This is a genomic window from Thiobacillus sp. 65-1402, assembly GCF_001897685.1.
Classification (GTDB): domain Bacteria; phylum Pseudomonadota; class Gammaproteobacteria; order Burkholderiales; family Thiobacillaceae; genus Thiobacillus.
On sequence record NZ_MKUG01000192.1, the window covers coordinates 1 to 45,633 of the forward strand.

Consider the following 45,633-nt stretch of genomic DNA (forward strand, 5'->3'; position numbering starts at 1 on the left):
CGTTCCTGGCGATGAGCAGCGCTTCGGTCATGGTGCGGGTTCCTGATTCGTTGATGCAGGAATTTTAGCGAGTTCGGCGGCGCCCCGTGTCAAGCAATGTATAGAAGCGGTCGCTAATATCCCGGGTATCATCGCGGCATGATGAAAACAGGGGGAAACCGTGGCAACTGAGCAGCGAATGCATGAAATCGTCATTGTGGGCGGCGGTGCGGGCGGGCTGGAACTGGCCACCCGGCTGGGTGACAGGCTGGGCAGGAAGAAACGCGCAAACATCACGCTGATCGATGCCTCGCCTTCGCATCTGTGGAAGCCGCTGCTGTACGAAGTCGCCGCGGGCAGCCTCGATTCCTACGCCGAACGGCTGGAATATCTGGCGCAGGGCCACTGGCATGGCTTCACCTTCCGCCTCGGCCGCATGGACGGGCTCGACCGCTCGCGGCAGGAAGTCAGCGTCGCCCCCACCTGCGACGATGACGGCGTCGAGATCATTCCGCGCCGCAGCTTCCGCTACGACACCCTGATCATCGCGGTCGGCTCGGTCGGCAACGACTTCGGCGTGCCGGGCGTGAAGGAGCACTGCATCATGCTCGATACCCCCGAGCAGGCGCGCGAATTCCATCGCCGCCATATCAACGCCTGCCTGCGCGCCAACACCCAGGCCGAGGCGGTCGCACCCGGCCAGCTCACCGTCGGCATCGTCGGCGCCGGCGCCACCGGCGTCGAGCTCGCCGCCGAACTGCACGACACCACGCGCGAGCTGTCGGCCTACGGAATGGACAACATCGAGCCTGACAAGAGTTTGAAGCTGCTCCTCGTCGAAGCCTCCGACCGCATCCTGCCGGGGCTGCCGCCGCGCCTGTCGAATGCGGCCGCCGAACGCCTGGCCGAACTGGGGGTGGAAATGCACACCCGCGAGCGTATCGTCGAAGTGCGCGCCGACGGCATGCTGACCGCCGATGGCAAGTTCATCCCTGCCAGCATGATGGTGTGGTCGGCCGGCATCAAGGCGCCGGACTTCCTGCACGACATCGACGGCCTGGAAACCAACCGCATCAACCAGCTGGTGGTGCGCCCCACCTTGCAGACCACGCGCGACGACAACATCTTCGCCTTCGGCGACTGCGCCGCCTGTGTGATGCCGGACGGCAAGGGCTTTGTGCCGCCGCGCGCGCAGGCGGCGCACCAGCAGGCGTCGATGCTGGTGAAGTCGGTGTGCCGCCGCCTGCGCGGCAGGCCCCTGCCCGAATATGTCTACCGCGACTACGGTTCGCTGGTCGCGCTGGGCCGCTTTTCCACCATCGGCAACCTGATGGGCGGGCTCACCGGCGGCAGCATCATGATCGAAGGCGCGATGGCGCGGCTGGTGTACTGGTCGCTGCACAAGATGCACCAGATCGCGCTGCACGGCTGGGTCAAGACCTCGCTCACCACCTACGCCCATTTCATCAGCACGCCGACGCGGGCGCGCATCAAGCTGCACTAGGGCGCGCTACACAATCTGGTCACTCCACCCGCAAGGGGTGGGCCGTGGTTGTCCCCGTAAAGGGGAGGCCATGGTTGTATAGCCGCTGAAGCGTCAACAACCACGCGCTAAAGCCGATCAATCGGCAACAACCACGCTCCACAGCCACGCCGCGCCGCGCACCCCGCTGGAGTCGCCGTGCTGCGGCGGCACCAGCTTCGTGTCGACGCGGTCGGAAAACACGTAGCGCGGCCACAGCCGCGGCACGCTGTCGTACAGCCGGGCGATGTTGGACAAGCCGCCGCCGAGCACGATGACGTCGGGGTCGATGAGGTTGATGACCCCGGCGAGCGCGCGCGCCAGCCGTTCCTCGTAGCGCGCCAGCGTTGCGCTGCACGGGCCGTAGCCGGCGTTCGCCAGCTGCACGATTTCGTGCGCGGGCAACTCCTCGCCGCCGTAGCGCACGTGGTCGGCGGCGAAGCCGGGGCCGGACAGCCAGGTTTCGATGCAGCCTTTCTTGCCGCAGTAGCAGGCCGGCGCGGCATCGAGCTCGCGCAGGTTCGGCCACGGGTGCAGGATGGCCTCGCCGGTGGCGGGGTGCTGCCCGGTGGAGGCGCGGTCAGCCTGGGCGTGGGCGAACTGGAAGTAGGGCAGCGGCGAATGGCCCCATTCGCCGGCGATGGCGTTGGCGCCCTTGAGCAGCTGGCCGCGCACGACTACGCCGCCGCCGACGCCGGTGCCGAGGATCACGCCGAAGACAATGTCCGTCCCGGCGGCCGCGCCGTCGACGGCTTCGGACAAGGCGAAGCAGTCGGCGTCGTTGGCGAGCCGCACGTTTCGGTTCAGCGCGCGTTCGAGGTCCTGCTGCAACGGCCGCCCGTTGAGGCAGGTCGAATTGCAGTTCTTCATCAGGCCGCTCGCGGGCGAGATGGCGCCGGGGGTGCCGACGCCGATGCTGCCGCTCTGCCCGAGATCGAATTCGGCCGCGTGCACCAGCGCGGCGACCGCAGCCACCGTGGCGAGATAGTCGTTCTGCGGGGTCGGCACGCGGCGGCGCAAGATTTCCCGTCCGCCGGCGTCGAGCGCGATCAGTTCGATTTTGGTGCCGCCGAGGTCGACGCCGAAACGTAGAGGGGGAGCCACGGTGTAAAATCTCCGGCTATTCAAATTGCGTTGGAATCGACATGGCAGGACATTCGAAGTGGGCCAACATCCAGCACCGCAAGGGGCGCCAGGATGCCAAGCGCGGCAAAATCTTCACCAAGCTTATCAAGGAAATCACCGTGGCCGCCAAAATGGGCGGCGGCGATCCCGCGATGAACCCGCGTCTGCGGCTGGCGATCGAAAAGGGCAAGGCCGAGTCGCTGCCGAAGGACAACATCGAGAATGCGATCAAGCGCGGCACCGGCCAGCTTGAGGGCGTCAACTACGAGGAAGCGCGCTACGAGGGCTACGGCATCGGTGGCGTCGCGGTGATGGTCGACTGCCTCACCGACAATAAGACGCGCACCGTCGCCGACGTGCGCCACGCCTTCGTCAAGTACGGCGGCAACATGGGCACCGACGGCTGCGTGGCGTTCCAGTTCAAGCACTGCGGGCAGATCATCCTGGAGCCGGGCGCCAGCGAGGAAGCGGTGATGGACGCCGCGCTGGAGGCCGGCGCCGACGACGTCATCCCCAACGAGGACGGCTCGATCGAGGTGCTCACTTCGCCCGACCCCAAGGCCTTCGAGGCGGTGAAGGAGGCGCTGGAGAAGGCCGGCTTCAAGCCGGCGGTGGCCGAGATCACCATGCGCCCCGAAGCCGAGACCGAACTCGCGGGCGACGACGCGGTGAAGATGCAGAAAATTCTCGACGCGCTGGAGTCGCTCGACGACGTGCAGGATGTCTACACCAACGCCGTGCTGCCCGAGTAACTGATCCTCTTGCGCATCCTCGGCATCGACCCCGGTCTGCGCCTCACCGGCTTCGGCGTGATCGAGCAGAGCGGCCAGAAGCTGGCCTACGTCGCCAGCGGCGTCATCAAGAGCGGCGAGGGCGAACTGCCGACGCGGCTCGGCGTGCTGTTCGCGGGCCTGAACGAGGTGATCGCCACCTACCGGCCCGATGCCTGCGCGGTGGAAATCGTCTTCGTCAACGTCAATCCGCAATCCACCCTGCTGCTCGGCCAGGCGCGCGGCGCGGCGGTCTGCGCGGCGGTGTCGAACGAACTGACGGTTTCCGAATACACCGCGCTGCAGATCAAGCAGGCGGTGGTGGGCCACGGCAAGGCGGCCAAGGAGCAGGTGCAGGAAATGGTCAAGCGCCTGCTGGGCCTGCCCGTTGCGCCGAAGGCCGACGCCGCCGACGCGCTCGCCTGCGCCATCGCCCATGCGCACGGCAGCCGCCTCGGCACGCACTCCACCGCGGGCTATCGCGTCAAGGGCGGGCGCCTGGTATGAACAAGGATTTCACATGATAGGCAGAATCACCGGCACCCTCGCCGCCAAGCATCCGCCGCAAGTCCTGGTGGATTGCAACGGCGTCGGCTACGAAATCGACGTGCCGATGAGCACCTTCTACAACCTGCCCGCGCTGGGCGAAAAGATCAGCCTGCTGACCCACCTGGCGATCCGCGAGGATGCGCACCTGCTGTACGGCTTCGGCAGCGAGATCGAGCGCGCGGCGTTTCGCGAACTGCTGAAGGTCTCCGGCATCGGCGCCAAGACGGCACTTTCGGTGCTGTCCGGGCTGTCGGTCAACGACTTGTCGGCGGCGATTGCGGCGCAGGAAATCGGCCGCCTCGTCAAGGTTCCCGGCATCGGCAAGAAAACCGCCGAGCGCCTGCTGCTCGAACTCAAGGGCAAGCCGGTGTTCGCCGGCGCGATTGCCGGCGCGGCGCCCGCCGGCATGTCGGACGACGTGCGCCAGGCCTTGCTGGCGCTGGGCTACAACGACCGCGAGACCGCCGAAGCCTTGCGCCAGCTGCCGTCCGATCTGCCGGTGGGCGAGGCGATCCGGCAGGCGCTGCGCGCCTTGTCGCGCGCCTGAACATGGCGCTCAACACCGGTTCCGCACTGGTGTCGCTGCGCAAGCGTTTCATCTGGCTGCTGACGGGCGTGGTCGGTTTGTTTGCAGCCGGCATGGCGCTGAGCCTGCTGTTCAGCCTGCGCACCAACAATGCCGCCGAACTGCATCTGTTGAAGGTGGAGGCCGCGCAGGCCCGCACCAGCGTGATGCGGCGGTGGAATTATTACCGCGAGGTGGTCGACCATCTGGCAAGCGATCCGCAACTGCTCGATCTGATGCTGGTCGGATCGACCGAAGACAAGCAGCAATGGGCGATGTCGCGGCAGCGCCTGCTGCCCAACATCCTGGGGCTGGCGATCGTGAGCCCGCAGGGCGAGGTCTATGGCGATACCAGCCTGCTGCGCGTGGGACCGAGCTGCCAGCGCGACCTGCTTCAGCGCGGCCTGAGCGTGCAGAATCAAGTGCTGATCCATCGCGACGTGCCCGGGCTGGAGCATGTCGATCTGAGCGCATCGGTGCGCGAGGCGGGCGGCGAGGTGCTGGGCCAGGTGTTCTTGAGCGTGCGGCTGGCGCAACTGCAGCGCATCGTCGACGACTCCACCCAGCCCGGCCATGCCATCGCCCTCATCGATGCGGCCGGCGAGCCGGTGGTCAGCAGCGGCAGCCTGCAGGGGGCGGTGCGCGAGATCAGCGTGGCGTTGCCGGCGATGGGCTGGACGCTGCGGGTGCAGTCCCCGGTGCAGCGGATCACGCACAACGGCCGTTTGCAGATATTGGCGGGAGTGCTGACCCTGGTGGCCGTTCTGCTGTTGCTGGTCGTGGTGGTGATGCGATTGCGGCGCCCGGTGCTGCAGGACATCGACGCCGCGATGGAGGCGCTCGCGTGCCTGACCCGCAACGAGTCGGCGCCGCCCATCGTGACGCGCTATGTCGAATTCGCCCCTGCAGCCGCGAACATCAACCGCATCGCGCAGCAACTGCACGATCAGCGCGAACAGCTGGCCAGGCTAAGCCTGACCGACCCGCTTACCGGATTGCCCAACCGGCGCGCCTTCGAGAACCGGTTTCCGCAGATGCTCGGCCTGGCGGAGCGCGGCAATCCCATTGCGCTGGTTTTGCTGGACGTCGATCATTTCAAGTCGATCAACGACCGGTTCGGCCACGGCGCGGGCGACCGGGCGCTGATTGCATTGGCGGATTCGCTCAAGGCCCTCACGCGCAGTTCCGACATGGCCGCCCGCCTGGCCGGGGACGAGTTTGCGGTATTGCTGTCCGGGCTGGACGACGACGGCGTGCTCGCCTGGTACCGGCGCCTGGCCGGCCAGCTCCAAAGCGAACTGCTCGCCGCGGATCTGGAAGGGGACAGCACGGTCAGCGCAGGCCAGACCTGGCTGCGGGATACGGCAGGCGACAACATCGAGCAGGCGCTCGCGCGCGCGGATCGCGCGCTTTACCGGGCCAAGGCGCTGGGCCGGGGCCAATTGGCCTTCTCTTCCTCGGTGAGCGCAAAAGACGCAGGGTAGAATCGGCGCATGTCTGCAGAAACCCGTCCGGCGCCATGATCGAAACCGACCGCCTCATCGCCCCCGCCGCCGCCAGCCCGCAGGAAGAGCAGGTCGAGCGCGCGCTGCGGCCGCGCACCCTGGCCGAATACGTCGGCCAGGCGAAGGCGCGCGAGCAGCTCGAAATCTTCATCCATGCCGCGAGGAAGCGCAGCGAGGCGCTCGACCACGTGCTGCTGTTCGGCCCGCCGGGGCTGGGCAAGACCACGCTGGCGCACATCATCGCGCGCGAGATGGGCGTCAACCTGCGCCAGACCTCCGGCCCGGTGCTGGAACGCGCCGGCGACCTGGCGGCCTTGCTGACCAATCTGGAGCCGCACGACGTGCTGTTCATCGACGAGATCCACCGTCTTAGCCCGGTAGTCGAGGAGGTGCTGTATCCCGCGCTGGAGGACTTCCAGATCGACATCATGATCGGCGAAGGCCCGGCGGCGCGCTCGGTCAAGCTCGACCTGCCGCCGTTCACCCTGGTCGGCGCGACCACCCGCGCAGGCATGCTCACCAACCCGCTGCGCGACCGCTTCGGCATCGTCGCGCGGCTGGAATTCTATTCGGCGGAGGAACTCGGCTTCATCGTGCATCGCTCGGCCGGCCTGTTGCAGATGAACCTGGAAGAAGCCGGCGCGCTGGAAATCGCCCGCCGTTCGCGCGGCACCCCGCGCATTGCCAACCGCCTACTGCGGCGGGTGCGCGACTACGCGGAAGTGAAAGCGGGCGGGCAGGCCAGCGGCGCGGTGGCCGACGCGGCGCTGGCGATGCTCGACGTCGACCGCGCCGGGCTCGACGTGATGGACAGGAAGCTCTTGTCGGCGGTGGTCGAGAAGTTCATGGGCGGCCCGGTCGGGCTGGACAACCTCGCCGCTGCCATCGGCGAGGAGCGCGATACCATCGAGGACGTGCTCGAACCCTATCTCATCCAGCAGGGCTACCTGCAGCGCACCCCGCGCGGACGCATCGCGACGCCGCTGGCGTATCGCCATCTCGGGCTTGCCGCGCCCGCCGGCGAGGCTGGCGCGGACCTGTTTTGAACGCTGCGTTCCACTGGCCGGTGCGCGTGTACTGGGAGGACACCGACGCCGGCGGCGTCGTGTATTACGCCAACTACCTCAAGTTCATGGAACGTGCACGCTCGGAATGGCTGCGCGCGCAGGGGTTCGAGCAGGACGTGCTGCGCGACGAGGCGGGGGTTGTGTTCGTGGTGCGGCGGGTGGAAATCGATTATCTGTCGCCGGCGCGTTTCAACGACCGGCTCGATGTCTCGGTCGTCCGGCATGAAATCGGGCGCGCCAGCCTCAGCGTGCGGCAGGAACTTCTGCGCGGTCCCACCCGTCTCGCAGAGGCCGTCGTGACGCTCGCCTGCGTCGATGCGGTGCGCTTCAAAGCCGTTAAAATACCTGCGCCCTTACTTCAAGCCCTGACCTACGCGACGTGAATCCCGAACTCAGCCAAGACCTCTCCCTGCTGCATCTCATTCTGCACGCTTCGCTGCCGGTGCAGATCGTCATGGCGCTGCTGCTGGGGGCATCGCTGATGTCCTGGTGGTTCATCTTCATCAAGCTGTTCGCGCTGAAGCGCGCCCTGCGCGTGACCGACCGTTTCGAGCGCGAATTCTGGGGCGGCGGCGACATCAACGCCATGTACCAGCGGGTGGCCGCCGAGCGCGAGGATGCAGGCGAAATGGAGCGCATCTTCGAGGCCGGTTTCCGCGAATTCATGAAGCTGCGGCGGCAGACCGGCCTGTCGCTCAACGTCATCATCGACGGCACCCGCCGCGCCATGCGCGCGACTTACCAGCGCGAACTCGACGGCCTGGAGTCGCACCTGTCGTTTCTCGCCACCGTCGGCTCGGTGTCGCCCTACGTTGGCCTGTTCGGCACCGTGTGGGGCATCATGCTGGCATTCCAGGGACTCGCCACGGTCGCGCAGGCGACGCTGGCGCAGGTCGCGCCCGGCATCGCCGAAGCCCTGATCGCCACCGCGATGGGCCTGTTCGCCGCGATTCCCGCGGTGGTCGGCTACAACCGCTACACCCACGACATCGACCGCCTGGCCAACCGCATGGAGAGCTTCATGGAGGAGTTTTCCAACATCCTGCAGCGGCAGGCGACCAAGCCGGCCTGATCCATGGCGCGGACCCGCAAACAGGTCGCCCAGATCAACGTCGTGCCGATGATCGACGTGATGCTGGTGCTGCTCGTCATCTTCATGGTGACGGCGCCCTTCATCAACCCCGGCCAGGTCGATCTGCCGAGCGTCGGCAAGACGGCGCAGCCGCCGGCGCAGCCGCTGGAAATCCTCATCAAGGAGTCGGGCGAGTACCGGCTGCGCAATCGCGCGACCGGCGGCGCCGAACGGGTGGTGGCGAAGGCGGCGCTGGCGGACGAAATCGCTGCGCTGCATCGCGCCTTGCCGGATCAGCCGGTGGTCATCGCGGCGGACAAGAATGTCCGCTATGAGGAAGTGATGAATACGATGACGCTCTTGCAGCAGGCGCAGATCACCCGCATCGGACTGCTTGCCCGTCCGGTCCCATGAACCTTCCGGCGGACGCGCCTTTCGTCTCCCGCCCAGCCCCCCGCCTTGCGGCCGGCGTGCTGGCGCTGGGGGTGCACGCGGTCTTTGTGCTGCTGCTGGTGTTCGGCGTGTCATGGCAGACCCAGCGCCCCGCGCCGGTGATGGTCGATTTGTGGGAAACCCTGCCCAAGGCAGCGCCGCCTGCCGCGCTCAAGCCCCCCGAGCCGCCGCCTCCGCCACAGGTGAAAACGCCCGCGCCGGCCAAAGTCGCGCCCGCACCCAAAGCGGCGGCGGACGAACCGCCGCCGCCCAGGGCGCCCGACATTGCGCTGGAAAAAAAGAAAGCCGAGGTCGAGCGCCTGCAAAGATTGAAAGCCATCCAGGCAGAGGAAGAGAAAGCCCGGGCCGAGGCCGCGCGCGTGGAGGCCGAGGCTGCCAGGAAGGCGCACGAAAAACAGCTGGCCGAACAGAAAAAACGTGAGCTGCTGCGCCAGATGGAGGAAGAGGATTTGATGCGGCGGATGGCGGACGAGGAGGCGGCCAGCGAGGCGCTGGCCATGAGGCAGGCTGAGGCGCGCGCCGCCGCCGGCAAGCGGCAGGCCGAGGTGGCGCGCGTCGTGGGGCAGCACCGCGACCAGATCAGCGCCAAGGTGCGCGGCAATACCCGTCTGCCCGACAACCTGAAAGGCAACCCCGAAGTGCGCTGCGCGGTGAGGCTGCTGCCCACCGGTGAAGTGCAGAGCGTACGGGTGACGCAGAGCAGCGGGAATGCGGCGTACGACGAGGCGGTGGTGCGCGCCATCGTGAAATCCTCCCCCCTGCCGTTGCCTGCCGATCGCGACGCGCGCGCCGCATTCGTGCCGGAACTTTCTTTCGTCCATCGCCCCAAAGAGTGAGCCGGAGGTGTCCGGCGCAAGGCCGCAGGCGGTGCGCAGCAAAAAACCCGGCATGCGGCCTATGCTAAACTGGCCTACCCTATCAAGTGCTTTCGATCGAGATTCCCGTCCCCATGTTGCGTGCTGTTTTACTGCTGCCCCTGTTGTGTTTTGCCTTGCTGGGCGCATCGTTTTCTGCGCGAGCGGCAATGGAGATCCAGGTGATCGGCGGTGCGGCCAACAAGATTGCGGTGGCAATGGTGCCGTTCAAGGCCGCGCCGGGCCAGCCTGTCCCCGCGCTGACCCAGATTGCGGGGGACGACCTCGACCGCAGCGGCCAATTCAGGCTGGTGGATGTCGGCGGGATGCCGCAGCCGGCCGAGTCCGCGCAAATCAACTACGGTGCCTGGCGTAGCAAGGGGGCGGACGCCATGGTGGTCGGCCAGGTGGCCGCATTGCCCGGGGGCCGATTCGAAATCCGGTTTCGACTACTCGACGTGCTCAAGCAGACGCAGCTGGCAGGCTACAGCTACACCATTTCGGCGGCGCAATGGCGCGCGACGGCGCACCAGATTGCCAATATCGTGTACGAAAGGCTGACCGGCATCCCGGGCGCATTCGGCAGCCGCATCGCTTATGTGCAGAAGCAGGGCAAGTCCTTCGAGCTGCGCGTGGCCGATGCCGACGGACAAAACCCGCGCACCGTCGTGCGCTCCGTCGAGCCGCTGATTTCGCCGATGTTCTCACCCGACGGCACCCGCCTGGCGTACGTGTCGTTCGAAGACAAAAAGCCCATTGTGTATGTGCAGTCCTTGCAGGATGGCGCTCGCCGCAAGCTTGCGGCATTCAAGGGATCCAATTCGGCGCCGGCCTGGTCGCCCGACGGCAGGCGTCTGGCCGTGGTGCTGACGCGCGACGAGGCGTCGCAGATCTATCTGATCAACGCCGACGGCAGCGGGCTCGTCCGGCTGACCCAGGGCGGGAACATCGATACCGAGCCGGTGTTTTCGCCGGATGGACAAACCGTGTATTTCACCTCGGATCGCGGCGGCAGCGCGCAAATTTATCGGGTGGCGGCCAGCGGCGGCGAGCCCAAGCGCGTGACCTTCAACGGCAGCTACAATGTTTCCCCCGCGATCAGCCCGGATGGGCGGCACCTCGCCTACATCGGCCGCGAGGGGGGGCGGTTCAGCGTGGTGCTGCATGAAGTGGCCTCCGGGCAGACCCGCGTGCTAACCGATACCGTGCGCGACGAATCGCCCAGCTTTGCGCCCAACGGCCAGGCCGTCCTGTATGCCACCGTAGAGGGCGGACGCGGGATACTCGGCACGGTGAGCCTGGATGGCAAAACGCGTGCGCGCCTGTCCGAACCGGGCGTCGATGCCCGCGAGCCGGCCTGGGGGCCATAAGGGTGCATTTTGTTTCGAGGCGGGAGACGCCGCAGGGGTGCAGGCCCGTGCCGCTCGCGCCAGACCGTTTTCATTAATAGGGAGGAGCGACTGATGAACAAGATTTTCTGGCCCGTTCTGCTGGCATTGACCCTGTCCGCGTGCGGCACCACCGGCGGCACGCAAGCCACCGTTGAAGACCGCACCGGCGGCAAAACCGGCGCTGCCGGTGCGGGGCAGGCCGGCGGCAGCGGCAAGGCCGCCGGCACCGAAACCGTTGCGCTGGGTGGCGCGGGCGTGGCAGGCAGCTCGCTGGACGGCAGCGGCAGCTATGCCGGCGACCCGCGCAAGAACCCGGCCAGCCCGCTGTCCACCCGCAGCATATTTTTCGATTACGACAGCTTCGTGGTGAAGGACGAATACCGTCCGGTGCTCGAAGCGCATGCGGGCTATCTGCTGTCCAAGCGCGATGCGCGCGTGATTCTGCAGGGCAATGCCGACGAACGCGGCAGCCGCGAATACAACCTGGCGCTGGGGCAAAAGCGCGCCGAAGCGGTGCGCAAGGCGCTGGCCGTGCTGGGCGTGGGCGAAGCGCAGCTGGAAGCGGTCAGCTTCGGCGAGGAAAAGCCGCGCAACGAAGCCAGCACCGAGGAAGCGTACGCCGAGAACCGCCGCACCGATGTGGTGTACGCCGACGAGTAAGCGGTTTTGATGCGCTACGCTTTGATTCTCGCTTCCGTGTTCGCGCTGGCCCAGCCCGCGCGGGCGGACACCGCCGAGCTTGCCCGCCAGGTGCAGGCGCTCGATACCCGCCTCGGCAAGCTGGAGGGGGCGATGCTGCAAAACCAGCAATTGCTGGGCCTGCTGACGGAAGTCGAAGCGCTCAAGGCCGAAATCGCCCGGCTGCGTGGCCAGGCGGAAGTCCAGGTGCACCAGCTGGACACGCTGGGCAAGCGGCAGAACGATCTGTATGTCGACCTCGACCAGCGCCTGACGGATCTTGCCAAGGCAGCCAGGCCTGCGCCGGTTGCCGCTGCGGTTCAGCCCGCTGCGCCCCCCAGCGCGCCTGCCGCCGCACCCGCGCCTGCGGTTGCCGCTGCAGCCACGCCAGCGGACCCGCAGCTTGAGTCGCGCAGCTATGAAGCGGCGCTCGGCCATTTCCGCGAAGCCAACTACGCGGGCGCCATTGCCGGATTCAAGGGCTTTCTCAAGGCCTATCCCGACAGTGCGCTGGCCTCCAATGCGCAATATTGGATCGGCTATTCGTATTACGCCCTGAAGGATTACAAATCCGCGCTGGCCCACCAGCAGAAACTGGTGGCGGCCTATCCCGCCAGCGCCAAGGTGCCCGACGCGCAACTCAATATCGCCGCCAGCCAGATCGCGCTGGACAACATCGACGGAGCGCGCAAAACGCTCGAAGAGCTGGTGGCCAAATATCCCGGCACCAACGCGGCCAATATCGCCACCCGCCGGCTGGCCGCATTCAAGTAGGCTGGCGTGTCCGGACCCGTTACGCTCCACCCGCCAGAAACAGGCCGTGCTTGCCACCGCGAGCACCCTGCGGGGCATGAAGGGCCGGCCGAGCGGCAACATGAAGACGCTGAAGCCCATGTGGAGTCGTATGCCCCTGCAAGCACAAGCACGCTGCGCCTGACGGAGGTGTTTTTTTCCCTGCAGGGCGAAACCAGCCGCACGGGCTTGCCGACGGTGTTCATCCGTCTGTCTGGCTGCCCGCTGCGCTGCCGCTGGTGCGACACGCCTTACAGCTTCCAGGGTGGCGAAACCGTCGCCCTGGGCGCATTGCTGGCGCGGGTGGCGGAATACGGCGCGCCCACGGTGTGCGTCACCGGCGGCGAGCCGCTGGCGCAGAAAAACTGCCTGCCATTGCTGACCGCGCTGTGCGACGCCGGCTATTCGGTGTCGCTGGAAACCAGCGGCGTGCTCGATATCGGCAAGGTCGATCCGCGGGTGTCGCGCATCGTCGACATCAAGCCGCCGGCATCGGGCGAGGCGGCGCGCAACCGCTGGGAAAATATCGCCCATCTCACGCCGCACGACGAAATCAAGTTCGTCCTGGCCGACCGCGCCGACTACGAATGGGCGCGCGAGATCATTCAGGCCCGGAGCCTCGCGCGGGTTTGCCCGATCCTGTTTTCGCCGGTGCAGGGCGAACTGCCGCCGGCGCAGCTGGCCGACTGGATTTTGGCCGACAGGCTGCCGGTGCGGTTGCAGGTGCAGTTGCACAAGGTGCTGTGGGGCAACGCGCCAGGCAAATGAAACCCGCCGTCATCCTGCTTTCCGGCGGGCTGGACTCCGCCACCGTGCTCGCGATCGCGCGCGCAGCCGGCTACGCCTGCCACGCGCTGAGCCTGGACTACGGCCAGCGCCACAATGCCGAACTCGCCGCCGCGGCGCGGCTGGCCGCAAGCCTGGGGGCCGCCGGACACCGGGTGGTGCGGCTGGGGCTGGGGGATTTCGGCGGCTCGGCGCTGACCGATGCGGCCATTGCCGTGCCCGAAACGCCGACCGCGGGCATTCCGGTCACCTACGTGCCCGCGCGCAACACGGTGATGCTGGCGCTGGCGCTCGCCTGGGCCGAAGTCCTGGGCGCACGCGACATCTTCATCGGAGTCAATGCCGTCGATTATTCCGGCTACCCCGACTGCCGCCCCGAATTCATCGCCGCATTCGAACACATGGCCAACCTGGCGACCCGCGCCGGAATCGAAGGCGCGAAGCTTCGCATCCACGCGCCGCTGCAGCATCTGTCCAAGGCGCAGATCATCCAGCGCGGCGCCGCGCTTGGCGTCGACTACGCGCAGACAGTGAGCTGCTACCAGGCCGATGCCGACGGGCGTGCCTGCGGCGTGTGCGATGCCTGCCGCCTGCGGCGCCAGGGATTCGCACAGGCAGGGGTGCCCGATCCCACGCTGTATAAGAGCATCCCCGCGGATCCGGCCTGAGCGACCGGGCGTTCTGTCGGCGTATCCCGCCCGTGCGGCGCACGGCATGACGGGTGTTTCTTACAAAAAACCGTCATAAGGCTTTACCCGGCCGCGCAGCTTCAGATATAATTTCGCGCTTTCGCGGATGCGGCTTCTGCCATGCAGGTTCAGGCCAAATCCACGGGTCGGTAGCTCAGCCGGTAGAGCAGCGGACTTTTAATCCGTTGGTCGCGAGTTCGAATCTCGCCCGACCCACCAATTCAAAAAGCCACGGTTCGCCGTGGCTTTTTACTTTTCCACGCTATGGCGCAATTGCTTAGCGCTGGAGCCTGGGGAATCAGGTTTTGGCGATGCGTACAAGCCGTCTGGTGAGGTGCGACTTCATGTCTCTCCTCGTGTTGCACACAATGTGGATATAGACGATTTCCTGCCGCACTTCATAGATTATTCTGTTCATGCCCGCGATAACTTGACGGTATTGCGTGAGGTTAAGGCGATCGAGTTCTTCGGGAACGTTGCCGCCAAGCGGAAATGTCCCGATGGACTTTACAGCGTCTTTAATCTTTGCGTAGCTGACTTGCCAGGCGTCCTTGCCGAACTGCTTGACCATGTAGCCTTGAAGTTCCTTCAGGTCGAGTTCCGCCGACTTCAGGAACACGATTTGAAAGCTCATTGAGCGGCTTCCCTGTCGATGTCGGCGAACGCCTCATCGGCGGTGCGGAAATGCCCCTGTTCAATTTCACGGTTGCCCAAAGCCAGCAGCTTGAGCAGCGCCAGCGTCTCCTCCTGTTCCTCGTATGAGCGGACATCCATCACCACGAGTCTGGCTTCCCCGTTCTGGGTAATAAGCATGGGTTCCCGGCTTTCGGTGATATCCCGGATGATTTCAGCTGCGTGGCTTTTGAGATAACTGATGGGCTTGACTTGAGTTGAAAATTTCATGGTTTGGCTCCTGTCTGGACGAGCGCCGACAAGACCGATTATAGTCCGAATTAAGGTTGGAGCGGGATGTGGTGTCTGCCCCCATTTCTGCCAATTCAAGAAGCCACGGTTCGCCGTGGCTTCTTTTTTTCCCGAATGACTGCCGAAAAATGTCACCCCGTGCCGTATAGGGGCAGGGCATGGGCGCGGGATTCCGCTGCGGCCGCGTCCGGTTTTGGGGGAAGCGCAAGCAATATCAAGGCGTTCGGCCTGCCAGCGCAATTTTCCCCGGCGCACGCTAAAGTTGGCACAGCCCCTGCTCGTTAATGAACCAGACACGGCAGGCTCGTGTTCAACTTGCCCAAACTTAAGGAGATTTGAAATGCGTAAAGTTCAACAAGGTTTTACCCTGATCGAACTGATGATCGTGGTGGCGATCATCGGTATTCTGGCTGCGGTGGCGATTCCGGCTTATTCGGACTACACCGTCAAGGCCAAGGTGGGCAACGCACTGACCGCGGCTGACAGTCTCAAGACAGCTGTGGGCCTTTGCTCCCAAGAGGCGGGAGGGGTTCTGGACTCTTGTGATACTGGCAGCAGCGGAATTCCCGCATTCAACGCGACCAAAGAAGTTGCATCGGCATCGGTTACGGATGGCGTAATTACGCTTACCCTCGCAACCGGCATTGGTACGGGCGTGGATGGTAAGACGATTACCATGACGCCGACGGTGGGCACTACCAGCCTTACCTGGAAGAACACGACCGGTGTTACGCATACTGCAGGCTTGGCCGCGATCGAGAAGAACAACATCTAACTCGCGGAGAAATATAGGGACTAACCCCTAGTCAGCCAAGCCCCTCCTCGGAGGGGCTTTTCTTTATTCAGGCCCAAAAAACCCGCCTTCGTGAAAAGACGGGAATAAAGGGGGGCAGACACGATATTGTTGAGGGGTGAAGCAAGAAAGTTATGCCCCATCTCGGTCAGCGATAAACCCCGCGCCGGTTGCCGAGACGTACCACGGTGATCAGTATTTTTGCGTCTTTGATCTGGCAGACGAGGCGCCAATCGCCTACACGATATTTCCAGAACTCGCCCAGTTCGCTACCCCTCAACGCCTGCCCGATGCTTCTGGGGTCGTCCAGGGAGGCCAGGCGCTCGCGCATAAAGCCGAGCAATCGCTTGGCGACAGGCTTGTCCGGTTTGGCGAGTTGTTTTTCAGCAGTTTCGGAAAGCTCAATCGGCCAAGCCAAGTCGTGCCTCCACTTCCTCTAGGGGGTGGGTGCGCTCCTCGCCGCTGTCCAGGCGACGCACCACCTGTTCAGCGAGGTAGAGGTCTTCCATGTCTTCCAGGTATTCCAGAATGGCTTCGCGGGCATAAAAGGTCTTGCTGCGTCCCGTGCGCTTTGCAAGATTATCCAGCCTGGCTTCGAGGTCTTCCGGCAAGCGAATCGCTAGCATGGCGTGTTCCTTAAAAAATGCCGCTATACAAGTAGCGCGTAAATGGGATCAGTGATCCTGTTTAAACTATTCAGGCCAAAACAAAACCCCGCCTTCGTGAAAAGACGGGGTTTGCCGGCAGTCCGAGACCGCCCAAGCGGTCTTTTTTTAGCCCGTAGTGACCCGCTGCGGGGCCCAGGCTGCTTCAGATCACGCCCTGCGCCAGCATGGCGTCGGCCACCTTGATGAAGCCGGCCAGGTTGGCGCCGTCGACGTAGCTGATGCTGCCGTCTTCGCGCCGGCCGTGTTGCAGGCAGGCCTGGTGGATGCCCTGCATGATGCCGAGCAGGCGGGCATCGACCTCTTCGCGCGGCCACGACAGGCGCATGGCATTCTGGCTCATTTCCAGGCCCGAGGTGGCCACGCCGCCGGCATTGCTGGCCTTGCTGGGGGCGTACAGGATGCGGTGCTTGTCGAAGAGCCGGGCGGCATCGGCGGTCGAGGGCATGTTGGCGCCTTCGGCCACGGCAACCAGGCCGTTCTTGATCAGCATCGCCGCATCGTCGCCGTTGAGTTCGTTCTGGGTGGCGCAGGGCAGCGCCACCTCCATCGGCACGCTCCAGGGGCGCATGCCGGCATGGAATTCGGCGCCGACGCGCTCCGCGTATTCACTGACGCGGCCGTGGAGGTGGTTCTTGACCTCCATCAATTCGGCGAGCTTGTCCGGGGTGAAGCCGGCGTTGTCCACCACCGTGCCGCTCGAGTCCGATACCGTGACGACCTTCGCGCCCAGGGCCATGGCTTTTTCGATGACGAATTGCGCCACGTTGCCCGAGCCGGAGACGCCGACCCGCAGGTTCTCGATCGAGCGGCCGGCATGCTTGAGCATTTCGTCGGCGAAATAGACTGCGCCGTAGCCCGTGGCTTCCGGGCGAATGAGCGAGCCGCCGTAGCTCAGGCCTTTGCCGGTGAAGACGCAATCGGCGCGGTTGGTCAGCTTCTTCACCATGCCGGCCATGAAGCCGACCTCGCGCGCACCGACGCCGATGTCGCCCGCCGGGACGTCGGTTTCGGCGCCGATGTGGCGATGCAGTTCGGTGATGAAGGCCTGGCAGAAGCGCATCACTTCGCCGGGGCTCTTGCCTTTGGGGTCGAAATCCGAACCGCCCTTGCCGCCGCCCATGGGCAGCGTGGTCAGGGCGTTCTTCAGGGTCTGCTCGAAAGCCAGGAACTTGAGGATGGACAGGTTGACCGAGGGATGAAAGCGCAGTCCGCCCTTGTAGGGGCCGATGGCCATGCTGTGCTGGATGCGGTAGCCGCGGTTGACCTGGACGTCGCCATGGTCGTCGACCCAGGAGATCCGGAAAATGACGATCCGCTCCGGTTCGATCAAGCGATCCAGCAGGCCGTGTTCGGCGTACTTGGGGTGCTGGGACACGAACGGCCACAGGCTTTCGATGACCTCGGTAACGGCTTGCAGATACTCCGGTTGCCCAGGGTTGCGCTCGGCGGCGCGGCGGATGAATTCGTCCGGATGCTGGTATTTCATGTTGCGTCGACTCGGTGGTTTGAAAAAGGGAAAAGCGAGACTGTATCACCCCTTGCCGGGCGGAGTGTGCGGCATCGGGAGGCGGGCGGTTTCAGGGGCGGTCTGCGTCCTGGAAGATGCGCCGGATGAGCTCGGCTGCAAATCCGCGGCTTTGCAGGAAGCGCATCTGCCTGGCTTTCTCCGGCGCGTCGGCGGGCATGGAGCCGAATTTCTTCTGCCATACTTCGCGCGCGCGCTCAAATTCGCTGTCGCGGTTCTCGCTCAGCACGGCTTCGATGATGGTGTCGCCCACGCCGCGCTGCCGCAGATCGTAGGCCAGCTTCATGCTGCCGGCGCGGGCGCGGTGGTCGGCAACCCAGCTTTCGGCGAAGCGGCGGTCGGACAGCCAGTTCCGGACCTCGAATGCGTCGAGCAGGGCGGCGATGTCGGGGCTGGCGAAGCCCGCCTGCCCGAGCTTGCGGGCGAGCTCGAAGCGGCTGTGCTCGCGCCGCGCCAAAAGGCGCAGGGCGCGCTCGCGCAGCTCGCCGGGCTCAGGCGCCGGCTTCATCCTCGTCCGCCATGGGGTTGTTGACGCCGACCGCGGCGCGGACCTTGGCCTCGATCTCGTGGGCGATTTCCGGGTGTTCCTTGAGGAATTCGCGCGCGTTGTCCTTGCCCTGGCCGATCTTCTCGCCGTTGTAGGCGTACCAGGCGCCGGACTTGTCGACCAGCTTGTGGGCGACGCCGAGTTCGATGATCTCGCCTTCGCGCGAGATGCCCTGGCCGTAGAGGATATCGAAGAAGGCTTCCTTGAACGGCGGCGAGACCTTGTTCTTGACGACCTTGACCTTGGTTTCGTTGCCGATGATCTCGTCGCCCTTCTTGATCGCGCCGACGCGGCGGATGTCGAGGCGCACCGAGGCGTAGAACTTGAGCGCATTGCCGCCGGTGGTGGTTTCGGGGTTGCCGAACATGACGCCGATCTTCATGCGGATCTGGTTGATGAAGATCACCAGCGTGTTGGTGCGCTTGATGTTGGCGGTGAGCTTCCTGAGCGCCTGGCTCATCAGCCTGGCCTGCAGCCCCATGTGCGAATCGCCCATCTCGCCTTCGATTTCGGCCTTGGGGGTGAGCGCGGCTACCGAGTCGACCACCACCACGTCGACCGAGCCGGAACGCACCAGCATGTCGGCGATTTCCAGCGCCTGCTCGCCGGTGTCGGGCTGCGAGACCAGGAGGTTGTCGACGTCGACGCCGAGTTTCTGCGCGTAGACCGGGTCGAGCGCGTGCTCGGCGTCGATGAAGGCGGCGGTGCCCCCCATTTTCTGCATCTCGGCGATGACCTGCAGGGTGAGCGTGGTCTTGCCGCTTGACTCCGGGCCGTAGATCTCGATCACGCGGCCGCGCGGCAGGCCGCCGACGCCGAGCGCGATGTCGAGGCCGAGCGAGCCGGTGGAGACGGCCTGGATGTCGCGCGACACGTCGTGGTCGCCGAGGCGCATCACCGAACCCTTGCCGAACTGCTTTTCGATCTGTCCGAGCGCGGCGGCGAGCGCCTTCGATTTGTCTTCTGCCAATGCGGGGGATGCCATGGTTTCTCTCTCCTGATCAGTCGGTTTGCGTGAGTGGGGCAGTCGGCAAAGCCGCCTGCATGGCTTGCAATGTAGGCCATACATCCATTGGCGTCAATAAAAAATATCACCTGCATAAAAAATACAACTTGATTGATTGTATTTGATGCCGGCCACCCTATAATTTCGGCCATACTGGCTCGAGCGGAGCGAGCTCTATGATTGCAAAAGAAAAAATGCATCTGGATGTGAAGTGGGCGACACGCCAGCGGCTGCAGTACATCGAAATCATGGCCTGGTATGCCGGGGTGGTGACCCGCAGCGACGTCGCCCGCGCCTTCGGCCTGTCCGATCCGGCTGCGACCAAGGATCTCAAGCTCTACGGCGATCTGGCCCCCGGCAACCTCGTCTACCAGCACAGCGTGTTCGGCTTCGTGCCGGGCGCGGATTTCGGCGCCGTCTTTGCCGACCTGGCGCCCGCTGTCGTGCTGCCGGTCATCGCCGCCAATCTGGCGGTGGCAAACGGGCCGTACGGAAGTGAGTCGATATATGGACTGGCGACCGCGGCGCTGCCGCTGCCCGCCCGCTTGCCGGGCGCGCAGACCCTGGCGCAGATCACCCGTGCCATCCACGGCCGGCGCAAGTTGCGCGTCAGCTACCGCTCCCTGTCAGGGCGGGAGGGCGGGGCGGAGCGGGTGCTGGAGCCGCACACCCTGGTCAATACCGGGCTGCGCTGGCATGTGCGGGCATATAGCGAGGACACCTGCGATTTCCGCGATTTCGTGCTGTCGCGCGTCGTCGAGGCGGAATGCCTGGATACGCCCGCCGAATCGGGCGAGCAGTACGACGACGACTGGGTGGAGACGGTGAGTCTCAAGCTCGCCCCGCACCGCGGGCTCGATGCGCCCAGGCGCGAGAGCCTGCTGCTGGATTACGGCGCAAGCGGCGAGGCCATCGAAGTGACGGTGCGGCGCGCCCTGCTCGGCTATGCGCTGCAGCGGCTCGGCGTCGACGCCACGCCGGAGCATGCGCTGAATCCGAACGCCTACCAGCTGATGCTGCTGAACCGCGACGAGATCGAACCGTTCGCCGCCTGGGCTTTCGGCTAGATTCAGGTTGTAACTTGCGACTTGCCGCTATTCAAGCAAATCGATCAGCCCGCGCAAGGCCGCCGCCACCGCGCGCGAGCGGATTTCCTCGCGGTCGCCGTCGAGGCGGCAGGTCGACGACATGAGCGTGCCATCTTCCAGCGCCCAGCCGTAGCACACCAGTCCGACGGGTTTTTGCGGGGTGCCGCCGCCGGGTCCGGCGATGCCGGAAATGGCGAGCGTGGCCTGGGCGTGGCTGTGCGCCAGGGCGCCGGCCGCCATCGCGCTGGCGGTTTCCTCGGAGACGGCGCCGTATTGGTCGAGGGTTTCGGTGGGCACGCCGAGCATCTCGATCTTGGCGGCGTTGGCGTAGGTGATGAAGCCGCGCTCGTACCACTGCGAGCTGCCGGGCAGCGCGGTGAGCAATTGCCCGACCCAGCCGCCGGTGCAGGACTCGGCGGTGGCCAGCATCCAGCCGCGCGCGCGCAGCCTGTCGCCGAGTTCGGCGGCGAGCTGCTGCAGTTCTTCGTTGCTTACACGAGCCATTGCATTCCTTTGATCGCGGCGATTGCGTACGCTGCCGCCAGCAGGTCGTCGAACATCACGCCGAAGCCGTTTTTCAGATGCGCATCGGCGAGCCGGATCGGCCAGGGTTTCAGGATATCGAACAGGCGAAAGAGTGCAAAGGCCAGCGCAATCCATGGCCAGCCGGCGGGGGTGAACAGCAGCGCCGGAATAAACATGAGAACGAGCGCGAAGGCGACGATTTCGTCCCACACCATGCCGCCGTGGTCGGCGACGCCGAGCGCACGGCCGGTGCGCCCGCAGGCCCACACGCCGAGCAGGAAGGCTGCGATCAGCAGAATGATCCGGTTCGGCAGGTCGGGCGCGGCGGCAGCGATCAGCCAGAACAGCGGCAGGCCGAGCAGGGTGCCGACGGTGCCGGGCGCTTTCGGTGCGAGTCCGCTGCCGAAGCCGAAGGCGATCAGGTGCGCCGGGTGGGCGAAAAGAAATTTGAAATCAGGCTGCAAAGTGGTCATATCCGGTGTGTTCGACGGCCAGCCGCTGGCCGTCGGGGCCGACGACCGCGAGTCCGGCTTCGGCGGTGATGTGGCCGATGCGGGTGACCGCGACGCCGGCATTTTTGGCGGCCGTCTGCACGGCATCGCGCTTGGCGGGCGGCGCGGTGAAGCACAGCTCATAGTCATCGCCGCCCGCCAGCACGCAATCGCGCGCGACTTTTTCATGCAGATACGCCCGCACCACCGGCAGCGTGGGCAGCGCAGCGAATTCGAGTCCGGCACCGGCCTGCGAGCGCTCCAGAATGTGCCCGAGGTCGCCCAAGAGGCCGTCCGAGATGTCGATCGCGCTGGAGGCGACGCCGCGCAGTGCGATGCCGAGCGCCACCCGCGGCGTCGGCAGGTAGAGTGCGGGCAATACCTTGGCGGCGTCGATCTGCTCCATGAACAGGCGGCCCTGGCGATACGCCAGCGCCATTGCCGCCGAGCCGATCACGCCGGATACCCAGACGTCGTCGCCGGGCTTGGCGCCGTCACGCCGCAGCGCTTCGCCCGGCGGGACTTCACCGATGACCGTGATGCTGATCGTCAACGCGCCGCGCGTGGTGTCACCGCCGACCAGTTCGATGCCGTGCTGGTCGGCCATGCGGAAAAAGCCGCGCGCAAACGCGGTGAGCCAGGCGTCGTCCGCGGCCGGCAGCGCGATGGAGAGCGTGGCCCAGCGCGGCGTCGCACCCATCGCGGCGAGGTCGGACAGGTTCACCGCCAGCGACTTGTGGCCGATGCCGGCGGGGCTGTCCTGCGGCGAGAAGTGGCGGCCTTCGAGCAGCATGTCGGAGGACACCGCGAGCTGCATGCCCGGCGTCGGCGCCAGCAGCGCGCAGTCGTCCCCCACGCCCAGCACCGCGCCGGGCGTGGCGCGGGTGAAGTGGCGGGCGATGAGGTCGAATTCCACGCGAGACTCAAGAGGCAAGGTTCAAGGGACAAGGCGGAACGCGTGACGAGGGCCGTTCATGGCCGGCCGCAACCCTGTCCCTAGTCTTTCTTGCGTGCATGCCCGATTTCCACTGCGCGCACGTCCTGCGCCAGCTTGTCGAGCACGCCGTTGATGTATTTGTGGCCGTCGGTGCCGCCGAACTTCTTGGCGAGCTCGACACCTTCGTTGATGGCGACGCGCCACGGCACGTCGGGGCAGTGCAGCAGCTCGTAGGCGCCGATGAGCAGGATGCCGCGCTCGATCGGCGAGAGTTCGGCGAGCGGGCGGTCGAGCAGGGGGGTGACGCGCGAGCTCAGCAAGTCCTCCTCTTTCAGCACGCCGTAGAGCAGGGTGCGGAAGTAGGCCTCGTCGGCGCGTTTGAACTGCTCGTCTTCCTTGAGGTTGGCGGCAATCAGGGTGACGTCGGCGCCGCCCACCAGCCAGGCGTATACCCCTTGCAGCGTGAATTCGCGGGCAATTTTGCGGGAGCCGGCCATTGTCAGAGACGCTTCAGCAGGTTGGCCATTTCGACCGCCACGCGCGCGGCGTCGCGGCCTTTTTCAGCCATGCGCACGTGGCCCTGCTCTTCGGTGTCGACGGTGAGGATCGTGTTGGCGATCGGCACGCCGGTCTCCAGCTGCACGTCGAGGATGCCGCGCGCGGATTCGTTCGACACCACTTCGAAGTGATAGGTGTCGCCGCGCACCACCGCGCCGATGGCGATCAGTGCATCATACTTTCCGGACTGCGCCATTTTTTGCAGCACCAGCGGGTGCTCCAGCGCGCCGGGCACATCGACCAGCAGCACGTCGTCGCGGGCGACGCCGAGCCGGGCCAGTTCGATTTCGCAGGCCGACAGCAGGCCTTCGCAGATGTCCCGGTTGAAACGGCTCATGACGATGCCGATTTTGAGCCCGCCGCCCTGGTAGACCGGATCGAGTTCGGAGAAGTGGTTGGTGGTTCCCATGGGATGTCCTTTGAATGATCGTCTCGATCGGATCGAGCCTATGCCTTTTCGGAATAGCCGGTGACTTCCAGCCCGAACCCGTCCATCGCGGGCATCTTGCGCGGGCTGGCCAGCAGCTTCATTTTGCCGACGCCGAGGTCGCGCAGGATCTGCGCCCCGATGCCGTAGTCGCGCAGATCGTATTTGCGGCTGTCGACCGGCGCCGGGTTGATACGGTGCAGCAGCGCATCGGCGGTTTCCGGCCGATGCAGCAGAACCAGCACGCCGGACTGCGATTCGGCGATGCGTTCCATCGCGCCCATGATCGGCCACGAATGGCCGCCGCCGGTGACGTCGAGGAAGTCCATCACCGAGAGCGGCTCGTGCACGCGCACCAGGGTTTCATGGTCGGCATGGATCGTGCCCTTGACCAGTGCGAGGTGGGTCTCCTTGGCGCATTTGTCGCGGTAGGCGATCAGGCGGAAGGCGCCGTACACCGTCTGGATCAGGCGGTCGGCGGCGCGCTCGACCAGGCTTTCGGTCTGGTTGCGGTAGTGGATGAGGTCGGCGATGGCGCCGATCTTCAGGCCATGTTCCTGCGCGAACGGGATCAGATCGGGCAGGCGCGCCATGGTGCCGTCGTCCTTGAGGATTTCGCAGATGACGGAAGCGGGCTGCAGTCCGGCCAGTCCCGCGAGGTCGCAGCCGGCCTCGGTGTGGCCGGCGCGCACCAGCACGCCGCCGGGCTGCGCGCGCAGCGGGAAGATGTGGCCGGGCTGGATGATGTCGGCAGCCCTGGCGTCGCGCTTCACCGCGGCCTGGATGGTCACCGCGCGGTCGGCCGCGGAGATCCCGGTGGTCACGCCTTCGGCGGCCTCGATCGACACCGTGAACGCGGTGCCGTGCGGGGTCTGGTTGTCGGAGACCATCTGCTTCAGGCCAAGCTGGCGGCAGCGCTCGTCGGTCAGCGTCAGGCAGATCAGTCCGCGCCCGTACCTGGCCATGAAGTTGATCGCCTCGGGGGTGACGTGCTCGGCCGCCATCACCAGATCGCCCTCGTTTTCGCGGTCTTCCTCGTCGACCAGCACGACCATGCGGCCGGCCTTGAGTTCTTCGATAATTTCCAGGGTGGAGGCGAGGCTCATCGGTCGTTGTCCCTAACTTAATCTTTATCCGCGGGGTTCGTGAATTGCATCATGCGCTCGACATAGCGCGCGATCATGTCGACTTCCAGGTTGACGCGGCTGCCCGCCTGCAGATGCTTGAGCGTGGTCATTTCCAGCGTATGCGGGATGAGGTTGAGCGCGAAGCGCGTGCCGGCGACCGTATTGACCGTGAGCGATACACCGTTCACCGTGATCGAGCCCTTGCGGATGATGTAGCGCGCGAGTTCGGCCGGGGTGTCGATTTCCAGCAGGTGCGACTCGCCTGCCGGCGCGAAGCGGTGCACCGTGCCGACGCCGTCGACGTGTCCCGACACCAGATGCCCGCCGAGCCGGTCGGCCAGCCGCAGCGCCTTCTCCAGATTGACCTCGGCGCCTGGCATGAAACCCGCCGTGACGCGCAGGGTCTCGGCGGAGACGTCGACGCTGAAGCTGTCGGGCGCCAGCGCCATCGCGGTCAGGCACACGCCGTTGACCGCGATGCTGTCGCCCAGGCCGACGTCGGTGAAGTCGAGGCCGCCGCCATGGATGGTCATGCGCGCGTCGGCGCCGTGCGCTTCGTATTCGTGGATGCGGCCAATAGCTTGGATGATGCCGGTGAACATGCGGTAAGAGGCCAGCCAGTAAGACCCCGCATTGTAGGCGTTTAGGCTGGGCGGGAGAACCCCGGCCTTGCGCGCGCGGAAACGGATCGATGTTCATATAAGGATAAGCGGGTCTTCAAGTTGCTATAATGGGCGTCAATTTCTGTAGAGGATGGAAAGACCGACATGCTTGCGTCCAGATCGTTTGCCATTCGCGGCCATACCCTGCTGCCCATCGTGCAGGGCGGGATGGGCGTGGGCGTGTCGGCCCACCGGCTGGCGGGCGCGGTGGCGCGCGCCGGCGCGATGGGAACGATAGCGAGTATCGACCTGCGGCATCATCACGCCGATCTGTCGGAGCAGTCGCAGCGCTGCCGCGACAAGGACGAACTCAACCGGCTCAACTTCATCGCGCTCGACCGGGAAATCAAGGCTGCGCTCGCTATCGCGGCCGGCCATGGTCTGGTCGCGGTCAACGTGATGAAGGCAGTGGACGCGTATCCGGCCTACGTGCGGCAGGCGTGCGCCTCGGGCGCGCAGGCGATCGTGATGGGCGCGGGGCTGCCGCTCGATCTGCCGGAGCTCGCCGAAGGCTATCCCGGCGTTGCACTGATTCCGATCCTGTCGGATGCGCGCGGCGTCGCCGTCGTGCTGAAGAAATGGGCGCGCAAGGGGCGACTGCCGGATGCCATCGTGATCGAGCACCCGCGCTACGCAGGCGGCCATCTCGGCGCGCCGGACCCGGCCGAGTTGACGAATGCGCGTTTCGATTTCGCCGCGGTGTTGCCCGGCATTTTCAAGGTTTTCGACGAGCAGGGCATCGCGCGCGGGCAGATTCCGATCATCGTCGGCGGCGGCTTCAACAGCCACGAGAAGGTGCTGGCTGCGCTGGCGCTGGGGGCGAGCGCAGCGCAGGTCGGCACGCCGTTTGCCGTGACCGAGGAAGGCGATGCCCACCCCAACTTCAAGCGCGTGCTGCTGGATGCGAAACCCGAAGACATCGTCACTTTCATGAGCGTGGCCGGGCTGCCCGCGCGCGCGGTGAAAACGCCATGGCTCGCCAACTACCTCAAGCGCGAATCCAGGCTGCAGGCGGTGGCGAAGGCCGACCCCGGGCGCTGCGCCATCGGCCTGCATTGCCTGGCGCAATGCGGCCTGCGCGACGGCCTCAGGAAAGCCGGCCAGTTCTGCATCGACTCGCAGCTGGTGGCCGCGCTCAAGGGCGACGTCAACAAAGGCCTGTTCTTCCGCGGCAGCGAAAGCCTGCCGTTCGGCCGCGCGATCCGGCCGGTGCAGGATCTGATCGACTATCTGCTCACCGGCGGGAAGCCGGCGGCCACGGCAGCGTGAGCAGCCTCGCCGATCGCATCCACACCTTCGGCCGCGCCATGCTGGAACGGCACGGCGAGCGGGTGCACAAGATCGCGCTCGATGCCGGCTTCACCTGCCCCAATCGCGACGGCAGCAAGGGCATCGGCGGCTGCACTTTCTGCAACAACAAGTCCTTCGCCCCGGGCGCGCGCGACCCGGCGCCGCTCGCCGCGCAGTTCGAGCGCGCGCGCGGCCGCATTGCGCGGGGCACCGGCGCGCGCCGCTTCATCGCCTATTTCCAGGCCTACACCAATACCTATGCGCATGTGGACGAGCTGCGCGCGCTGTACGACGCCGCGCTGGCGGCGCCCGACGTGATGGGGCTGTCGATCGGCACGCGGCCCGACTGCGTGCCGCTGCCGGTGCTGGATCTGCTGGCGGAATACCGCGACCGCGGCCACGAGGTGTGGCTGGAACTCGGCCTGCAGTCGTCCTTCGACGCCACCCTGGCACGCGTCAACCGCGGCCACGGCTTCGCCGAATACGAGGCGGCGACGCGGGCGGCGCGGGCGCGCGGCATCCCGGTGTGCTGCCATCTCATCGTCGGCCTGCCCGGCGAGGACGCATCCCACAGTCACATCAGCCTCGACCGCGTGCTGGGGATCGGCGTCGACGGCCTCAAGCTGCATCCGCTGCACGTGGTGAAGCACACCCGGCTGGCGATCGAATGGAAGCGCGGCGAGTACACCCCGCTGGCCGAGGCGGATTACCTGCGCATCGCCGCCGATCTGATCGAGCGCACGCCGTGGCAGGTGGTCTACCACCGCGTCACCGGAACCGCCGCGCCCGACGTGCTGCTGGCGCCCGCGTGGTGCGCGAAGAAGTGGGACGTACTGAACGGCATCGCCGACGAGTTGGCGCGGCGCGACAGCCGCCAGGGCGCCCGCGCAGGCCAAATCTGGAAGGAGAAAAGTCATGCCGCTTGATCTGATCTGCCCGGCGGGCAGCTTGGTTTCGCTCAAGGCCGCCATCGACAACGGCGCCGATGCGGTCTACATGGGGTTCCGCGACAACACCAACGCGCGCGCCTTTCCCGGCCTCAACTTCGACGAGGCGCAGGCGGCCGAAGGCCTGCGCTACGCGCACGAGCGTGGCCGCAAGGTGCTGCTCGCGCTCAACACCTATCCGCAGTCCGACAGCTGGCAGCGCTGGACCGGCGCGGTCGACCGCGCCGCGAAGCTCGGCATGGACGCGGTGATCCTCGCCGACCCCGGGCTGATGCGCTACGCGGTCAGGCATCACCCGCAGCTCAGGCTGCACCTGTCGGTGCAGGGCTCGGCCACCAGCTACGAGGCGGTGAATTTCTACCGCGAGCATTTCGGCATCCAGCGCGCCGTGCTGCCGCGCGTGCTGTCGCTGCCGCAGGTGGAAAACGTGGTCAAGAATACCGCCGTCGAGATCGAGCTGTTCGGCTTCGGCGGCCTGTGCGTGATGGTGGAAGGGCGCTGCCTGCTGTCGTCGTATTGCACCGGCGAATCGCCCAACTCGGCGGGCGTGTGCTCGCCGGCGAAAGCGGTGCAGTGGAAGGACACCCCGGCCGGCCTGGAATCGCGGCTGAACGGCGTGCTGCTCGACCGCTACGGCAAGGACGAAAAGGCCGGCTACCCGACGCTGTGCAAGGGCCGCTTCGACGTCGGCGGCGAGACCTATTACGCCATCGAGGAGCCCACCAGCCTCAATACCCTTGACCTGCTGCCGGACATGCTGAAAATCGGCATCGCCGCGATCAAGATCGAAGGCCGCCAGCGCAGTCCGGCCTACGTGGCGCAGGTGACGAAGGTGTGGCGCGCCGCCATCGATGCGGTGAAGAAGGACGCCGCCGGCTTCAAGCCCGCGCCGGCCTGGCAGGACGAACTCAACAAGCTGTCGGAAGGGCAGAGCCATACGCTCGGCGCCTACCACCGGCCGTGGAAGTGAGAGGCGAGGGGCGGGTGATGCATCCTCTTTTCTTGAATCTTGTAACTTGAATCTTGCCCCTGTGAAATGAACCTCAGCCTCGGCCCCCTCCTGTATTACTGGTCGCGCGACGACGTCCTCGCTTTCTACGACGAAGCGAAACACTGGCCGGTGACGCGCGTGTATCTGGGTGAAAGCGTGTGTTCGCGCCGCCATCTGCTGCGCTTGCCGGACTGGCTTGCATTGGCGGAGCAACTTACCGCGGCCGGCAAGGAGGTGGCGCTCTCCACCCAGACGCTGATCGAATCGGAATCCGATCTCAAAACGCTGCGCCGGATCGTGGGCGACGGCCGTTTTCTGGTCGAAGCCAACGAATGGGGCGCGGTGCGGCTGCTGTCCGAGGCGGGCGTGCCCTTCGTCGCCGGCCCGACGCTGAATATCTACAATCCGGAAACACTGGAAGTGCTCGCCGGCCTCGGCGCACAGCGCTGGCTGCCGCCGGTGGAAACCTCGCGTGCCGCGCTGGCGTCGCTGCTCGAACGCGCGCCGGCCGGCATGGAAACGGAATTGTTCGCCTACGGCCGCCTGCCGCTGGCGTATTCGGCGCGCTGCTTCACCGCGCGCCACTACAACCTGCCCAAGGACGATTGCCAGTTCCGCTGCCTCGACCATCCGGACGGGCTGCCGCTGGCTACCCGCGAGGGTGCGCCTTTCCTCACGCTCAACGGCATCCAGACGCAGTCCGCCGGGGTCTACAACCTGATCGGCGAACTGCCGGCCCTGCGCCAGCTCGGCATCGCCAGCCTGCGCCTGTCGCCGCAGTCGCGCCACATGGGGCGCGTGGTCGAGGCTTTCCGGGCGGCGCTGGCAGGCGAGGGCAAGGCTGCCGATGCGCTGGCGCGCGTCATGCCCGGGCCGTCGGTCGACGGCTACTGGCATGGCCGGGCGGGACTGGAATGCGGGACGCAGCAAGCATGCTGATTACGCGCAGACTGGAATTCGACGCCGGCCACCGCATTCCCCATCACGCCAGCCAGTGCCGGCACCTGCACGGCCATCGCTACGCCATCGAGATCAGCCTCTCCGGCGAGATCATCCGCGCCGAAGGCGCGGCGGAGCAGGGCATGGTGATGGATTTTTCCGAAGTGAAGAGCATCGCCAATGCCGCGCTGGTCAGCCGCTGGGATCATGCCTTCCTGGTGTACCAGGGCGATCGCGAAGTGGTCGAGTTCCTGGCGACGCTGGCCGGACACAAGACCGTGGTGCTGCCGGTCGTGCCCACTGCGGAAAACCTTGCGAACGAGGCGTTCCGCATCCTCGACGCGGCCTACCTCGACGGCTACGGCAACCGGCTGCGGCTGCAGCGGGTGCGCTTGTACGAAACCCCCAACAACTGGGCCGACGCCGAGCGCTAGCAAGCAGGCCGCCGACCCATCGAGCACAGGAGCCATCATGCCGAACCTTGTCTTGTCCCCGCAGCTTGTCAACGCGGTCGCCCGGCTTCCCGCCGCGCCGCCCAGCCTGGCGTTTTCGCTGGCCGCCAACCGGCTGCTGTGGCCGGCGCTGAAAACGCTCGACTGGCGGCCGCTGGCCGGCCGGCGCTACGCGATCCGCGTCAAGGATCTCGGGCTCAGCCTGCGCTTTACCGTCACGGCGCGCGGATTCGCGCCGGACAGCGGCGCGCCCGAACTCACCATCAGCGCCACCGCCCGCGATTTCCTGCTGCTGCTGGGCCGGCGCGAAGACCCCGACACCCTCTTTTTCAGCCGCCGCCTGGTGAGCGAAGGCGACACCGAGCTTGGCCTCACCGTCAAGAACCTGCTCGACGCCCTCGACCCCGAGGCGGTGCTGCGCCGCCTGCCCGCGCCGCTGGCCCGCATGGTGCGGCGCCTGATGGCGGCATAGCCGGCCGGGCAGTCGGGAAAAGGGCTTTGCGGCGAACCGCAGCGCATGCGCTTCAGGGCGGCAGCGCGATTTTCTGGTCGACGCTGAACTGGTAGTCGTGGAATACCTGTTCGGCACTGAGCACCTGATAGCTGCCGTCCGGCGCACGCCGGGTGGTGTCCTTCAGGCGCCAGGTGGTCTGGCCGCAGGTCCAGATGTCGAAGTTGCGCATGTGGGTGCACAGGCAGGTCTTGTCGTGGACTGAAACCTTCTTTGCGCCCGGGTGCAGTTCCACCTGGCTGTTGTAGGCGTCGATGTAAGCGCAGCGGCCCTTGGCGTCGAGCAGATAGCCGTAGGCTTCGCAGTTGGGGCGGATGCCGGCGCCGATGCCGGGGCTGCCCTTGAGCATGCGCATCGGGTAGCCGGTCGGCGAAATGGTGTTGACCTCGATGTCGTCCTCGCTGGCCCTGAAGTATTCCTGCTTGACCTTGTCCGGCAGGCCGCACTCGCGGGTGACGGTGAAGCGGGTCGCCACCTGCACCGCGGCCGCGCCCTGTTCGAGGAAGGCCGCGGCATCGCTGCCGGTGAAAATGCCGCCGGCGGCGATCACCGGAATGTCGAGGTGCTCGGCTTTGAGGAAGGCCAGCACCTCGGCGACGATGCTGCGCAAGTCGTATTGCGCCCAGTCCATGCCGAAGCCGAGATGGCCGCCGGCGAGCGGGCCTTCCACCACGACATAGTCCGGCAGCCGCTGCAGCCGCGCGTTCTTGCGCAGGAACATCGCCAGCGCGCGCGGCGAGGAGACGATGATGCCGAGCTTGGCGTCGCGAAAGCGCGGATGGTCCTCGATCAGCGCGAACGAGCCGAGGTGCAGGCCGGCGGACAGGGTGATGCCGTCGATGCCGGCGTCGAGCGCGGCGGAAAGGCGCATGCGCAGCGTCTCGCGCGGCGCGTTCATGGTCAGCTTCTCCATGCAGTTGATGAAGATCATGCCGTCGCCGCGCTTGGCGTCCATGGCATGGAGGACGTGGCTGCGCGTCGCCTCTTCGAGTTCCGCGAGGTTGAAGTGGACCGCGGACTTGTCGCTGCTGGCGACGTTGGCCTTGTATTTCTTCAGCTTCTGGCTGACGAAATTGGTGTCGAAGCGGCGGTCGGACACGGTCTGCACCATGGCGTCGGAAATATGGCCGATGCCGCCGAGGCGTGCCACTTCGAGCGCCAGTTCGACGGTCGAGATGTCCACTCCCATGCCGCCGATGACGATCGGCACCAGCTCCTGTTTGCCAAAGCGCAGGCGGAAATCATCCACGCGTTTCATTCTGATCCTTTAAATGTCGTTGACAGGCCCGGCCGGCGCTTGCGCGCCCGCACCGTGTCCCGTATTGATTCTGAGCGGCGGTATGCCGCTGAAAAAGGCTGCTGCGAACTCGCTCAGCACCTTGTCAGGCTTCGATTCGCTGCCCGAATGATGAAATTGTATCCGGACGCCGCGCGAATGGCACCGGAATGATTGCGGGCGGATGCCGCCGTGGCCGCGCTTTATACGGACTTCAAGATCCTCTTGCATTCTTTAAAAGTTCATTTATATAATCGACCGAACACGTGATCAGCCGATCATGTGTTCGACCTGTGCCATCACAATCCTGGAGACCTCATGAAAAAAATCCTGTTAACCCCCCTGATACTGGCCGCCAGCCTTGCTTCGTCCGGACTCGTCGCCGCCGAATCGCCCCAGGGCGCGGCCCCCATGCCGGCCGAGATGCAACAGATGATGAAGACGTACAAGCCGGAGCTGCGCCAGAAGGTGATGGCGCTGTCGCCCGAACTCAAAGGCACCATCCAGAAGCTGCATGCGGGCCATATGCGGCGCGCCAAGGAGACGACCCTGCGCCAGGTCATGCATGAAATCCTGTCCGAATACCAGAGCATCGCTTCGGCGCTGGCGACCGACAACGCCGAACAGGCGGCCGAGGCGGCCCGGAGGCTGGCCAACCATCGCATACCCAAGGGCGGGTTGCTGCCTTATTTTTCGCTGAATCAGGTCACCGACAACGACCTTGGAGTGCTGCCGGCGATGAACGACATCGTCGAGGGCAGCGCGCTCAAGCTGGCGGACGCGGCGGATGCGGGGGATATGCCGAGAGCGGCCTCCTACATGAGCGACATCATGACGGGATGCGTCGCCTGCCATCAGAAATTCCGCGGCGTGCCCGGCATTTCGGCCAACCTGATGACCCCGCTGTCCAAGTAACGCGCCCCTAGACTGAGGAGAACCGAATATGAATAAAAAAATTGTTGCAGCTGCCGTATCGACCGCGCTCTTTGCATTGACACACCACGCCCACGCCACCAACGGCGACCAGATGTTCGCCATGTCCGCGGCGCAGGCCGGGATGGGCGGCGCCACCGTGGCGCAAGCCCAGGACGCCGCCACCGTGCTGGTCAACCCGGCCGGCATGGCGGGCCTCGGCATCAAGGACGTGCGCATGGACCTCGGCTTCGGCCTCTTGAATCCGCCGCGCGAGGTCAACGGCAACAAGAGCGACTCGAACTGGTACATGATGCCGGCCGGCGCGGCGGTGTTCAACGTCAACGACCGGCTGTTCCTCGGCATGGGCCTGGGCGGCATTTCGGGCATGGGGGTGAACGTGAGCGACATCGTCGCTGCGCCCAATAGCCAGCCCGTAGTGACGACCAAGCAGGTGTTCCGCTTCTCGCCCGCCGCCGCATACAAGGTCAATGACGCCTTCACCCTCGGCGCCTCGCTGAACGTCGTCAGCCAGAGCCTGGCGATGTCGATGGCCGCGATGACCAATCCCGGCCCGCCCCCGGTCTTCACCCAGGTCAACCTGCCGCAGAACCAGCAGTTCGGCTTCGGTGCGACGCTGGGTGCCACCTACACGATCAATCCCAAGCTGCAGGCGGGGTTCACCTGGGTGAGCAAGACCGAGATTTCCGAAATGGAATACCACACGCCCACGGGGACGACCCGTTTCGACATGGACATGCCCGCCTCGGTCGCCTTCGGCCTGGCGTTCAAGCCGATGCCGGGACTTCTCGTCGAGGTCGACATCAAGCGCATTTTCTTCAGCGACGTGATGCAAAGCATCAGCGTGAGCAATCCGCCGCCCGGATTTCCGAACCCGATCCGCTTCGGCTGGGACGACCAGACCGTATATGCCATCGGCGTGAAGAAGGAGATGGGTCCGATGGCGGTCAGCGTCGGCTACAACTACGGCAAATCGCCGATCGGCCCCGAGGACGTCAACTTCAACCTCGGTTCGACCGCGATCGTCGAGCATCATCTGTCGTTTGGCCTCACGCGCAAGTTCAGCAGCAAGGTGAGCGGCAGCTTCGCCTACACCCATGCCTTTGAAAACGACATGACCGCAAGCGTCGGGCCGGCCAACACAATCAAGATCAACCAGAACCAGTACAACGTCAACATTTCGTACGCGTTCTGATCGGGGCCGCGACGCGGTCGCGGCCAGTTTCGCTGGTATTTGCAACAACCCTAGAATGGAGGTTCTCATGACCGTAGACCGTACCGTGCATCTGATGGCGGGCCTGATGGTGCTGCTCAGCATCGCCCTGGCCCATTTCTCCAATCCGGCCTGGCTCTGGCTCACGGCCTTTGTCGGTGCCAATCTGGCGCAAAGCGGCGTGACCGGATTCTGTCCGCTGGCTTTCATGCTCAAAAAAGCGGGCGTCAAGGAAGGCAACTGCTGTTCCTGATAATGACCTGATGCGGCACCTTTCGGCAGCGGCGCGCGCCGCTGCCGAACCCTTGCGTCCGGACGCGGCAAACTTCCGCAACGGCCACAAGACACTTATATTCACTGTGTTGCAATTGCGCCAGACCTCCGGATACCGTGACCGTTAAGAAAAGGAAACCCGCAGAAATCCGCCGCCATGACATCATCGAGGCGGCCATGGAAATCATTCGCCACGAAGGGGTGGCCAGGCTTACCACCCGTTCGCTTTCCAGGGCGGTCGGCATCGCGCAGCCCACCCTGTTCCTCCACTTCGGCAACAAGAGCCATGTCCTGGTTGCCCTGGTGGACACCATTCAGGAACGGTTGCAGAAAGAAATGGCCGGCCTCGGCCTGTCGCAACTGACTCCGCTGGAACGCCTGAAGGCAGCCATCCGCGCCCATCTGAATTTCATCCAGCGGCAACCCGGCATCCCCCGCCTGCTGTTCTCGGAAGAACTGCAAAGCGGGGATCCCGTTTTCCGCGACCGCATGAACGAACTGGTGCAGTTCTTTCTGAATTTCATCGCCGGCCTGATCAGCGCCGCGCAGGCGCAGGGCGAAATCCGTCCCGACATCGTTCCCCAGCAGAACGCCTGCATCCTGATTGCGGCCGTGCAGGGACTGGCTTTCCGCTGGGTTCTTTCGGACCAGCGTTTCGAGCTGACGGAGCAGGCCGACGCCGTCATCACCACCCTGATCGAAGGCTGGGCGCCGAGACGCGGAAGTTAATCCGGCGCCGGCCGACGAGGTCAGGCCGGGTCGTCCCGGCACGCGAGCAGCGCCGGATCGCCGCAGTGGTCGATCAGGATGCGCTTGACCCGCATTTGCCAGAGCCGGCCGAATTCCATCCGTTCCGCGTCGCTTGCCGCCCCCGCCAGCATTTTCGGCATCAGTGCCTGCAGTTCCGGCGGCGCGGGGACGACTTCGGGATGATAGGCGAGGGCCACGCGCGCGCCGGTGTCGAGGCGGCTGAAACGGATTTCGGCGGGGTCTGCCGCCGCGAAGGCCAGCAGGTTGCGGCGGCTGAACCGCCCCGCCAGGCCCTTGAAGCCGCCTTCGCCCGCCGCACCGGTCAGCAGGCCGGTTACGGCGGCGATGACGCCGGTGACGCCGTCGGTCTGCGCCGCGCCGAATTCGACGCGGATGGCGCCGCGCTCCGCAAGGCTGTCCGGGTAGAGCCTGCCGAGCGCCCGCCGGGTCATCAGGTAGGCGCCCGCCACCGTGGGGCAGGAATGCCCGGCGAGCTTGACCGCGTCGAGGTAGCCGTATTCGATCCGGCTGCTGCCGGCGGTGCCGAGGAATTCGGCCAGCGGGTCGTACAGCGTGATGCGGGCGACGGCATCGAAAAAGGCGGGGTAGCTCATGACGGACTCCTTGGCCGGACGATCAAGGCCTGCGCCAGCGCGACGCAGGCCTGTAGCAGAAACAGGATCAGCGTGACGGCGCCCAGCAGCAGCCCCCATTCCCGGCCGATCCCGGCCGCGCCGCCGGCGATGCCGAACAGTACGGCACGGGCGCCGCCGTAGCGCCCCAGATTGTCGCGCAGCCTGACGTGCCAGCCGTCCTGCACGCCGGGACGCAGCCATACCGGCAACAACTGGCTGGCCGCTCCGGATACCAGGGGCAGGATGAAGCCGGCGACGAAGGCCCATGCCGGCTGGAGCGAATGCAACGTGGCCGTTGCGGGGATGGCGTTCACGGCGCCGAGCATCGCGCTGCCGACCAGCCCCGCCAGCGCGGCGGCGAGTAGCGGCGCCGCGCCGTGCAGCGCGACGATTTCGACGCGACAAGACCGCAGCCAGCCGGCCGCCAGGCGCGCCGGCGGGATCGTCCATAAGGCGCCGCCGACCCAGGCGAGCGGGCCGTACCACGCCGCGCCGAGGGCGACCAGCAGCGTGCCGGCGACCGCCCAGGACAGATCACGGCGCAGCCGTGGGCCGGTTTGCGGGTGGGGCCTGCCGGCAACGGTCGGCAGCAGCACGGCGAGGGTGCCCATGGCGGTCAGTCCGACGAAGCCGAGCGTGTTGAGATGGAGGTGGAGGCGGCGCAGGGCGGACGCCTGCTGCGGCCAGAGCGCGCTGGCGAGAATCGCCAGCAGGGCCGCCACGAGGCAGGCCAGCGCCGCTTCGTACCAGGCCAGGCAGGGGTGGGGGCGGCCCAGCATGCCGGCGCGCCGGCGGCGGCTCCAGACGAACAGCGCGCCGGCAGCGGTCACGGCCAGCAGCGCGCCTGCCGGTTGTCCCCAGAGCATGCCGGGAAACCCGAGCGCGGCCACCACCAGTGCACCGCCGGCCAACGCCAGGACGGGGAGGATGGCCAGTGCGCTGGGGGCGCTGCGGGTGCGGGTGAGCACCGGGATGAAATGGCCCATGGCGCCGAAGATCAGCGGCATGGCGCCTACCGCCAGAATCAGGTGCAGGGCGGCGGCGCGGCCGGCGTGGGGCGACCACAGCAAGGCCGCGGCAAACGCGGCCAGGGCAAGGAACACCAGCGCCGGCAGCACCTTGGGCGGTTCAGGTGCGGACGAAGTCGATCACGATTTCCCCGGGGTTGCGCTGCAGGTACTGGATCGCAACGGCATCGCCATAGCGGGCGCGCAACTGGTCGAGCAGCGGAAGCGGGTCGTGATCGTTGACGAAGCGCATGCGCTCGCCCGAATTCAGCGCGTCCAGCGCACCGAAAATGGCCGCGTGGCGGAAACGCTTGGCGATTCCGCGCGCGTCGAACGGATAGACCTGGTCCTGGCGAAGATGCAGATGTGCAGTCATGGCTGTCGTCCTATAGATGTAAATGGAATACATATTATAAACACGGGATATTGTTTTTCTGCGCCTATAATTTGTTTTTGTTAAGCGTGTTTCACCTCCATGCAACTCACCCGCTTTACCGATTTTTCCCTGAGGGTGCTGATTTACCTGGGCGGACATCCCGATGCGCTGGTCACGGTAGCGGCGATCGCCAGCGAATATGGCATTTCCCGCCATCACCTCACGCGCGTGGTGCACCAGCTGGGCATCAAGGGCTACATCGAAACGGTGCGCGGCAAGGGGGGCGGCTTCCGCCTGGCGCGCCGCCCCGACCAGATCCGGATTGGCGATGTCGTGCGCGACATGGAAAGCGGGTTCGAGCTGGCCGAGTGTTTCCGGCCGGGCGACAATACATGCCGCCTGTTGCCCGGCTGTGCGCTCAAACCCGTTCTGCTCGATGCGGGGCGTGCCTTTCTGGCAAGTCTTGACGGCTACACCCTGGCGGATTTGTTGCCTGCCTTTGCCCTGCCCGCCAGGGCCGCCTCCCCGAAACTAGGAAAAACGCCCGCCGTGGCGGGAAAAGCGCCGCACGGCTGACAGCAGGTTGAGTTCCAGCAGCAGCGCCGAGAGCGCCAGTGTGGTTCCCGCCGGGACGGCCAGCAGCGCTGGCCAGAACGTGGCGGCGACGAGCAGCATGCAGGTGCCGAGGTGGAGACGGAATTGCCAGCGCCTTGCGCGTTCCGCAATCATGTCCTTCATGGTGGGGATGCTGCCCGCGCGCGCCTGCAACTGGGCTTGCAGGTGAAACCAGGCGAGGAAGGGCACGATCTTGTAGAGCATGCCGCAGACCACGCTCACGGCGAAGCCACCGATGAACAGCACGCCGAGCAGCAGCGGATAGGCATCGCTGCCCGCCCACGCCGGCCAGAGCCGAGCCAGCAGCCAGACGGCGACGCAGGCGATGAGGCTGGCCATGCCGACGCGCCAGAAATCCAGGGTGACGTCGGGCAGCTTTCTGCGGCGCCGCGACTGCAGGCGCAAGGTGACCAGCGCGAAGGCCAGCCCCCCGGCGGCGAGCCCGCTTTCGGCGAACAAGGCGATCCCCGCTGCCGCGGGCAGCAGCGGAGCCATGGTACGGAGCAGCAGCAATCCGAGCATGACGCCGGCCAGCCAGCGCATGAGCCGGGGAGGGTAAGGCGGCGTGATCTGGAACATCGGCACGACTTGGTAGGCGACGCCGATCACCAGCAGCAATACCCAGCCGAACAGACCGAAGACGACATGCGCGGCGATGAAGATTTCGTCTTTGACCGGGGTCCACCAGCCGGCACGCATGGTCGCGAGCGCAATGCCGAGGATGAGGGTCAGGCCGAGGCTGATCGCGGCGAGCCGCATGCCCGTCACCGTGGCGCTGGCAACCGCGCGCCGCAGGCCGATCGCCGTTGCGGCGAGAAAAACCGCAAAGCCGCAGCCCAGCAGGATCATTGCTGCGGCGAGCGCGTGCGCGCCTGCGCCGAGGAAGCCCGCCATCAGGGCCGCGGTTCCGGCAGCAAGCAGGAAATGGGTGGACCTGGCCACGCCGCGGGACGCGGGCAATGCCGCGCCTGCCACCACCGGCAGCATCTGCAGCAGCGCACCCAGCATCGTCATGGCGAGGAAGCCCAGCGTCAGCGCGTGAGTGAGCGCGAGCGCGGGCGGCGTCCAGCGCGAGGCCAGCGCAGCGGGAGCCAGCACGATCAGGCCCGCGGCGGCCAGCAGGTACAGCGGTGCGGTGAGAAAGAACCGCAGCGGCAGCGCGAACGGCGGCGCCTGTTCGAAGGAAAGTCCGGTCTGCATGCTCATGGCTGGGCGGGCATCACCTATGCTGCGGGCGGGTTTCGCGGCGCGGCGCCTGGCGCCTGGCGGATCAGCACCACATAGCTTCCATCCGCCTGCGGCACGGTGTCGTGACGGTAGCCGCGGCTGTCCAGGATGGAATAGAGCGGAAACGGTTCGCGATGCAGCAGCAGCCGGATGTGCTGGCCGGGCTGCAGCAGGGCCAGCGCGCGCAACGCCTGCTCCATCGGCTCCGGCGGTTCCAGCCAGCGGGCGTCGATGAGGATTTCGTCAGCCGGTGCGACCATCGACGCTGCGTGCGGTCACTTCGCAACCGCATCCATGCTGCGGATCAGCGCTTCGCAATCGGCCGCAAGCACCTGATCGGACATCGGGTAGAGCATGTTTTCCTCCTTCAGGTTGTGTTGCTGCATCAGCATGTTGAGCGTTTCCGACAGGCCGAGATAGCCGCTGTGGTCGGCCGCCAGCGCCGCGCGCGCCATGTCCTGCAGCAGGGCGCGCATCTGCTCGTGCTCCATGCGCATGACGTGGGTCGGCCCCATCGTGTTGCCGGTACGGGCTTCGAACGCGGGGAACAGCACCTCTTCCTCCATCCGCAGATGGTGCGCCATCGCCGCCTGAAAGCGGTCGGACAGGCTGCGCGCGCTGTCCCAGTCCTTCTGCGCCACGGCGGCTTCGGCGGATGCAAACAAATCGTCGCAGGCGCGGTGGTCGCCGCCCAGATACTCCAGAATCATACCCATGCTGTGCCTCCATAAGTTGATGAAAAAATGCATATTTAAGTTTATCAGGATATGCCAACCTGAATTTCTTCTTGACTTGAACACAAGATGTCGTATGTTTGTTGTCTGCAACACACAAAATGTTGACAAGGAGACAAAGGGAATGAATTCAGTGATAGCAGTTCTGCCCCGCGAAGTCATCAAGCGCGACGGGCGTCAGGCAATATTCGATGCCGCGAAGATACGTTCGGCCATTCTGCGTGCCGGGCAGGCCAGCGGCGAATTCGGCGAAGCCGAAGCCGACTTGCTCACCGCCCAGGTGGTGAAGGTGCTGATTCACAAATTCCGCAACGCCCCGCCGAGCATCGAGCGCATCCAGGATGTGGTCGAGCAGAGCCTGATCGCCGCCAACCACCTGGCTACCGCGCGTGCCTACATCGTCTATCGCGAAACGCACAAGAAGCTGCGCGAGGACCGCAAGACGCTGGTCGACGTCGAAGCCTCGATCAACGAATACCTGTCGCGCCAGGACTGGCGGGTCAACGCCAACGCCAACCAGGGCTACAGCCTCGGCGGCCTGATCCTCAACGTCTCCGGCAAGGTGGTGGCCAACTACTGGCTCAACCACGTCTACCCGCCCGAGCTCGGCGAGGCGCACCGCGACGGCTCGATCCACGTCCACGACCTCGACATGCTGGCCGGCTACTGCGCCGGCTGGTCGCTGCGCACCTTGCTGCACGAAGGCCTGAACGGCGTGCCGGGCAAGGTCGAGGCGGGGCCGCCGAAGCACATGTCCTCCGCGGTCGGCCAGATCGTCAACTTCCTCGGCACACTGCAGAACGAATGGGCCGGCGCGCAGGCGTTCAGCTCGTTCGACACCTACATGGCGCCGTTCATCCGCAACGACGGCATGAGCTACGAAGCGGTCAGGCAGTGCATCCAGGAGCTGATCTACAACCTCAACGTGCCGTCGCGCTGGGGCACCCAGACGCCGTTCACCAACCTGACCTTCGACTGGACCTGTCCCGAAGACCTGCGCGACCAGGTGCCGATGATCGGCGGCAAGGAAATGCCCTTCACCTACGGCGAGCTGCAGGTCGAGATGGACATGATCAACCGCGCCTACATCGAGGTGATGACCACCGGCGACGCCAAGGGCCGGGTGTTCACCTTCCCCATCCCGACCTACAACATGACGCCGGATTTCCCCTGGGAATCGGAAAATGCCGAACGCCTGTTCGCCATGACCGCGCGCTACGGCCTGCCGTACTTCCAGAACTTCATCAATTCCGAGATGAAGCCGAACCATATCCGCTCGATGTGCTGCCGCCTGCAGCTCGACCTGCGCGAACTCCTGAAGCGCGGCAACGGCCTGTTCGGTTCGGCCGAGCAGACCGGCTCGGTCGGCGTGGTGACGGTCAACTGCGCGCGCCTCGGCTACGAGTACAAGGGCGACGAAGCGGGCTTGCTGCGCCGCCTCGACGCGCTGCTCGACATGGCGAGGAACGGCCTGGAAATCAAGCGCAAGGAAATCCAGCGCCTGATGGACAACGGTCTGTTCCCCTACACCAAGCGCTACCTCGGCACCCTGCGCAACCACTTCTCGACCGTCGGCGTCAACGGCGTCAACGAGATGATCCGCAACTTCACGGATGACCAGCACGACATCACCACCGCATGGGGTCATGACTTCGCGGTGCGGCTGCTCGACCACATCCGTGGACGCATCGCCGCGTTCCAGGAGGAGACCGGCCACATGTACAACCTGGAAGCCACGCCGGCCGAGGGCACCACCTACCGTTTCGCCAAGGAGGATGCCAAGCGCTACCCGGGCATCCTGCAGGCGGGCAGCGGCGAGGCGCCGTACTACACCAACTCGACGCAGCTGCCGGTGGGCTTCACCGACGACGCCTTCGAGGCGCTGGAACGGCAGGACGACCTGCAGCGCAAATACACCGGCGGCACCGTGCTGCATCTCTACATGTCGGAGCGCATCTCCTCCGTCGACGCTTGCCGCAACCTGGTGCGCCGCGCGCTGACGCGCTTCCGTCTGCCCTACATCACCGTCACGCCGACTTTTTCCATCTGTCCCAAACACGGCTACCTCGCCGGCGAGCACGAATTCTGTCCCACGTGCGACGAAGAGGCCCTGTCCCGCAAACGCGCTGTTTCAGCCTGATCCCTAGGAGACCGATATGAACGACATGAGTGTTTCGAGCCAAATCCAGACCGTTGCCCTGAAGGACGAGGAGCGCACCCGCTGCGAAGTGTGGACCCGCGTGATGGGCTACCACCGCCCGGTGACGAGCTTCAACAAGGGCAAGCAGAGCGAGCATCGCGAGCGCCAGTTCTTTGTCGAAGGCCGCTGCACGCTCGGATAAGAGCGACATGCTGCGCCAATACCAGAAATGACGCTGCGCGTGGGCGGCCTGACGCCGCTGTCCACCACCGACTGGCCCGGTCTGCTGGCCGCGGTGGTGTTCTGCCAGGGCTGTCCCTGGCGCTGCGGCTATTGCCATAACCCCGATCTGATTCCGCCGCGCGGCGCCGACGAAATCCCCTGGGAAGAGGTGCTGGCTTTCCTGCGCCGCCGCCAGGGATTGCTCGACGGCGTGGTGTTTTCCGGCGGCGAGCCGACGCTGCAGGCAGCGTTGCCGGATGCGATGCGCGCGGCGCGCGGACTTGGCTTCAAGATCGGCCTGCACACCGGCGGCATGTACCCCGGGCGGCTGGCGGCGGTGCTGCCGCTGGTCGACTGGGTGGGGCTCGACGTGAAAGCGCCGTTTGCCGATTACGCCGGCATCACCGGCGTGGCGGAAAGCGGAACGCGCGCCCGCGAGAGCCTGGAGCAGGTGCTGGCTTCCGGCGTGGCGCACGAAATCCGCACCACCGTGCATCCGGCGCTGCTGGCCGATGCGGAGGTGGTCGGCCTGGCGCACGACCTGGCCGCGCGCGGCGTCCGGCGCTACGTCATCCAGGCCTTTCGCAGCCAGGGCTGCCGGAATGACGAGCTGTGCCGGAATCCGGCGCGCGAGCGCCCCCTAGAGGAGGTGGGCGGGGAACTGGCCGGGCTGTTCGAGAAATTTTCGGTGCGCGTGGCGTAGGCCGGATGCGGAATGCCGTCGCCGCGGTCCCGCCGGAAGGGACGCAGCACAGCGACACGCAGCATGCCGATATGCTGGAACGCCGATCATTTCAATCGATAGGCGGCGTGGCAGCTCACGCAACTTGCCTGCACCTGCGATAGCGCGCGCAAAGCCGGACCGACGTCGCCGGTGGCCCCCGCTTCCTGTGCCACCACCGCAAACCGGCTCGCGGCCTGATGCATGCCGTGGCCGATTTGGCGCATACCCTCCGGCATGTATCGGGCCACTTCGTGGGCGCCATGGCGCTGCAGCGAACTGATGCCGAGACGGGTTTCGGCCACCTCGGCGGCGGCATCGAACTGCTTGTCGGCGAGGTGGGCGGTGATTTCCTGGATGGCGAGGAGGTGGTCGCGCATGTTGGCCAGCGTTTCCGCCTTGAGCGCGGGCGGAAAGCTTAGGGGCTTGCGCGCGGCCGGTGCGACGCCGGGAGGGCTGCCAGTATGGTGGCCGGCGTGAGAGTCGGCGGCGGCCCAGACGGCCGTGCTCATGGCCAGGCCGAGTGCGAGGGTCAGGCAGGTTTTCATGCGTGCTCCATGTGATGCGCCATAGGTGGTCCGAACGAAGTGTAGGACGCGGCACGACGAACGCGTATGATTTCGCTCATGCCTCGACAGGATGCCCTGACCGATATCGAAACCTGGCTCGCGCGCCATGCCGAATCACGCATGATCGCCAAAGGCACGCGGGTGTTCGGCAGCGACAAAAAGCCTGCCAGCCTGTTCTGGGTAACGGCCGGGGAACTGCAGCTGGTCCGCCACACGCCGCAGGGCGAACGCGTGATTCTGCAGCGCTGCTCGCGCGGCGCGCTGGCCGAGGCGTCGCTGTTTTCGGATCGCTACCATTGCGATGGCGAGGCGGCGGTGGACAGCCTGGCGTGGGTGCTGCCGCTGGCGGATTTTCGTGTCGCGCTGAGCGAGGCGGATTTCAGCCGCGCCTACACGAGGTGGCTGTCGCATACCATCCGCGATCTGCGCGGGCAGTGCGAGCGCCTGAGCCTGCCGCGCGCCGAGGATCGCGTGCTGCATTACCTGCGCGAGCATGGCCGCTTTGCACGGCAAGGCTGCTCGCTCAAAACCTGGGCCGGCGCGCTGGGCATGACGCACGAGCACTTGTATCGCACCCTGTCGACGCTGCACAGGCAGGGGCGTATCCGTCGTAGCGAGCGCGAGATCACCCTGGCCTGAACGCAGTTCAGGCGACGCGTCCCGCGCGCAAAAACAGCGGCCATCGCAGCGTTCGGGCCGCTTCCGGAGTGCCCCACAGGGGCGCCAGTTCGGCCCGCAGCGGCGGCAGCGGGTCGTGCCCTCGCGCGGCCCGGTAGCGCCTCACCGCCGACCAGGTGGAGAGGTAATCCAGCAGCCGCGGCAGCGTCCACGCGACCTCGATGGCAAAAGCCGGCGCCTCGATTTCCATGAAGGGAAAATCCAGGCTGCGGTAGGCGTCGTCGATCAGCGCGCGTTCGGCCGGCCAGTAGGGGCCGACGGTTTCGCCGTAGAAGCGCAGGAATGGCGCGTCCATTTCCCCCGGCAGCACCATCCGCCCGTAACCCCACAATGCGACCATGCCGTCCGGCTTCAGCACGCGCGCTGCTTCGGCGTAAAAAGCCGGCAGGTCGAACCAGTGCGCCGCCTGCGCGACGGTGACGAGGTCGATGCTGTGGTCGGCGAGGCCGCTGGCTTCGGCGGGCGCCACCCGGTACGTGATGGCGGGATGCGGCGCGGCATGACGGATCTGTTCGGCCGAGGCGTCGGTGGCGACGACCCGGCGGAAATGCGCCGCCAGCCCCAGCGCCGCCTGGCCGCTGCCGGTGGCGCAATCCCAGGCGAGGTCATGCCCAGAGCACTGGCCGGCAAGCCAGGCGAACAGCGCGGCGGGGTAGTCCGGGCGATAGGCGGCGTAGCGATCGGACCCCGACGAGAAGTGATCCTTGAATGAACTCACGCGGGCAGCAGCGTCAGGCGCAGGTCGCCGCCGACCTGGCGCACGTCGGCCAAGGTGAAGCGTGCGGCGTCGCCCAGTGCCGCCAGCGGCGCGTGGGCGAACAGTCCGCGCGCATCGTCGCCCACTGCCAGCGGCGCCAGATAGGCCACCCATTCGTCGACCAGCCCGGCCTTGAGCAGGGCGCCGTTGAGCGCGGCGCCGGCTTCGACGTGCAGTTCGTTGACGCCGCGCTGCGCCAGCAGTGCGAGCAGGGCGGCGAGGTCGACGCGGCCATCCGTCCCCGGCAATGCGACCACCTCGGCGCCCGCCTGTTCGAGCAGCGAACGCATGCCGGGCTCGGCGTGGTGGCAGGCGACGAGCGCGGGCAGGATTGCCGCGTCGGCCGGCGTGCGCAAGGCGGAATCGACGACGACCCTGAGCGGCTGCCGGCCGATGTCGAAATCGCGCACATTCATGCGCGGATTGTCGGCCAGCACGGTGCCGCTGCCGGTGAGGATGGCGCAGGCACGCGCGCGCAGCGCCTGCACGTCGGCGCGCGCGGCCGTGCCGGTGATCCACTGCGAGGCGCCGTTGGCGAGCGCGGTCTTGCCGTCGAGCGTCGCGGCGGTCTTGAGGCGCACCCATGGGCGTTGCCGCGTCATGCGCGAAACGAAGCCGGGGTTGAGCGCGCGCGCGCCGGCCTCCATCAGCCCTACTTCGGCCGGGATGCCCGCCAGCGTCAGCATGGCGATGCCGCCGCCCGCGACCAGCGGATTGGGATCGTTCATCGCCGCCACCACGCGCGCCACGCCGGCCTGGATCAGCGCCTCGGCGCACGGCGGGGTGCGGCCGTGGTGCGAGCAGGGCTCCAGCGTGACGTACACCGTCGCGCCGCGTGCGGCGTCACCGGCGGCCTGCAGCGCGTGGATTTCGGCGTGCGGGGTGCCGGCGCGTTCGTGCCAGCCTTCGCCGACGACGCGGCCGTCCCTGACGATGATGCAGCCGACGCGCGGATTGGGGCTGGTGGTGTTGAGGCCGCGCGCCGCGAGTTGCAGCGCGCGCGCCATGTGGGCATGGTCGGCGGCGCTGAAGCGGTCGGCGCTGGGCATTTACTGGTCGATGTCGCGGATGACGTCGCGGAAGTCCTCGACGTCCTGGAAACTGCGGTACACCGAGGCGAAGCGGATGTAGGCGACCTTGTCGAGCTTCTTCAGTTCGTTCATCACCAGCTCGCCGACTGCGCGCGCGGGGATTTCGCGCTCGCCCAGCGTCAGCAGGCGCTGGCGGATGCGGTCGACCGCGGCGTCGACCAGCTCGGTGGAAACCGGACGCTTGTGCAGCGCCCGGCGAAAGCCTTCACGC

The 45,633-nt window shown here is 66.1% G+C and carries 59 protein-coding genes and 1 tRNA gene; 33 read left to right on the top strand and 27 right to left on the bottom strand.

Features of this window, described 5'->3' with window-relative positions; all coding sequences use genetic code 11:
• Positions 1–178 precede the first annotated feature (178 nt).
• Complete coding sequence (locus BGO62_RS13955; protein WP_296643571.1) at positions 179–1,483, top strand: NAD(P)/FAD-dependent oxidoreductase; 1,305 nt, start codon at positions 179–181, stop codon at positions 1,481–1,483.
• A gap of 117 nt (positions 1,484–1,600) precedes the next feature.
• Here the strand turns inward: BGO62_RS13955 and BGO62_RS13960 are convergent, their stop codons facing one another.
• Positions 1,601–2,605, bottom strand: a complete 1,005-nt coding sequence (locus BGO62_RS13960; protein ID WP_296643573.1) for an ROK family protein — start codon at positions 2,603–2,605, stop codon at positions 1,601–1,603.
• Between the two features lie 41 nt (positions 2,606–2,646).
• Here BGO62_RS13960 and BGO62_RS13965 point away from each other — a divergent pair, with 41 nt between their 5' ends.
• From BGO62_RS13965 to BGO62_RS14035, 15 genes are all read left to right on the top strand, one after another.
• The gene (locus BGO62_RS13965; protein ID WP_296643575.1) at positions 2,647–3,378 is read left to right on the top strand and encodes a YebC/PmpR family DNA-binding transcriptional regulator; all 732 of its coding nucleotides are present in this window, start codon (positions 2,647–2,649) and stop codon (positions 3,376–3,378) included.
• 9 nt (positions 3,379–3,387) lie between these two features.
• Complete coding sequence (ruvC, locus tag BGO62_RS13970; protein ID WP_296643576.1) at positions 3,388–3,903, top strand: crossover junction endodeoxyribonuclease RuvC; 516 nt, start codon at positions 3,388–3,390, stop codon at positions 3,901–3,903.
• A 13-nt stretch (positions 3,904–3,916) separates the two neighbouring features.
• Complete coding sequence (ruvA, locus tag BGO62_RS13975; protein WP_296643578.1) at positions 3,917–4,492, top strand: Holliday junction branch migration protein RuvA; 576 nt, start codon at positions 3,917–3,919, stop codon at positions 4,490–4,492.
• Positions 4,493–4,494: 2 nt separating this feature from the next.
• Positions 4,495–5,994 carry a diguanylate cyclase gene (locus tag BGO62_RS13980; RefSeq protein WP_296643580.1) on the top strand — a complete coding sequence of 500 codons (1,500 nt, stop codon included), beginning with the start codon at positions 4,495–4,497 and terminating at the stop codon, positions 5,992–5,994.
• 35 nt (positions 5,995–6,029) lie between these two features.
• Positions 6,030–7,061, top strand: coding sequence for a Holliday junction branch migration DNA helicase RuvB (gene ruvB, locus BGO62_RS13985; RefSeq protein WP_296643582.1), 1,032 nt, complete (start codon positions 6,030–6,032; stop codon positions 7,059–7,061).
• A complete protein-coding gene (gene ybgC / locus BGO62_RS13990; RefSeq protein ID WP_296643584.1) occupies positions 7,058–7,465 on the top strand; it encodes a tol-pal system-associated acyl-CoA thioesterase in 408 nt (135 codons plus the stop codon). Before ruvB ends, ybgC begins: the two co-directional genes overlap by 4 nt.
• Positions 7,462–8,154: a protein TolQ gene (gene tolQ / locus BGO62_RS13995; RefSeq protein ID WP_296643585.1), complete on the top strand. Its 693-nt coding sequence runs from the start codon at positions 7,462–7,464 to the stop codon at positions 8,152–8,154. Before ybgC ends, tolQ begins: the two co-directional genes overlap by 4 nt.
• Before the next feature lie 3 nt (positions 8,155–8,157).
• Positions 8,158–8,568 carry a protein TolR gene (tolR, locus tag BGO62_RS14000; protein ID WP_296643587.1) on the top strand — a complete coding sequence of 137 codons (411 nt, stop codon included), beginning with the start codon at positions 8,158–8,160 and terminating at the stop codon, positions 8,566–8,568.
• Positions 8,565–9,443 (top strand): cell envelope integrity protein TolA, encoded by an 879-nt coding sequence (locus tag BGO62_RS14005; RefSeq protein ID WP_296643589.1) that lies wholly within the window; start codon positions 8,565–8,567, stop codon positions 9,441–9,443. The genes tolR and BGO62_RS14005 overlap by 4 nt, the downstream gene beginning before the upstream one ends.
• Before the next feature lie 113 nt (positions 9,444–9,556).
• A complete protein-coding gene (tolB, locus tag BGO62_RS14010) occupies positions 9,557–10,831 on the top strand; it encodes a Tol-Pal system beta propeller repeat protein TolB (protein ID WP_296643591.1) in 1,275 nt (424 codons plus the stop codon).
• Positions 10,832–10,924: 93 nt separating this feature from the next.
• Positions 10,925–11,512 (top strand): peptidoglycan-associated lipoprotein Pal, encoded by a 588-nt coding sequence (gene pal / locus BGO62_RS14015; protein ID WP_296643593.1) that lies wholly within the window; start codon positions 10,925–10,927, stop codon positions 11,510–11,512.
• A 9-nt stretch (positions 11,513–11,521) separates the two neighbouring features.
• On the top strand, positions 11,522–12,304 hold the full coding sequence (ybgF, locus tag BGO62_RS14020) for a tol-pal system protein YbgF (RefSeq protein ID WP_296643594.1): 783 nt from the start codon (positions 11,522–11,524) through the stop codon (positions 12,302–12,304).
• Positions 12,305–12,472: 168 nt separating this feature from the next.
• Complete coding sequence (gene queE, locus BGO62_RS14025; protein WP_296643596.1) at positions 12,473–13,090, top strand: 7-carboxy-7-deazaguanine synthase QueE; 618 nt, start codon at positions 12,473–12,475, stop codon at positions 13,088–13,090.
• The gene (gene queC, locus BGO62_RS14030; protein WP_296643598.1) at positions 13,087–13,776 is read left to right on the top strand and encodes a 7-cyano-7-deazaguanine synthase QueC; all 690 of its coding nucleotides are present in this window, start codon (positions 13,087–13,089) and stop codon (positions 13,774–13,776) included. The genes queE and queC overlap by 4 nt, the downstream gene beginning before the upstream one ends.
• A gap of 164 nt (positions 13,777–13,940) precedes the next feature.
• A tRNA-Lys gene (locus tag BGO62_RS14035) sits at positions 13,941–14,016 on the top strand.
• Positions 14,017–14,095: 79 nt separating this feature from the next.
• Here the strand turns inward: BGO62_RS14035 and BGO62_RS14040 are convergent.
• Together BGO62_RS14040 and BGO62_RS14045 are read right to left on the bottom strand one after the other, a co-directional pair.
• Positions 14,096–14,431 (bottom strand): type II toxin-antitoxin system RelE/ParE family toxin, encoded by a 336-nt coding sequence (locus tag BGO62_RS14040; protein ID WP_296643601.1) that lies wholly within the window; start codon positions 14,429–14,431, stop codon positions 14,096–14,098.
• A complete protein-coding gene (locus BGO62_RS14045) occupies positions 14,428–14,700 on the bottom strand; it encodes a type II toxin-antitoxin system Phd/YefM family antitoxin (RefSeq protein ID WP_296643604.1) in 273 nt (90 codons plus the stop codon). Before BGO62_RS14045 ends, BGO62_RS14040 begins: the two co-directional genes overlap by 4 nt.
• A gap of 361 nt (positions 14,701–15,061) precedes the next feature.
• Between BGO62_RS14045 and BGO62_RS14050 the strand changes: the two genes are divergently transcribed.
• Positions 15,062–15,496 (top strand): pilin, encoded by a 435-nt coding sequence (locus tag BGO62_RS14050; RefSeq protein ID WP_296643606.1) that lies wholly within the window; start codon positions 15,062–15,064, stop codon positions 15,494–15,496.
• Positions 15,497–15,662: 166 nt separating this feature from the next.
• Here BGO62_RS14050 and BGO62_RS14055 read toward each other — a convergent pair whose 3' ends face one another.
• The 5 genes from BGO62_RS14055 to recA all read right to left on the bottom strand — a co-directional run bounded on the left by BGO62_RS14055 (position 15,663) and on the right by recA (position 19,224).
• A complete protein-coding gene (locus BGO62_RS14055; protein WP_296643607.1) occupies positions 15,663–15,932 on the bottom strand; it encodes a type II toxin-antitoxin system RelE/ParE family toxin in 270 nt (89 codons plus the stop codon).
• On the bottom strand, positions 15,916–16,140 hold the full coding sequence (locus BGO62_RS14060) for a DUF6290 family protein (protein WP_296643609.1): 225 nt from the start codon (positions 16,138–16,140) through the stop codon (positions 15,916–15,918). Before BGO62_RS14060 ends, BGO62_RS14055 begins: the two co-directional genes overlap by 17 nt.
• A 184-nt stretch (positions 16,141–16,324) precedes the next feature.
• Entirely contained in the window at positions 16,325–17,668 is a 1,344-nt protein-coding gene (gene gdhA, locus BGO62_RS14065) for an NADP-specific glutamate dehydrogenase (RefSeq protein ID WP_296643610.1), read from the bottom strand.
• A 91-nt stretch (positions 17,669–17,759) separates the two neighbouring features.
• Positions 17,760–18,215, bottom strand: a complete 456-nt coding sequence (gene recX, locus BGO62_RS14070; protein WP_296643612.1) for a recombination regulator RecX — start codon at positions 18,213–18,215, stop codon at positions 17,760–17,762.
• Positions 18,199–19,224, bottom strand: a complete 1,026-nt coding sequence (gene recA, locus BGO62_RS14075; protein WP_296643683.1) for a recombinase RecA — start codon at positions 19,222–19,224, stop codon at positions 18,199–18,201. Before recA ends, recX begins: the two co-directional genes overlap by 17 nt.
• A 212-nt stretch (positions 19,225–19,436) precedes the next feature.
• Between recA and BGO62_RS14080 the strand changes: the two genes are divergently transcribed.
• Entirely contained in the window at positions 19,437–20,327 is an 891-nt protein-coding gene (locus tag BGO62_RS14080) for a WYL domain-containing protein (RefSeq protein WP_296643614.1), read from the top strand.
• 27 nt (positions 20,328–20,354) lie between these two features.
• Here the strand turns inward: BGO62_RS14080 and BGO62_RS14085 are convergent, their stop codons facing one another.
• The 7 genes from BGO62_RS14085 to BGO62_RS14115 form a co-directional block, all read right to left on the bottom strand.
• Complete coding sequence (locus BGO62_RS14085; RefSeq protein ID WP_296643616.1) at positions 20,355–20,852, bottom strand: CinA family protein; 498 nt, start codon at positions 20,850–20,852, stop codon at positions 20,355–20,357.
• Entirely contained in the window at positions 20,840–21,346 is a 507-nt protein-coding gene (locus tag BGO62_RS14090) for a phosphatidylglycerophosphatase A (protein WP_296643618.1), read from the bottom strand. The genes BGO62_RS14085 and BGO62_RS14090 overlap by 13 nt, the downstream gene beginning before the upstream one ends.
• Positions 21,327–22,280 carry a thiamine-phosphate kinase gene (thiL, locus tag BGO62_RS14095; protein ID WP_296643619.1) on the bottom strand — a complete coding sequence of 318 codons (954 nt, stop codon included), beginning with the start codon at positions 22,278–22,280 and terminating at the stop codon, positions 21,327–21,329. Before thiL ends, BGO62_RS14090 begins: the two co-directional genes overlap by 20 nt.
• An 80-nt stretch (positions 22,281–22,360) precedes the next feature.
• Positions 22,361–22,798 carry a transcription antitermination factor NusB gene (gene nusB, locus BGO62_RS14100; protein WP_296643621.1) on the bottom strand — a complete coding sequence of 146 codons (438 nt, stop codon included), beginning with the start codon at positions 22,796–22,798 and terminating at the stop codon, positions 22,361–22,363.
• Between the two features lie 2 nt (positions 22,799–22,800).
• Positions 22,801–23,268, bottom strand: a complete 468-nt coding sequence (ribH, locus tag BGO62_RS14105) for a 6,7-dimethyl-8-ribityllumazine synthase (protein ID WP_296643622.1) — start codon at positions 23,266–23,268, stop codon at positions 22,801–22,803.
• 38 nt (positions 23,269–23,306) lie between these two features.
• Entirely contained in the window at positions 23,307–24,392 is a 1,086-nt protein-coding gene (gene ribBA / locus BGO62_RS14110; RefSeq protein ID WP_296643624.1) for a bifunctional 3,4-dihydroxy-2-butanone-4-phosphate synthase/GTP cyclohydrolase II, read from the bottom strand.
• 17 nt (positions 24,393–24,409) lie between these two features.
• On the bottom strand, positions 24,410–25,015 hold the full coding sequence (locus BGO62_RS14115) for a riboflavin synthase (protein ID WP_296643626.1): 606 nt from the start codon (positions 25,013–25,015) through the stop codon (positions 24,410–24,412).
• Positions 25,016–25,180: 165 nt separating this feature from the next.
• Here BGO62_RS14115 and BGO62_RS14120 point away from each other — a divergent pair, with 165 nt between their 5' ends.
• The 6 genes from BGO62_RS14120 to BGO62_RS14145 all read left to right on the top strand — a co-directional run bounded on the left by BGO62_RS14120 (position 25,181) and on the right by BGO62_RS14145 (position 30,166).
• Positions 25,181–26,344, top strand: coding sequence for a nitronate monooxygenase family protein (locus BGO62_RS14120; protein WP_296643628.1), 1,164 nt, complete (start codon positions 25,181–25,183; stop codon positions 26,342–26,344).
• Positions 26,341–27,291: a TIGR01212 family radical SAM protein gene (locus tag BGO62_RS14125; RefSeq protein WP_296643629.1), complete on the top strand. Its 951-nt coding sequence runs from the start codon at positions 26,341–26,343 to the stop codon at positions 27,289–27,291. The genes BGO62_RS14120 and BGO62_RS14125 overlap by 4 nt, the downstream gene beginning before the upstream one ends.
• On the top strand, positions 27,281–28,282 hold the full coding sequence (locus tag BGO62_RS14130; RefSeq protein ID WP_296643631.1) for a peptidase U32 family protein: 1,002 nt from the start codon (positions 27,281–27,283) through the stop codon (positions 28,280–28,282). Before BGO62_RS14125 ends, BGO62_RS14130 begins: the two co-directional genes overlap by 11 nt.
• Positions 28,283–28,348: 66 nt before the next feature.
• Positions 28,349–29,242 (top strand): U32 family peptidase, encoded by an 894-nt coding sequence (locus BGO62_RS14135; protein WP_296643633.1) that lies wholly within the window; start codon positions 28,349–28,351, stop codon positions 29,240–29,242.
• A complete protein-coding gene (queD, locus tag BGO62_RS14140; protein WP_296643634.1) occupies positions 29,236–29,676 on the top strand; it encodes a 6-carboxytetrahydropterin synthase QueD in 441 nt (146 codons plus the stop codon). Before BGO62_RS14135 ends, queD begins: the two co-directional genes overlap by 7 nt.
• 37 nt (positions 29,677–29,713) lie before the next feature.
• The gene (locus BGO62_RS14145) at positions 29,714–30,166 is read left to right on the top strand and encodes an SCP2 sterol-binding domain-containing protein (protein ID WP_296643636.1); all 453 of its coding nucleotides are present in this window, start codon (positions 29,714–29,716) and stop codon (positions 30,164–30,166) included.
• A 52-nt stretch (positions 30,167–30,218) separates the two neighbouring features.
• Here BGO62_RS14145 and BGO62_RS14150 read toward each other — a convergent pair whose 3' ends face one another.
• The gene (locus tag BGO62_RS14150) at positions 30,219–31,463 is read right to left on the bottom strand and encodes a nitronate monooxygenase (protein ID WP_296643638.1); all 1,245 of its coding nucleotides are present in this window, start codon (positions 31,461–31,463) and stop codon (positions 30,219–30,221) included.
• A gap of 9 nt (positions 31,464–31,472) precedes the next feature.
• Entirely contained in the window at positions 31,473–31,712 is a 240-nt protein-coding gene (locus BGO62_RS14155) for a hypothetical protein (protein ID WP_296643639.1), read from the bottom strand.
• 87 nt (positions 31,713–31,799) lie between these two features.
• On the opposite strand from BGO62_RS14155, the gene BGO62_RS14160 reads away from it, so the two are divergent.
• The 4 genes from BGO62_RS14160 to BGO62_RS14175 all read left to right on the top strand — a co-directional run bounded on the left by BGO62_RS14160 (position 31,800) and on the right by BGO62_RS14175 (position 34,629).
• Positions 31,800–32,396, top strand: coding sequence for a hypothetical protein (locus BGO62_RS14160; protein ID WP_296643640.1), 597 nt, complete (start codon positions 31,800–31,802; stop codon positions 32,394–32,396).
• Positions 32,397–32,424: 28 nt separating this feature from the next.
• Entirely contained in the window at positions 32,425–33,609 is a 1,185-nt protein-coding gene (locus BGO62_RS14165) for an outer membrane protein transport protein (protein WP_296643642.1), read from the top strand.
• Between the two features lie 67 nt (positions 33,610–33,676).
• Positions 33,677–33,880, top strand: a complete 204-nt coding sequence (locus tag BGO62_RS14170; RefSeq protein WP_296643645.1) for a DUF2892 domain-containing protein — start codon at positions 33,677–33,679, stop codon at positions 33,878–33,880.
• A 137-nt stretch (positions 33,881–34,017) separates the two neighbouring features.
• The gene (locus tag BGO62_RS14175) at positions 34,018–34,629 is read left to right on the top strand and encodes a TetR/AcrR family transcriptional regulator (RefSeq protein ID WP_296643646.1); all 612 of its coding nucleotides are present in this window, start codon (positions 34,018–34,020) and stop codon (positions 34,627–34,629) included.
• Positions 34,630–34,649: 20 nt separating this feature from the next.
• Here BGO62_RS14175 and BGO62_RS14180 read toward each other — a convergent pair whose 3' ends face one another.
• From BGO62_RS14180 to BGO62_RS14190, 3 genes are read right to left on the bottom strand one after another with little or no spacing between them, the layout of a single operon-like run.
• A complete protein-coding gene (locus tag BGO62_RS14180) occupies positions 34,650–35,264 on the bottom strand; it encodes an FmdE family protein (protein ID WP_296643648.1) in 615 nt (204 codons plus the stop codon).
• The gene (locus tag BGO62_RS14185) at positions 35,261–36,403 is read right to left on the bottom strand and encodes a hypothetical protein (protein ID WP_296643651.1); all 1,143 of its coding nucleotides are present in this window, start codon (positions 36,401–36,403) and stop codon (positions 35,261–35,263) included. Before BGO62_RS14185 ends, BGO62_RS14180 begins: the two co-directional genes overlap by 4 nt.
• Positions 36,404–36,413: 10 nt before the next feature.
• A complete protein-coding gene (locus BGO62_RS14190) occupies positions 36,414–36,668 on the bottom strand; it encodes a DUF2249 domain-containing protein (protein ID WP_296643653.1) in 255 nt (84 codons plus the stop codon).
• 99 nt (positions 36,669–36,767) lie between these two features.
• On the opposite strand from BGO62_RS14190, the gene BGO62_RS14195 reads away from it, so the two are divergent.
• Entirely contained in the window at positions 36,768–37,244 is a 477-nt protein-coding gene (locus tag BGO62_RS14195) for an Rrf2 family transcriptional regulator (protein WP_296643656.1), read from the top strand.
• On the opposite strand, the gene BGO62_RS14200 is transcribed toward BGO62_RS14195, so the two are convergent.
• The 3 genes from BGO62_RS14200 to BGO62_RS14210 are packed head-to-tail and all read right to left on the bottom strand — an operon-like array spanning position 37,200 to position 39,226.
• The gene (locus BGO62_RS14200; RefSeq protein ID WP_296643658.1) at positions 37,200–38,489 is read right to left on the bottom strand and encodes a hypothetical protein; all 1,290 of its coding nucleotides are present in this window, start codon (positions 38,487–38,489) and stop codon (positions 37,200–37,202) included. The genes BGO62_RS14195 and BGO62_RS14200 overlap by 45 nt on opposite strands.
• Positions 38,490–38,506: 17 nt before the next feature.
• Positions 38,507–38,770, bottom strand: coding sequence for a DUF2249 domain-containing protein (locus tag BGO62_RS14205; protein ID WP_296643660.1), 264 nt, complete (start codon positions 38,768–38,770; stop codon positions 38,507–38,509).
• Between the two features lie 15 nt (positions 38,771–38,785).
• Positions 38,786–39,226 carry a hemerythrin domain-containing protein gene (locus BGO62_RS14210; protein ID WP_296643663.1) on the bottom strand — a complete coding sequence of 147 codons (441 nt, stop codon included), beginning with the start codon at positions 39,224–39,226 and terminating at the stop codon, positions 38,786–38,788.
• A gap of 142 nt (positions 39,227–39,368) precedes the next feature.
• Between BGO62_RS14210 and BGO62_RS14215 the strand changes: the two genes are divergently transcribed.
• From BGO62_RS14215 to BGO62_RS14225, 3 genes are read left to right on the top strand one after another with little or no spacing between them, the layout of a single operon-like run.
• Positions 39,369–41,384: a ribonucleoside triphosphate reductase gene (locus BGO62_RS14215; RefSeq protein ID WP_296643665.1), complete on the top strand. Its 2,016-nt coding sequence runs from the start codon at positions 39,369–39,371 to the stop codon at positions 41,382–41,384.
• A gap of 25 nt (positions 41,385–41,409) precedes the next feature.
• Entirely contained in the window at positions 41,410–41,586 is a 177-nt protein-coding gene (gene nrdD / locus BGO62_RS14220; RefSeq protein WP_363924401.1) for an anaerobic ribonucleoside-triphosphate reductase, read from the top strand.
• A 27-nt stretch (positions 41,587–41,613) separates the two neighbouring features.
• Positions 41,614–42,309 (top strand): anaerobic ribonucleoside-triphosphate reductase activating protein, encoded by a 696-nt coding sequence (locus BGO62_RS14225; protein WP_296643673.1) that lies wholly within the window; start codon positions 41,614–41,616, stop codon positions 42,307–42,309.
• 86 nt (positions 42,310–42,395) lie between these two features.
• On the opposite strand, the gene BGO62_RS14230 is transcribed toward BGO62_RS14225, so the two are convergent.
• Positions 42,396–42,875 (bottom strand): hypothetical protein, encoded by a 480-nt coding sequence (locus BGO62_RS14230; RefSeq protein ID WP_296643675.1) that lies wholly within the window; start codon positions 42,873–42,875, stop codon positions 42,396–42,398.
• Positions 42,876–42,953: 78 nt separating this feature from the next.
• Here BGO62_RS14230 and BGO62_RS14235 point away from each other — a divergent pair, with 78 nt between their 5' ends.
• Positions 42,954–43,535: a Crp/Fnr family transcriptional regulator gene (locus BGO62_RS14235; protein ID WP_296643678.1), complete on the top strand. Its 582-nt coding sequence runs from the start codon at positions 42,954–42,956 to the stop codon at positions 43,533–43,535.
• Between the two features lie 7 nt (positions 43,536–43,542).
• On the opposite strand, the gene BGO62_RS14240 is transcribed toward BGO62_RS14235, so the two are convergent.
• The 3 genes from BGO62_RS14240 to BGO62_RS14250 form a co-directional block, all read right to left on the bottom strand.
• Entirely contained in the window at positions 43,543–44,292 is a 750-nt protein-coding gene (locus BGO62_RS14240) for a class I SAM-dependent methyltransferase (RefSeq protein WP_296643680.1), read from the bottom strand.
• Positions 44,289–45,380, bottom strand: coding sequence for a bifunctional diaminohydroxyphosphoribosylaminopyrimidine deaminase/5-amino-6-(5-phosphoribosylamino)uracil reductase RibD (ribD, locus tag BGO62_RS14245; RefSeq protein ID WP_296643681.1), 1,092 nt, complete (start codon positions 45,378–45,380; stop codon positions 44,289–44,291). The genes BGO62_RS14240 and ribD overlap by 4 nt, the downstream gene beginning before the upstream one ends.
• Positions 45,381–45,633, bottom strand: a 253-nt coding sequence (locus BGO62_RS14250; RefSeq protein ID WP_296643682.1) for an ATP cone domain-containing protein, incomplete at its 5' end; no start/stop codon positions are given.

Coding starts and splice junctions, on each gene's coding strand:
- tolR (WP_296643587.1), top strand. CDS start 8,158: ATGGCGCGGACCCGCAAACAGGTCGCCCAGATCAACGTCGTGCCGATG.
- BGO62_RS14005 (WP_296643589.1), top strand. CDS start 8,565: ATGAACCTTCCGGCGGACGCGCCTTTCGTCTCCCGCCCAGCCCCCCGC.
- BGO62_RS14200 (WP_296643658.1), bottom strand. CDS start 38,489: ATGAGCATGCAGACCGGACTTTCCTTCGAACAGGCGCCGCCGTTCGCG.
- ybgF (WP_296643594.1), top strand. CDS start 11,522: ATGCGCTACGCTTTGATTCTCGCTTCCGTGTTCGCGCTGGCCCAGCCC.
- BGO62_RS14225 (WP_296643673.1), top strand. CDS start 41,614: ATGACGCTGCGCGTGGGCGGCCTGACGCCGCTGTCCACCACCGACTGG.
- BGO62_RS14165 (WP_296643642.1), top strand. CDS start 32,425: ATGAATAAAAAAATTGTTGCAGCTGCCGTATCGACCGCGCTCTTTGCA.
- BGO62_RS14215 (WP_296643665.1), top strand. CDS start 39,369: ATGAATTCAGTGATAGCAGTTCTGCCCCGCGAAGTCATCAAGCGCGAC.
- pal (WP_296643593.1), top strand. CDS start 10,925: ATGAACAAGATTTTCTGGCCCGTTCTGCTGGCATTGACCCTGTCCGCG.
- ruvA (WP_296643578.1), top strand. CDS start 3,917: ATGATAGGCAGAATCACCGGCACCCTCGCCGCCAAGCATCCGCCGCAA.
- BGO62_RS14090 (WP_296643618.1), bottom strand. CDS start 21,346: ATGACCACTTTGCAGCCTGATTTCAAATTTCTTTTCGCCCACCCGGCG.
- ruvB (WP_296643582.1), top strand. CDS start 6,030: ATGATCGAAACCGACCGCCTCATCGCCCCCGCCGCCGCCAGCCCGCAG.
- BGO62_RS14120 (WP_296643628.1), top strand. CDS start 25,181: ATGCTTGCGTCCAGATCGTTTGCCATTCGCGGCCATACCCTGCTGCCC.
- BGO62_RS14160 (WP_296643640.1), top strand. CDS start 31,800: ATGAAAAAAATCCTGTTAACCCCCCTGATACTGGCCGCCAGCCTTGCT.
- BGO62_RS14235 (WP_296643678.1), top strand. CDS start 42,954: ATGCCTCGACAGGATGCCCTGACCGATATCGAAACCTGGCTCGCGCGC.
- BGO62_RS14210 (WP_296643663.1), bottom strand. CDS start 39,226: ATGGGTATGATTCTGGAGTATCTGGGCGGCGACCACCGCGCCTGCGAC.
- BGO62_RS14050 (WP_296643606.1), top strand. CDS start 15,062: ATGCGTAAAGTTCAACAAGGTTTTACCCTGATCGAACTGATGATCGTG.
- queC (WP_296643598.1), top strand. CDS start 13,087: ATGAAACCCGCCGTCATCCTGCTTTCCGGCGGGCTGGACTCCGCCACC.
- BGO62_RS14040 (WP_296643601.1), bottom strand. CDS start 14,431: ATGAGCTTTCAAATCGTGTTCCTGAAGTCGGCGGAACTCGACCTGAAG.
- tolB (WP_296643591.1), top strand. CDS start 9,557: ATGTTGCGTGCTGTTTTACTGCTGCCCCTGTTGTGTTTTGCCTTGCTG.
- BGO62_RS14155 (WP_296643639.1), bottom strand. CDS start 31,712: ATGCAAGAGGATCTTGAAGTCCGTATAAAGCGCGGCCACGGCGGCATC.
- BGO62_RS14230 (WP_296643675.1), bottom strand. CDS start 42,875: ATGAAAACCTGCCTGACCCTCGCACTCGGCCTGGCCATGAGCACGGCC.
- BGO62_RS14130 (WP_296643631.1), top strand. CDS start 27,281: ATGCCGCTTGATCTGATCTGCCCGGCGGGCAGCTTGGTTTCGCTCAAG.
- BGO62_RS14045 (WP_296643604.1), bottom strand. CDS start 14,700: ATGAAATTTTCAACTCAAGTCAAGCCCATCAGTTATCTCAAAAGCCAC.
- ribD (WP_296643681.1), bottom strand. CDS start 45,380: ATGCCCAGCGCCGACCGCTTCAGCGCCGCCGACCATGCCCACATGGCG.
- gdhA (WP_296643610.1), bottom strand. CDS start 17,668: ATGAAATACCAGCATCCGGACGAATTCATCCGCCGCGCCGCCGAGCGC.
- BGO62_RS13980 (WP_296643580.1), top strand. CDS start 4,495: ATGGCGCTCAACACCGGTTCCGCACTGGTGTCGCTGCGCAAGCGTTTC.
- ribBA (WP_296643624.1), bottom strand. CDS start 24,392: ATGAGCCTCGCCTCCACCCTGGAAATTATCGAAGAACTCAAGGCCGGC.
- BGO62_RS14190 (WP_296643653.1), bottom strand. CDS start 36,668: ATGACTGCACATCTGCATCTTCGCCAGGACCAGGTCTATCCGTTCGAC.
- BGO62_RS14135 (WP_296643633.1), top strand. CDS start 28,349: ATGAACCTCAGCCTCGGCCCCCTCCTGTATTACTGGTCGCGCGACGAC.
- BGO62_RS14080 (WP_296643614.1), top strand. CDS start 19,437: ATGATTGCAAAAGAAAAAATGCATCTGGATGTGAAGTGGGCGACACGC.
- BGO62_RS14180 (WP_296643648.1), bottom strand. CDS start 35,264: ATGAGCTACCCCGCCTTTTTCGATGCCGTCGCCCGCATCACGCTGTAC.
- BGO62_RS14195 (WP_296643656.1), top strand. CDS start 36,768: ATGCAACTCACCCGCTTTACCGATTTTTCCCTGAGGGTGCTGATTTAC.
- recX (WP_296643612.1), bottom strand. CDS start 18,215: ATGAAGCCGGCGCCTGAGCCCGGCGAGCTGCGCGAGCGCGCCCTGCGC.
- BGO62_RS14145 (WP_296643636.1), top strand. CDS start 29,714: ATGCCGAACCTTGTCTTGTCCCCGCAGCTTGTCAACGCGGTCGCCCGG.
- nrdD (WP_363924401.1), top strand. CDS start 41,410: ATGAGTGTTTCGAGCCAAATCCAGACCGTTGCCCTGAAGGACGAGGAG.
- BGO62_RS13965 (WP_296643575.1), top strand. CDS start 2,647: ATGGCAGGACATTCGAAGTGGGCCAACATCCAGCACCGCAAGGGGCGC.
- queD (WP_296643634.1), top strand. CDS start 29,236: ATGCTGATTACGCGCAGACTGGAATTCGACGCCGGCCACCGCATTCCC.
- BGO62_RS14115 (WP_296643626.1), bottom strand. CDS start 25,015: ATGTTCACCGGCATCATCCAAGCTATTGGCCGCATCCACGAATACGAA.
- BGO62_RS14205 (WP_296643660.1), bottom strand. CDS start 38,770: ATGGTCGCACCGGCTGACGAAATCCTCATCGACGCCCGCTGGCTGGAA.
- BGO62_RS14060 (WP_296643609.1), bottom strand. CDS start 16,140: ATGCTAGCGATTCGCTTGCCGGAAGACCTCGAAGCCAGGCTGGATAAT.
- BGO62_RS14170 (WP_296643645.1), top strand. CDS start 33,677: ATGACCGTAGACCGTACCGTGCATCTGATGGCGGGCCTGATGGTGCTG.
- BGO62_RS14150 (WP_296643638.1), bottom strand. CDS start 31,463: ATGAAACGCGTGGATGATTTCCGCCTGCGCTTTGGCAAACAGGAGCTG.
- nusB (WP_296643621.1), bottom strand. CDS start 22,798: ATGGCCGGCTCCCGCAAAATTGCCCGCGAATTCACGCTGCAAGGGGTA.
- ribH (WP_296643622.1), bottom strand. CDS start 23,268: ATGGGAACCACCAACCACTTCTCCGAACTCGATCCGGTCTACCAGGGC.
- BGO62_RS14085 (WP_296643616.1), bottom strand. CDS start 20,852: ATGGCTCGTGTAAGCAACGAAGAACTGCAGCAGCTCGCCGCCGAACTC.
- BGO62_RS13955 (WP_296643571.1), top strand. CDS start 179: ATGCATGAAATCGTCATTGTGGGCGGCGGTGCGGGCGGGCTGGAACTG.